This window comes from Adhaeribacter aquaticus DSM 16391, from assembly GCF_000473365.1.
In the GTDB taxonomy this organism is placed as follows: domain Bacteria; phylum Bacteroidota; class Bacteroidia; order Cytophagales; family Hymenobacteraceae; genus Adhaeribacter; species Adhaeribacter aquaticus.
This window is the reverse complement of the sequence record NZ_KI421517.1, coordinates 173015-230685: the sequence shown is the minus strand read 5'-3', so window position 1 is coordinate 230685 and position 57671 is coordinate 173015. Positions and strand designations below refer to the sequence as shown.

At 38.8% G+C, this 57671-nt stretch carries 53 protein-coding genes (2 of these 53 running past the window's edge); 30 read left to right on the top strand and 23 right to left on the bottom strand.

Translation table 11 applies throughout. The features are described from left to right. Positions 1-682 carry the 3' portion of a tRNA epoxyqueuosine(34) reductase QueG gene (gene queG / locus ADHAQ_RS0102845; RefSeq protein ID WP_026461636.1) on the top strand. Its footprint begins 251 nt before the window's first position, so 682 of the gene's 933 nt are visible here — the last part of the coding sequence; the start codon falls outside the window, past its left edge; its stop codon occupies positions 680-682. Here the strand turns inward: queG and ADHAQ_RS0102840 are convergent. The 3 genes from ADHAQ_RS0102840 to ADHAQ_RS0102830 all read right to left on the bottom strand — a co-directional run bounded on the left by ADHAQ_RS0102840 (position 679) and on the right by ADHAQ_RS0102830 (position 2696). Further along, positions 679-873 (bottom strand): hypothetical protein, encoded by a 195-nt coding sequence (locus tag ADHAQ_RS0102840; RefSeq protein ID WP_026461635.1) that lies wholly within the window; start codon positions 871-873, stop codon positions 679-681. The genes queG and ADHAQ_RS0102840 overlap by 4 nt on opposite strands. A 213-nt stretch (positions 874-1086) precedes the next feature. Then, positions 1087-1932 (bottom strand): ferritin-like domain-containing protein, encoded by an 846-nt coding sequence (locus ADHAQ_RS0102835; RefSeq protein ID WP_026461634.1) that lies wholly within the window; start codon positions 1930-1932, stop codon positions 1087-1089. Positions 1933-1952: 20 nt separating this feature from the next. Continuing rightward, entirely contained in the window at positions 1953-2696 is a 744-nt protein-coding gene (locus tag ADHAQ_RS0102830) for a ferritin-like domain-containing protein (RefSeq protein WP_034256533.1), read from the bottom strand. Positions 2697-3127: 431 nt separating this feature from the next. Here ADHAQ_RS0102830 and ADHAQ_RS0102825 point away from each other — a divergent pair, with 431 nt between their 5' ends. The 6 genes from ADHAQ_RS0102825 to ADHAQ_RS0102800 all read left to right on the top strand — a co-directional run bounded on the left by ADHAQ_RS0102825 (position 3128) and on the right by ADHAQ_RS0102800 (position 8988). Next, positions 3128-4507 (top strand): BatD family protein, encoded by a 1380-nt coding sequence (locus tag ADHAQ_RS0102825; RefSeq protein ID WP_026461632.1) that lies wholly within the window; start codon positions 3128-3130, stop codon positions 4505-4507. A gap of 4 nt (positions 4508-4511) precedes the next feature. Beyond that, positions 4512-5588, top strand: coding sequence for a chorismate synthase (gene aroC / locus ADHAQ_RS0102820; RefSeq protein WP_026461631.1), 1077 nt, complete (start codon positions 4512-4514; stop codon positions 5586-5588). 33 nt (positions 5589-5621) lie between these two features. Further along, positions 5622-6146, top strand: a complete 525-nt coding sequence (locus ADHAQ_RS0102815) for a hypothetical protein (protein WP_026461630.1) — start codon at positions 5622-5624, stop codon at positions 6144-6146. A 227-nt stretch (positions 6147-6373) separates the two neighbouring features. Then, the gene (locus ADHAQ_RS0102810; protein ID WP_051359679.1) at positions 6374-7189 is read left to right on the top strand and encodes an MlaE family ABC transporter permease; all 816 of its coding nucleotides are present in this window, start codon (positions 6374-6376) and stop codon (positions 7187-7189) included. Positions 7190-7203: 14 nt separating this feature from the next. After that, positions 7204-7977 carry an ABC transporter ATP-binding protein gene (locus ADHAQ_RS0102805; protein WP_026461628.1) on the top strand — a complete coding sequence of 258 codons (774 nt, stop codon included), beginning with the start codon at positions 7204-7206 and terminating at the stop codon, positions 7975-7977. Next, a complete protein-coding gene (locus tag ADHAQ_RS0102800) occupies positions 7978-8988 on the top strand; it encodes an MlaD family protein (protein WP_026461627.1) in 1011 nt (336 codons plus the stop codon). Positions 8989-9057: 69 nt separating this feature from the next. On the opposite strand, the gene ADHAQ_RS0102790 is transcribed toward ADHAQ_RS0102800, so the two are convergent. Continuing rightward, a complete protein-coding gene (locus ADHAQ_RS0102790; RefSeq protein WP_026461626.1) occupies positions 9058-10404 on the bottom strand; it encodes a sodium:proton antiporter in 1347 nt (448 codons plus the stop codon). Between the two features lie 226 nt (positions 10405-10630). On the opposite strand from ADHAQ_RS0102790, the gene ADHAQ_RS0102780 reads away from it, so the two are divergent. Then, positions 10631-11248: a NifU family protein gene (locus ADHAQ_RS0102780; protein WP_026461625.1), complete on the top strand. Its 618-nt coding sequence runs from the start codon at positions 10631-10633 to the stop codon at positions 11246-11248. 538 nt (positions 11249-11786) lie between these two features. On the opposite strand, the gene secDF is transcribed toward ADHAQ_RS0102780, so the two are convergent. The 6 genes from secDF to ADHAQ_RS0102740 all read right to left on the bottom strand — a co-directional run bounded on the left by secDF (position 11787) and on the right by ADHAQ_RS0102740 (position 18014). Further along, positions 11787-14807 carry a protein translocase subunit SecDF gene (gene secDF / locus ADHAQ_RS24365; RefSeq protein WP_051359678.1) on the bottom strand — a complete coding sequence of 1007 codons (3021 nt, stop codon included), beginning with the start codon at positions 14805-14807 and terminating at the stop codon, positions 11787-11789. Between the two features lie 136 nt (positions 14808-14943). Continuing rightward, positions 14944-15300, bottom strand: coding sequence for a hypothetical protein (locus tag ADHAQ_RS24360; RefSeq protein WP_034256532.1), 357 nt, complete (start codon positions 15298-15300; stop codon positions 14944-14946). A gap of 63 nt (positions 15301-15363) precedes the next feature. Continuing rightward, entirely contained in the window at positions 15364-15993 is a 630-nt protein-coding gene (gene udk, locus ADHAQ_RS0102755; RefSeq protein WP_026461624.1) for a uridine kinase, read from the bottom strand. Between the two features lie 90 nt (positions 15994-16083). Then, complete coding sequence (locus ADHAQ_RS0102750; RefSeq protein WP_026461623.1) at positions 16084-16665, bottom strand: non-canonical purine NTP diphosphatase; 582 nt, start codon at positions 16663-16665, stop codon at positions 16084-16086. 160 nt (positions 16666-16825) lie between these two features. Further along, on the bottom strand, positions 16826-17491 hold the full coding sequence (locus ADHAQ_RS24355) for an alpha/beta hydrolase (RefSeq protein WP_157433332.1): 666 nt from the start codon (positions 17489-17491) through the stop codon (positions 16826-16828). A gap of 4 nt (positions 17492-17495) precedes the next feature. After that, positions 17496-18014, bottom strand: coding sequence for a phosphoribosyltransferase family protein (locus ADHAQ_RS0102740; protein ID WP_026461622.1), 519 nt, complete (start codon positions 18012-18014; stop codon positions 17496-17498). Between the two features lie 213 nt (positions 18015-18227). Between ADHAQ_RS0102740 and ADHAQ_RS0102735 the strand changes: the two genes are divergently transcribed. From ADHAQ_RS0102735 to ADHAQ_RS0102690, 10 genes are all read left to right on the top strand, one after another. Then, entirely contained in the window at positions 18228-18470 is a 243-nt protein-coding gene (locus ADHAQ_RS0102735; protein WP_026461621.1) for a type B 50S ribosomal protein L31, read from the top strand. 67 nt (positions 18471-18537) lie between these two features. Continuing rightward, positions 18538-19767 carry a GlmU family protein gene (locus tag ADHAQ_RS0102730; RefSeq protein ID WP_026461620.1) on the top strand — a complete coding sequence of 410 codons (1230 nt, stop codon included), beginning with the start codon at positions 18538-18540 and terminating at the stop codon, positions 19765-19767. A 19-nt stretch (positions 19768-19786) separates the two neighbouring features. Beyond that, entirely contained in the window at positions 19787-20902 is a 1116-nt protein-coding gene (locus ADHAQ_RS0102725) for a DNA polymerase III subunit (protein ID WP_026461619.1), read from the top strand. A gap of 8 nt (positions 20903-20910) precedes the next feature. Continuing rightward, positions 20911-21852 (top strand): hydroxymethylbilane synthase, encoded by a 942-nt coding sequence (hemC, locus tag ADHAQ_RS0102720; RefSeq protein WP_026461618.1) that lies wholly within the window; start codon positions 20911-20913, stop codon positions 21850-21852. Between the two features lie 30 nt (positions 21853-21882). Further along, positions 21883-22509 carry a peptidylprolyl isomerase gene (locus tag ADHAQ_RS0102715; RefSeq protein WP_026461617.1) on the top strand — a complete coding sequence of 209 codons (627 nt, stop codon included), beginning with the start codon at positions 21883-21885 and terminating at the stop codon, positions 22507-22509. Between the two features lie 56 nt (positions 22510-22565). Continuing rightward, on the top strand, positions 22566-23426 hold the full coding sequence (gene rfbD, locus ADHAQ_RS0102710) for a dTDP-4-dehydrorhamnose reductase (protein ID WP_026461616.1): 861 nt from the start codon (positions 22566-22568) through the stop codon (positions 23424-23426). 46 nt (positions 23427-23472) lie between these two features. Further along, complete coding sequence (gene rfbD / locus ADHAQ_RS0102705; protein ID WP_026461615.1) at positions 23473-24378, top strand: dTDP-4-dehydrorhamnose reductase; 906 nt, start codon at positions 23473-23475, stop codon at positions 24376-24378. A gap of 40 nt (positions 24379-24418) precedes the next feature. Then, entirely contained in the window at positions 24419-25369 is a 951-nt protein-coding gene (locus tag ADHAQ_RS0102700; RefSeq protein ID WP_026461614.1) for a ComEA family DNA-binding protein, read from the top strand. Between the two features lie 64 nt (positions 25370-25433). After that, positions 25434-26291 carry an NHL repeat-containing protein gene (locus ADHAQ_RS0102695; protein ID WP_026461613.1) on the top strand — a complete coding sequence of 286 codons (858 nt, stop codon included), beginning with the start codon at positions 25434-25436 and terminating at the stop codon, positions 26289-26291. An 82-nt stretch (positions 26292-26373) separates the two neighbouring features. Continuing rightward, positions 26374-27249 carry an SDR family oxidoreductase gene (locus tag ADHAQ_RS0102690; protein WP_026461612.1) on the top strand — a complete coding sequence of 292 codons (876 nt, stop codon included), beginning with the start codon at positions 26374-26376 and terminating at the stop codon, positions 27247-27249. Between the two features lie 52 nt (positions 27250-27301). Here the strand turns inward: ADHAQ_RS0102690 and ADHAQ_RS0102685 are convergent, their stop codons facing one another. Further along, positions 27302-28924 (bottom strand): hypothetical protein, encoded by a 1623-nt coding sequence (locus ADHAQ_RS0102685; protein WP_157433331.1) that lies wholly within the window; start codon positions 28922-28924, stop codon positions 27302-27304. Between the two features lie 306 nt (positions 28925-29230). On the opposite strand from ADHAQ_RS0102685, the gene ADHAQ_RS0102680 reads away from it, so the two are divergent. Beyond that, a complete protein-coding gene (locus tag ADHAQ_RS0102680) occupies positions 29231-29422 on the top strand; it encodes a cold-shock protein (protein ID WP_026461610.1) in 192 nt (63 codons plus the stop codon). Positions 29423-29511: 89 nt separating this feature from the next. Here the strand turns inward: ADHAQ_RS0102680 and ADHAQ_RS0102675 are convergent, their stop codons facing one another. The 8 genes from ADHAQ_RS0102675 to rsfS form a co-directional block, all read right to left on the bottom strand. Continuing rightward, positions 29512-30564 (bottom strand): endonuclease/exonuclease/phosphatase family protein, encoded by a 1053-nt coding sequence (locus ADHAQ_RS0102675; RefSeq protein WP_034256530.1) that lies wholly within the window; start codon positions 30562-30564, stop codon positions 29512-29514. Between the two features lie 30 nt (positions 30565-30594). Further along, positions 30595-31071 carry a gliding motility lipoprotein GldH gene (locus tag ADHAQ_RS0102670; RefSeq protein WP_034256528.1) on the bottom strand — a complete coding sequence of 159 codons (477 nt, stop codon included), beginning with the start codon at positions 31069-31071 and terminating at the stop codon, positions 30595-30597. Beyond that, positions 31068-32273, bottom strand: coding sequence for a PSP1 domain-containing protein (locus ADHAQ_RS24350; RefSeq protein WP_071781085.1), 1206 nt, complete (start codon positions 32271-32273; stop codon positions 31068-31070). The genes ADHAQ_RS0102670 and ADHAQ_RS24350 overlap by 4 nt, the downstream gene beginning before the upstream one ends. Before the next feature lie 431 nt (positions 32274-32704). Next, positions 32705-33535, bottom strand: a complete 831-nt coding sequence (locus tag ADHAQ_RS0102660) for a hypothetical protein (protein WP_157433330.1) — start codon at positions 33533-33535, stop codon at positions 32705-32707. Then, positions 33525-34295 carry a UDP-2,3-diacylglucosamine diphosphatase gene (locus ADHAQ_RS0102655; RefSeq protein WP_026461606.1) on the bottom strand — a complete coding sequence of 257 codons (771 nt, stop codon included), beginning with the start codon at positions 34293-34295 and terminating at the stop codon, positions 33525-33527. The genes ADHAQ_RS0102660 and ADHAQ_RS0102655 overlap by 11 nt, the downstream gene beginning before the upstream one ends. Continuing rightward, positions 34279-34929, bottom strand: a complete 651-nt coding sequence (locus ADHAQ_RS0102650) for a LutC/YkgG family protein (protein ID WP_026461605.1) — start codon at positions 34927-34929, stop codon at positions 34279-34281. The genes ADHAQ_RS0102655 and ADHAQ_RS0102650 overlap by 17 nt, the downstream gene beginning before the upstream one ends. A gap of 23 nt (positions 34930-34952) precedes the next feature. Then, a complete protein-coding gene (ftsH, locus tag ADHAQ_RS24345) occupies positions 34953-37112 on the bottom strand; it encodes an ATP-dependent zinc metalloprotease FtsH (protein WP_084523711.1) in 2160 nt (719 codons plus the stop codon). 65 nt (positions 37113-37177) lie between these two features. Next, positions 37178-37558, bottom strand: coding sequence for a ribosome silencing factor (gene rsfS / locus ADHAQ_RS0102640; RefSeq protein ID WP_026461604.1), 381 nt, complete (start codon positions 37556-37558; stop codon positions 37178-37180). A gap of 40 nt (positions 37559-37598) precedes the next feature. Here rsfS and ADHAQ_RS0102635 point away from each other — a divergent pair, with 40 nt between their 5' ends. The 5 genes from ADHAQ_RS0102635 (at position 37599) to rlmB (ending at position 44464) form a co-directional block, all read left to right on the top strand. Further along, positions 37599-38366 carry a biotin--[acetyl-CoA-carboxylase] ligase gene (locus ADHAQ_RS0102635; RefSeq protein ID WP_026461603.1) on the top strand — a complete coding sequence of 256 codons (768 nt, stop codon included), beginning with the start codon at positions 37599-37601 and terminating at the stop codon, positions 38364-38366. A 291-nt stretch (positions 38367-38657) separates the two neighbouring features. Next, positions 38658-39263: a T9SS type A sorting domain-containing protein gene (locus tag ADHAQ_RS27055; RefSeq protein WP_051359675.1), complete on the top strand. Its 606-nt coding sequence runs from the start codon at positions 38658-38660 to the stop codon at positions 39261-39263. A gap of 125 nt (positions 39264-39388) precedes the next feature. Then, entirely contained in the window at positions 39389-42355 is a 2967-nt protein-coding gene (locus ADHAQ_RS0102625) for a protein O-mannosyl-transferase family (protein WP_026461602.1), read from the top strand. Positions 42356-42467: 112 nt separating this feature from the next. Continuing rightward, a complete protein-coding gene (locus tag ADHAQ_RS27050) occupies positions 42468-43685 on the top strand; it encodes a GWxTD domain-containing protein (RefSeq protein ID WP_051359674.1) in 1218 nt (405 codons plus the stop codon). Then, positions 43655-44464, top strand: coding sequence for a 23S rRNA (guanosine(2251)-2'-O)-methyltransferase RlmB (gene rlmB, locus ADHAQ_RS0102615; protein ID WP_026461601.1), 810 nt, complete (start codon positions 43655-43657; stop codon positions 44462-44464). The genes ADHAQ_RS27050 and rlmB overlap by 31 nt, the downstream gene beginning before the upstream one ends. 54 nt (positions 44465-44518) lie before the next feature. On the opposite strand, the gene ADHAQ_RS0102610 is transcribed toward rlmB, so the two are convergent. Beyond that, complete coding sequence (locus ADHAQ_RS0102610; RefSeq protein ID WP_026461600.1) at positions 44519-45598, bottom strand: mannose-1-phosphate guanylyltransferase; 1080 nt, start codon at positions 45596-45598, stop codon at positions 44519-44521. Continuing rightward, positions 45598-46569, bottom strand: a complete 972-nt coding sequence (locus ADHAQ_RS0102605; protein ID WP_026461599.1) for a KpsF/GutQ family sugar-phosphate isomerase — start codon at positions 46567-46569, stop codon at positions 45598-45600. Before ADHAQ_RS0102605 ends, ADHAQ_RS0102610 begins: the two co-directional genes overlap by 1 nt. Before the next feature lie 80 nt (positions 46570-46649). Between ADHAQ_RS0102605 and recQ the strand changes: the two genes are divergently transcribed. After that, complete coding sequence (recQ, locus tag ADHAQ_RS0102600; RefSeq protein WP_211240567.1) at positions 46650-48830, top strand: DNA helicase RecQ; 2181 nt, start codon at positions 46650-46652, stop codon at positions 48828-48830. A 146-nt stretch (positions 48831-48976) separates the two neighbouring features. After that, positions 48977-50254: a phosphoribosylamine--glycine ligase gene (purD, locus tag ADHAQ_RS0102595; protein ID WP_026461597.1), complete on the top strand. Its 1278-nt coding sequence runs from the start codon at positions 48977-48979 to the stop codon at positions 50252-50254. Positions 50255-50325: 71 nt separating this feature from the next. On the opposite strand, the gene ADHAQ_RS0102590 is transcribed toward purD, so the two are convergent. Further along, a complete protein-coding gene (locus ADHAQ_RS0102590; RefSeq protein ID WP_026461596.1) occupies positions 50326-50742 on the bottom strand; it encodes a BrxA/BrxB family bacilliredoxin in 417 nt (138 codons plus the stop codon). 103 nt (positions 50743-50845) lie between these two features. Further along, complete coding sequence (locus tag ADHAQ_RS24330; protein ID WP_051359673.1) at positions 50846-51463, bottom strand: tetratricopeptide repeat protein; 618 nt, start codon at positions 51461-51463, stop codon at positions 50846-50848. A 420-nt stretch (positions 51464-51883) separates the two neighbouring features. Between ADHAQ_RS24330 and ADHAQ_RS0102580 the strand changes: the two genes are divergently transcribed. The 4 genes from ADHAQ_RS0102580 to ADHAQ_RS0102565 all read left to right on the top strand — a co-directional run. Beyond that, positions 51884-52459, top strand: a complete 576-nt coding sequence (locus tag ADHAQ_RS0102580; protein ID WP_026461595.1) for an RNA polymerase sigma-70 factor — start codon at positions 51884-51886, stop codon at positions 52457-52459. Between the two features lie 141 nt (positions 52460-52600). Next, positions 52601-53653, top strand: coding sequence for a FecR family protein (locus ADHAQ_RS0102575; protein WP_026461594.1), 1053 nt, complete (start codon positions 52601-52603; stop codon positions 53651-53653). Positions 53654-53856: 203 nt separating this feature from the next. Further along, positions 53857-57309: a SusC/RagA family TonB-linked outer membrane protein gene (locus tag ADHAQ_RS0102570; protein WP_026461593.1), complete on the top strand. Its 3453-nt coding sequence runs from the start codon at positions 53857-53859 to the stop codon at positions 57307-57309. Between the two features lie 49 nt (positions 57310-57358). Beyond that, positions 57359-57671: the beginning of a SusD/RagB family nutrient-binding outer membrane lipoprotein gene (locus ADHAQ_RS0102565; RefSeq protein WP_034256526.1), read on the top strand. 1292 nt of this gene lie beyond the right edge of the window; 313 of the gene's 1605 nt are visible here — the first part of the coding sequence; it begins with the start codon at positions 57359-57361; the stop codon falls past the right edge of the window.

Below are 57671 nucleotides of genomic sequence, written 5' to 3'. Positions count from 1 at the left end.
AAAGCAAAATGAAGAAAGCTACCAGATATCCAAATATGCTTATGGCCAGGATTATCACTTTGTTATAAAAGACAAACTAAAAACGCTTTTGCAATTTATTCAGGAAGAAATTGGGGAAGTAGGCGGTAGGGCTTTTGTAGACTCAGCCCCGGTTCTGGATAAAGCTTGGGCCAGAAAAAGTGGTTTAGGTTGGGTGGGCAAGAACAGTAACTTAATAACCCCACAAGTAGGTAGTTTTTATTTTATTGCCGAACTAATTATTGATTTAGAACTGGAATATGACAGCCCTATAAAAGATTATTGCGGTACTTGTACAAAATGCTTGGATGCTTGCCCTACGGGAGCCATTACGGAGCCTTATGTGGTAGATGGAAGTAAATGTATTTCTTATTTTACCATTGAATTAAAGGATCACATTCCGGCCGAGGTAAGCGGGAAATTTGGAAACTGGATGTTTGGCTGTGATATCTGTCAGGATGTTTGCCCCTGGAATAGGTTTGCTAAACCCCATCAGGAGCCAGCTTTCCAGATAAATCCAACTCTTAAAAACTTAAAAAAAGAAGATTGGCGGGAAATTACCGAAGATGTATTTCGGGAGCTTTTCCGTAAGTCGGCCATTAAACGTACTGGGTTTAACGGCCTGTTACGGAATATAAAATTTTTAGAAGATGAAAAAGATTAAAAGGCTGCTTTGGTAAATACGCGTTTTACAATGTGGTGACAAATACCAGAGGCAAATTGTTCGTAGCACCAGGCTCTTAATAAAACCAGGTCTTGCTTTACTAAAACTTTAAAGGCCTTTCGCAGCTCTTTTTCGAATAACCGAATGTCAAAACTTACTTTAAGGAGAATGGTTTTTACATACTCTAACATGGTTTTAACAGATTAAAGGTTTTGGTTTATTTAAAAGGATTCTAATATAACCAATTTTCTATAAATTTTCAAGAGAGAATTCAGTTAAAAATAGGTTATATTAAAAAATAAGTATTTAAACCTAAGGCAAACTTTTATTACTAAGTATTAATATTTATACATAAAAAAAGGCCGATCTACTCGGCCTTTTTTTATGTATAAATATTTGTGTTTTTACATCCGAATAAATGGTTGCACAATGGCTAAAACCTGTTCTCTGGTTAAAGGTTCATCAAAAGCTTCTGAAGCAGCATTAGCGCTTACAGTAACAGTTCCAAAAGTACCTGCAATTGGAACATTAGCTTGGGTAGTTAGTTCCTCACCATCATAAATACCTTGCGTAAAAGCTGGTAAACCACCCCGATCTTTCATTGTAATCCAAGGCTTTTGTTGAGCAGCAATAGCTGGAGTATCTCTTCTCATGCGGCGTATATGAGCGGCATGACGGGCTTCTACAGAATGAATTCTTAAAGCGGCTTCCAGGACGGCGTTATTACTTACTAAATTTCCTGCCTGTCCCTTATAAGCCCGAACACCGGTATCTTCAAAAGCTTGGGCTACGGCTAACATGCTGCCATAGTTTGTAAACACAGTGGGAACCGCGCCTTTTGCGGTAAAATCAAAGTTGGCTGCTGTAAGTGCAACCGGAGTGCCACCTAAGGAGGTAATAGTGGAACGAAGCGCATTAACGTGTGCTACCTCATGATCTCTTATAGTAGTTAGCGCTGTTACAGCAATAGCTGGTGCACCAGCCGCCGGTGCAGCGGTTACGGCTTGTTTATAAAACTCTGCTTCTAAATGTTCTAATGTAAGCGCAAAATTAAGTACACCTACAATGTCAGCGGAAGTTTGGCCATAGGCTTTGTTTAGCATCGAGCCAAAAGCTAAAGGCACAGCAGTTGCCGCCAGTTTTTTACCAAATCCAGCAAAATGTTGAAATACTTTCCGACGAGAATCTAAGCGATCAAAAACTTCCGGATCAACTTTTTGTATCTCTGTAATAATATTTAATATATTCATGATTAGTTTCCTCCTAAAAATTATTGAGTTGGTAAATTGCTGAAATTGATTGTGTCTTTGATAAAGGGTTTGGCAGCTGTTAAAACCTCATTAGGCATCAAAGCTTTATCAAAGCCCATATTATCTATAACAGTGTTATCTGCAAATGAACCGTTAGAGATAAGGTCTCTTATTTCTGCAGCATGACGGGCTTCTACGGAAACAATTTTTCCGGCCAGGGTTAAATAAGTTAAGCCAGCACCAGAATTAGTAAATAATTTACCAGCTCCGTTATAAGCAGCAACTCCTAAATCTTCAAATGTTTTAGCAGCATTTAAAACGGCAGTTCTGTCGGATAAATTAATAGATGAAAAATCAGGGGTTAGATCCTTAATTCTGGAATTGGCCGGAATAGCTGCTTTCAAAAATTCCCGGTGAGCTACCTCGTGGTCTCTTATATCGGTTAAAACAGAACGTTCCAAAGCATTAGAGAAGGTGGTGTTAAAAGCCGAATGGCCTACTACCATGGTGTAAAAGGCAGCTTCCAATTGTTCTAAAGCATAAGCATAATTTAATACTCCCACATCTGCAGATCCTAAATCTACGCCGGAGTTAGTACTACCACTACCGCCATTATCGTCGTCATCGTCGCAGCTTACCAATAATAAAGTAGACAATGCTGCCCCTGCTCCCGCGTACTTAAAAAATATCCGACGTTGCATAGGAGTAGTTATGGCTTTGATTACTCCAGCGTCGTTCTCATTTTGTTTAATGATTTTAGACATAGTTCTATTTGTTTAAATGTTTTACATAAAAATTAACTATTTGCTATCACCAAGTTAATGTGCCTTTACCAACATTAATCGTAATATTCATAGGTGATAGAATCTACGGGGGATCAGTAGTGAATGGATTTCAGGTAGTTATAAAAAAAAACAAAATAACTAATAAAGGGGAGTTTTTATTTGTTAACTACTTGATTATAAGTAGATTGTGATTGATAAATAATTTCAAATTAATTTAAAATTTTGTAATTTTTTCTTAAAATTGAAAGAATAGCGTTAGAAATTTAGTTTTGGTGGTTATTTAATTAAGTTGAATTATTGATCAGTGTTAATTACAATTTCCATATTAGCTATCTTTGTATTACCGCTAAACAGAGTAAATGATTGGTACAATAAGAAATTTAAAGAGGCTGATTCTAATAATAAGTATCATGTGTGTTTCCCAACCAACTTGGGCACAAGAAGCGGTTATTGAATTTGGTAAAAAGCGGATTACAATAAATGAATATTTTACCATCTCTTTAAAAGTAAGAAATCAGGCAATTAACCAATTAGGCGATTTTCCTGAAATTGAGGGATTTAAAAAAAGCACCCGTACTCGTACAAAATCCAGAATTAATACCGGGAAACAATCTTTTATTGAAGAAACTATAACGCAAAATTATGCGGCCTATAAAGAGGGTGATTACCTGCTTAAGTCTTTTATTATTCAATTAAACTCAAAAGAAGTAACTTCCAGGGGTACTACTATCCAGGTAGATCCCATGCCCGAAGAAGATGCTTCTCCAGTAACTCCTCCACTTCCCGCACTTCCTATTGCTAAAGAAGGAACCTTTACGAACAGTCAGTCCTTTTTTAGTTTGGAGGCAGATAAGGCTAAAGTATATGTAGGGGAAGGCGTAAGAACAGAACTTGCTTTTTTTGTATCCTTATCGGAACAAGGAGTTTTGGATTTTTATGATTTTGCGAATCAATTCGCTTCTATTTCCCGTCAACTAAAACAAAAAAACGCTTGGGAAGAAGCCGTTGATTTAGGAGAAATTAAACCCGATACGGTTATTAGAAGTGGCAAAGGCTTCCTTAGGTTTAGATTAGCTGAAAGCATTTACTTCCCATTAACAAACCAAGCCCTTGTTTTTCCTGCAGTAAGTTTAAAAATGAACCAATTGGCAACTGAAGAAGCCTATGGATTTCCTGCTGCTACTCAACAGCAACTTGTTACATTTACTACCGAACCAAAACGAGTAGTAGTAATACCGCTGCCACCTCATCCGTTAAAAGATAAAGTGCCGGTTGGTCAGTTCAGGTTGCAAGAGGGCATTAACCAAACAACCTTCCGTTTAGGAAAAAGTTTTAGTTACACCTTTGAAGTAATTGGCGAGGGTAATTTGGAAGCTGTTATGATGCCTGAAGTCAAAAACGCAGGCGATTTGGATATTTACCCACCAGTAATTCAGCAAAGAAATAAGAGGGGTGAAGGTCAGCTAATCGGTAGTAAAAGGTTTAGGTATAACTTATTGGCTAAAAAGGCCGGAGATTATAAGTTAAATGATTTATTTTCCTTAGTATTTTTTAATCCTGTTGCAGGTGTATATGATACTTTGAAATCGGAACTTACAATACGGGTGGTAGGGGCAGAAGAAAATAAATTGGCTATAGCACCGGAAGAAACGGATAGTTTTTATCAGCTTATTCAAAAAGAACCAAATCAACTCAATAGTCTTTATCAGTTCGAGGAGATAAAATTATATACAAATGTGATCGTTTTGTTCTTAATTTGCATGGCATTGTTTTTAGTTTTTAAAAAATAAATTAATGAGTAATTCATACGGTAAGCTTTTTAAAATTACCACATTTGGCGAGTCGCACGGGCAATCAGTAGGGGTGGTAGTAGATGGATGCCCAGCTGGTTTAGAAATAACGGCAGAAGAAATTCAACAGGAGCTGGATCGTCGTCGGCCAGGCCAATCAAATATAACTACACAGCGCAAGGAAGGAGACGAAATTATGATCCTTTCGGGCTTGTTCGAAAATAAAACTACTGGTACGCCCATTGCCTTGATGGTAAATAATAGCAACCAGGCCAGTAAGGATTACTCTCACCTGGAACATGCGTACCGTCCATCTCATGCCGATTATACCTATTCGATGAAGTATGGCCTGCGCGACCATAGAGGAGGAGGACGTAGCTCGGCCCGGGAAACCTTAGCCAGAGTAGCAGCAGGGGCTATTGCTAATAAATATTTAAAGCAGCATAACATCCAGATTGCCTCTTACGTTTCTGCTGTAGGCAATATAAGTTTAGAAGAAACTTATGATCAGTTAGATCTGAGCCTTATTGATAGCAACAAAGTAAGGTGCCCGCAACCAGAGGTAGCTGAGGAAATGATTACTCTTATTGATCAAACCCGAAAAAACCGGGATACCATTGGTGGAGTAATAACCTGTGTTATAAAAAATGTGCCGGTTGGCTTAGGAGAACCTGCTTTTGATAAACTGCATGCCGAGTTAGGAAAAGCCATGTTAAGTATCAATGCTGTAAAGGGCTTTGAGTATGGTAGTGGTTTTGAAGGTACAAAATTGTATGGTTCGCAGCACAACGATGAATTTTACACAGATGAAACTGGTCGGGTAAGAACCAGAACCAATTTATCCGGAGGTATACAAGGGGGTATTTCCAATGGGGAAGATATTTATTTTAAGGTAGCCTTTAAACCGGTAGCCACCATTTTGCAGCCCCAAACAAGTATTAATGACGAGGGAGAAACTATCACGCTGGAAGGAAAAGGCCGGCACGACCCTTGTGTGTTGCCACGGGCAGTGCCCATTGTGGATGCGATGACAGCTCTGGTACTAATTGATTTTTTATTGCGCCAGCGGGCAGTAAAATAAGTTTACTAGAAATTTAATTTCTGAGGAGAGGATATGAAAAATTGTTTTTTAATTATCGTTCTGTTTTTTACACTTGTTTTTACTGGTTTTTCGCAAACCCAACCTGGTACGGCAGGGGCCGATGAAAATGATGAGGTAAGTAAAACAGATCCAGTTGAAATTAGAGGATCAGGTTTGAGTATAAAATTTTATCAGAAAGGCGAAAAAATACCTGCCACTCTGTTAAGGGAGGTCGTTACCAACAGTCCTGAAGCTGTAAGAGAAATGAAGTTAGGACGTAAAGATTATTTAGCTTCCATTGGGTTCAACACCGTTGGAGGGTTTATAGTAGGATATTCTATTACTAATGTAATTTTTGGCGGTGACATTAACGTACCGGTAGCGGTAATAGGAGCTGGTTTAATAGGGGTTGGAATTCCGTTTACAAAAAGGTTTTTGAAACATGCAGAAAATGCGGCCAATATTCATAACAGAAGCTTAAGTAATCGTTATTTCCGAAATTCAGAATTTCAGTTTGGGTTAAGTGGTACCGGCGTTGGTTTAAAAGTCAGCTTTTAAAAGTAAATTATCAGCATCCGTAAAAGCCGCTCCAATAGAAGCGGCTTTTATATTATAAAGTTTTACCTGATTTTAATTACGTTTTAAAACATCTGTTAAAAGTATAGTAAAAGTTCTATATAAATGAAGATTAATTTAATAGCTAATTTATTTTTACAAACTAAGTATTAAATTATCTGATTAATTTTTTTACTTGTAGTTTTGCAGATGAATTACCAAATAAAATAATGCGTTCTAAAAATGAAAACGCAGGCGAGACCAGAGTGAGAAAGTATATAATATCCAAGCGCATAGATGCTGTTTTTACCACACTTGCTGATATTCACTTTTTCATTGTCCGATTTTTCAGAGAGGTTTTTTTCCCTCCTTATGAATTCAAAGAAATTGTTAGGCAGTGTTATGAAGTAGGGGTTAAATCGTTACCGCTTATTTCCTTAACCGGGTTTATTATCGGGATTGTTTTTACAAATCAATCGCGAGTTTCTTTAGCTGAGTTCGGAGCTACTTCCTGGTTGCCAGCTTTAATATCAATTGCTATTGTAAGGGCATTAGCTCCTTTGGTTACGGCTTTAATTGCTGCCGGACGAGTTGGTTCCAGTATAGGGGCTGAGTTAGGTTCAATGAAAGTAACCGAGCAAATAGATGCTATGGAGGTATCAGCTACTAATCCATTTAAATTTTTAGTAGTAACCCGCGTATTAGCCACCACCTTTATGACTCCTGCTCTAATGATGTACGTGGTTTTTGTAGCATTAATGGGGGGCTATTTTAATGTGCATAAAAATGAGTTAACCAGTTTTACAGCCTACTTTGTTCAGGTTTTTAATGCCATAACTTTTTTAGACATTTTTTCATCCATCATCAAATCTTTTGTTTTTGGGTTTACCATTGGTATTGTGGGATGTTATAAAGGATATAATTCTTCTAAAGGAACAGAAGGTGTAGGTAAGGCCGCTAATTCTTCAGTAGTTACGGCCATGTTCTTAGTGTTTATTGAAGAGTTGTTAGCACTTCAGATTATTCATGCCATCCGGTTTGCTTAGTTCCTGGGAATTGTATGAAAAAAGTAAATCCTAATATTGATAAGAATAATAAGGTTATCTCTTTAAACGGGCTAAAAAAATCATTCGATGATTTTGATGTACTGCGAGGAGTAGACTTAAATTTATACCAAGGTGAAAACTTGGTAGTTTTAGGTCGGTCAGGAACAGGAAAATCGGTTTTAATAAAAATAATATCAGGTTTACTAAAGGCAGATGAAGGAGTGGTAAATGTGTTGGGTAGCAACATGAACCGCATTGCCGGAAGAGAGCTGGATAGGTTACGTTTAAAAATAGGTTTTTCTTTTCAGAACAGTGCCTTGTATGATAGTATGACTATACGGGAAAATTTAGAGTTTCCGTTGGTTAGAAACAGAAAGGAATTGGGGCGCAAGGAAATAGACAATCTAGTAGAAGTGGTATTAGAGGCAGTTGGACTTTCACAAACCATTAATCAAATGCCTTCGGAGCTTTCAGGAGGGCAGCGTAAACGCATTGGCATAGCCCGGACATTAATTCTTCGGCCAGAAATTATGCTGTACGATGAGCCAACTGCCGGATTAGACCCAATAACCAGTATTGAAATAAATAATTTAATTAACGAGGTTCAGACAAGATTTAATACCTCGTCTATCATCATAACCCATGATCTTACTTGTGCCCGTGATACCGGCGACCGCGTTGTGATGTTGTTGGATGGGCAGTTTCAGAGGGAAGGTACTTTTGAAGAGGTATTTAATACCGATGATGAGCGGGTAAAATCATTTTATAATTACAACTTTATCAAGTAAATGGGGTCTGCAGAAAATAAGCGTTTAGTAATAGTAGGATTATTTATTTTCCTTTCTATTGTTATTTTTATCTCTGGTGTATTTTTACTTGGCGGCCAGCAAAAGCGATTTGTAAGGAGCGTGACTTTGAAAGCAGTTTTTGAAGATGTAGCTGGGCTGAAGCCAGGTAATAATGTTTGGTTTTCCGGCGTAAAAATCGGGACTATTAAATCTATTAATTTCTATGGCAACTCGCAGGTAGAAATCGATATGAACATCGAAGAAAAAGCACAACAATATATCCGACGGGATGCCAAAGCCCGAATAAGTTCAGAAAGCTTAATTGGAAATAAAATTATTGTAATTTTTGGCGGTAGTAATGAGGTGCCTCCGGTTCAGGATGGAGACCGCCTAGAAGCCGAGAATCCGCTAGATACCGATGACTTAGTGGCGAAGCTGCAGGAAAATAATAGAAATCTGGTAGATATTACGAGTGATTTTAAAGTATTGAGTAATCGATTAGTTAAAGGGGAGGGAACGGTAGGAGCGCTTTTGGCTGATTCTGTTATGGCGCAGCACTTTCGGGATGTGGTTACTAATTTAAAACAAGCTTCGGCTACAACTGTTCGGGCTTCGGGGGCTTTAGCCCAGTTCTCTAATAAATTAAATAACAAAGAAGGTTTAGCCAATCAATTACTAACCGATACGATAGTTTTTAACAAGTTAACCAAATCCGTGGCAGAACTGGAAAAAACAACGGCTTCCACAGCCGAATTTACCAATAACTTAAATGCTGTAAGTGCTAAATTAAACAACACCAATAATACTGTTGGAGTGTTGTTGAATGATGAAAAAGTAGCCGGACAGTTAAAAACCATGATGGGTAATTTAGCAACTGGCTCTGAGCAGTTGAATGAAAACCTGGAAGCATTAAAAAATAATTTTTTGTTAAAAGGATATTTTAAACGACAGGCGAAGAAAGCAGCTAAAAACGAAGTAAAACAACAACAAAAGAATAATAATAATGAATAAAAAAAGCCGCTTAGTTAAACTAAGCGGCTTTTTTTATAATGTTGTATTTCTTATACGTTCTAAAGGGTTTTAGTACACGATTAAGAACCAAATTAGAGCAAGTACGGGCACCAGGAAAGGAATAGAATAAGATAAAATATATTTGAAGAAGGAAGGCATTTTAACTCCGGCGCTTTCTGCAATGGCTTTTACCATAAAATTAGGGCCATTGCCAATATAAGATAAAGCTCCAAAAAATACCGATCCCAGCGAAATAGCTTTTAATAACTGATAAGTATCCGGACTACCACCCAAGCCATAAGCAAAGTTTTGCACATCCTGAACATTGCTGTAACTCATGTTATATTTGGCCATTCCTAAAGATAAAAAGTTAGCATAGGTAGGCGCATTATCTAAAAAGCCAGATAAAGTACCCGACATCCAGTAAAGCGAATTGGGTGATAGTAGGTGGCTGTATTCTGGTAGAGCTGCTACGGCGGCAGCTAATTGTAAGGCCGGCATCATGGTAAAAAATATTCCAAAAAATAAGAATACGACCTCCAGGATTGGGCCAAATGAAAAATGGTTACCATTAAGGGCTGTTTTACTGGAGAACCGGTAGCAAAGGAAAGCGGCCGTTAATTGAATTATTTCCCGTACAAAAGAAATTTTCATTTCGCCAAAAGAGATAGCCGGTAAGCCCGGAATAACGTTTGGATCCAGAAATATAGCCCCAATAATAACAGATAACCAGAATAAATTACGTTTACCGGTAAAGTAAAACTCTACCTTTTTGTCTATTTTCTCCAGCACTTCCTTTTTAGGTTTGTATTCCTGATCTGCTTTGTTCCGAGAATCCAGGATGAAGAAGATCAAGGATAAGGCACTTATTCCAATCAGCCAGGGTAACACCAGGTTTTGCGTGGTCCAGAAGAATGGCACTCCTTTTAAAAAGCCTATAAATAGCGGTGGATCGCCAAGAGGAGTTAATAATCCACCAGCATTACTAACAATAAAAATAAAGAATACAATTTGGTAAGGTTTAATACGATTTACATTTAACCGAATAAAGGGACGTATCAGCAACAATGATGCGCCAGTTGTTCCTACAATATTAGCCAGGCAAGCTCCGGCTATTAACACGCCCACATTAATAAGAGGCGTAGCCCGGGCATTCGCATTTATATAAATCCCCCCGGCAGCTATGTATAAAGAACTCAGTAACGCTGCAAAAGAAACATAGTCGGCTAACGTTTCCACGGGCATATGATGATCATGGAGAACAAACAAATAGTAGGTTAAAACCAAAAGGCCTAGAAATACAGCTATTTTTTTATACTGATGCTCCCAAAAGTGGGGGAATAATACTGGGCCGGAAGCAATCATGCCTAGTAATAAAAAGAAGGGTATAACTAAAAAACTCGGGACTACATCCATAACGAACGAAAATCTTTAAGATGATAAAAATGGGTTTCTGCGGGTAAAAATAATAAATCCTGTTTAATAGGGGCCGGATATTTCAAAATTACAGAGGAAAACAAAGATCCTGTCTGAATGTCAGGCTTATTAAAGGGAACAACATGACAGTTCCGGTTGTTAAAAATAATATTTAACTTTGGAACAGAAATCGCAGTAAGTGATTTACGCGTTAATACAGAATATTATGTCAGAAAATAAAGAAAAATCGGTTTCGGTTTATGCGGAAGCAAACCCTAATCCGGAATCAATGAAATTTGTACTGAGCACCTCATTAGTTGCCGAAGGTGTTAGTGTAGATTATCCAAATTTAGAAAGTGCGGCTAATTCGCCGTTAGCGCAAGAGCTTTTTAACTTTGATTATGTATCTCGTGTTTTTATTGCCAGTAATTTTGTTACGGTTACTAAAAATACTGATATTCAATGGGTGCAGCTAATTCCTGAACTCCGTTCATTTATTAAATCGTATGTAGAAGCAGGTGGACCAATATTTTTACAGGATCCGGTGGCGGAACATGTACAAGCAACTTCTAATGCAACAGCTGAATTATCTGGTGATGATGCGGTTATTTCTCAAAAAGTTATTGACTTATTAGAAAACTACGTACGCCCGGCAGTAGAACAAGATGGTGGTAATATTACTTTTAAATCCTATAACCAGGGTGTGGTAACTGTGAATTTACAGGGTTCTTGCAGTGGCTGTCCATCTGCAACTGTTACTTTAAAATCAGGTATCGAAAATTTATTGAAACGGATGGTACCAGAGGTAACAGAAGTGGTTGCTGAAGGAGTAACTAGTTACTAATTTTATTTATATAATCTATAAACTAAAAAAGCCAGGGAAGTTCTCTGGCTTTTTTAGTTTATAGATTTTCAATAAAGAGTAGCTGCCATTAACCTGGATATTTTAGCATCTACCGCTTAGCAATTAGTATTTGACGAGTAAGTAGATTCATTTAGCTAAATAAATGTTGCTAGATAAATAAAGAAGATAAATTCAGGAATAAATTTTAATCTTCTTTTTTATATGAACCTGCTTTTCATCATCACCATATTTCTTTTTATAGCCTTTATTACTTACTTCTTCATTAATATTATTCATCAGAAAGTTTCAAAAGAGTTCAATTATATCCATAAAACGTATGGGTACCGGTATGGCAAAAAAGCTAAATTAGAGTGGGTTAGGAATAAAAAGAAATAAATTCAACGGTTTCCCTAATAGCTTAGCCTGTATTCTGATTTTATTTAGTGTTGGGTTTATAATATATATAGCGGTAAAAAACATAAATAAAAAAGGCCCGGTAAAATTTTACCGGGCCTTTTTTATTTATATAACCTTGCAATTAGCGAGCTTTCTCAGTTGCTAATTTAGGCGTTACTGAAGCAGTTGATGTTGGTTTGTCATCGTTAGTAGTATCCAATACAATTGGAGTAGCAATGAATAAGGTTGAGTAAGTACCAGAAAGTACACCAACTAACATAGCAAATGAGAAGCCACGTAAAGTCTCACCACCAAAGATAAACAAGATTACAACCACAAATAATACGGTTAAAGAGGTTATAATGGTACGGCTGAAAGTGTCGTTCAAGGCCGGGTTTATTACATCTTTCATTTTAGCTTTTGGATTATTGTTTAAATATTCCCGGATACGGTCGAAGATAACTACGGTATCGTTAATAGAGAAACCAATAATGGTCAGGATAGAAGCAATAAATACCTGGTCAATTTCATAAGATAAACCAAAGATGCGGGCAATAGCAAAGAAGGAAATTACCATTAATGCATCATGTATCAAGGCTACTACACCACCCAAGCTAAATTGCCATCTGGTAAAGCGAATCATTACGTAAATAAAGATACCGGCAAACGACAATAAAACTGAAATAATAGCCGTATTCTGAATATCGTCAGCCATGGTAGCACCTACCTTAGTAGAGCTTTGCACTACCGGATTCTCTCCTTTGAATTGTTGTAATCCATTTTGTAAAGCCTGATTTACCGTTTCGTCGGCTTCAGTAGATTCATCTTCAGCTAAGTAACTGGTGGTAATTTTTAAGCGATCAGAAGAACCAAAAGTTTTAACTTCTGTGCCCTGGCCTTTAAAATCATCTAATAACGCAGTTCTTACATCAGAGGCTGGTACGGCATTGTTAAAATCAACAATATAAGAGCGTCCACCTTTAAAGTCTACCCCTAGGTTAGGGCCGCCTTGCATGGCCATGGCTACAAAACCCAGAATAATAATGGTAGCAGAACCAATGTAAGCAGCTTTCCGATACTTAAGAACATCAAATTTTAGGTTCTTAAATAAACCACGGGAAAATGCCGTAGAGAAAGAAATGTTTGTAGCACCTTTACCGGATATCCACCATTCAATTAATAAACGGGAAATATAAACCGCGGTAAAGAAAGAAGTAGCAATACCAATCATTAAGGTAATGGCAAAACCTTTTACCGGACCAGATCCGAAGAAGTATAAGATAATACCAGCTAATAAGGTGGTAACGTTTGAATCGAAGATTGAGCTGAAGGCGCGATCATAACCTTTATGAATAGCATCCTTTATGGTTAAGCCGTTGGCTAACTCTTCCCGGATCCGTTCAAATATCAGTACGTTCGCATCTACCGACATACCCATTGTAAGTACCATACCGGCAATACCTGGTAAAGTAAGAGCAGCATTAAATTGTGCCAGAATACCCAGAACAAAGAAAATGTTGAATAGTAAGGCTAAGTCGGCAATTAAACCACCTTTGTTGTAGTAAAAAACCATAAAGGCAACCACTAACAACATGGCTGCTGCAGAAGAAATTAAACCTTGGTTAATGGCTTCTCTTCCTAAAGATGGTCCAACAACTGCTTCTTCAACTATTCTGGTAGGAGCCGGCATTTTACCAGCTTTAAGAATGTTAGCTAAGTCTTGTGCTTCTTCTATTGTAAAATTACCTGAGATAGAAGAGCTACCACCTGCAATTTCAGCTTGTACAACTGGCGCAGAGTAAACATATTCGTCCAACACAATAGCCACTTGGCGGCCAATGTTGTCGCCGGTTAAGCGTTGCCATTTACGGGCTCCGGTTGTGTTCATACCCATTGTTACTTCTGGGCGGCCTTGCTGATCAAAATCCTGACGGGCATCACTAATAAATTCACCAGTTACAGGAGCTTTGCCATCCCGACCTTTTTTAACTGCATAAAGTTCTAAATACTCTTGTTTATCCGGCGTAACAATTGGCTTAACTGACCATAAAAACTTCATGTTTTGTGGAAAGAGCGCTTTTACATTCGCATCGCGGAATAAAGCATTTACACGGGCTGTATCGCGTACGTTAGTACCTAAACCGTTAGGCATTGGAACAAATAACCGAGCTAATAAAGTGCTTTGGTTAGCCCCTAAAGAATCAGCTTTGGTATCCGCTGCATTAGCAACTTTGGTAGAGTCGCCGGCAGTAGCGGTGCTATCTACAACAGGTTTACCAGTTAATGGGTCAATTTGAGGAGTAGCAGGTTTAGCGGCTGATTGAGCTAAAACATCTGCTCCTTTAGTAGAGCCAGCTTTTAATTTATTAGCAGCTTCCTGTTTTACCAGGTAATCATTTAACTGAGATAAGTAAGGCGTAAATTCTTCTGGTTTCCATACTTCCCAGAACTCTAATTTTGCCATACCGGATAATAACTTCCGAACACGAGTTACATCTGTTACACCTGGTAATTCAATCTGGATGCGGCCAGTACCTTGTAAACGCTGGATGTTTGGCTGATTTACCCCGAATTTATCGATACGGGTTCTCAAGATATTGAAAGATCGGTCAATGGCACCTTCTACTTCGCTATCTATAGCTGCAATTACCTGCTCGTTGGTAGAAGAGAAATTGATTTTACCTTTATTGGCAGCATTAGAAAAAATAGCACTTAAACGACCAGTTGGGTTAATTTCGCGGTAGGCCTGACCAAATAAGGTAGTAAATCTATCCTGGCTATTGCTTTGGCGTTGTTGCGCTACTTGTAATGCTTTCAGGAAACTAGGATCCTTACTGTTACCAGACATGGATTTAATAATTTCCACAGGCGATACTTCTAAAGTAACGTGCATACCACCTTTTAAATCCAGACCTAATCCTAGTTCACTTTGCTGAATTTCCTCATAAGTGTAGCTTAAGCCTAAAAAGTTGAAAACAGGCTCTTTCCGGATAGAATCCAGGTAAGTAGCTTTTTTGTTGTTATCAACTATTCCTTTTGTATCCGTAGCATAAGCTTCGGCCTTCTTTTGCACGTTTCTGGAAACGAGCGAAAATGACAGATAGTAGAGGCACAGTGCGCTCACAACTATGGTCAATAAAAATATACCGGTTTTATTTCGCATTAGTAATTAAAAAATATAAAAAGTTAATAGTATTCTGAATATAGAATTTGTTTCTCCTCCGTTAAGAGGAAGGGGTACAAAAGCACCTTTAAGGAATAATATTCCTGTGTGACTATGGTGCTAAACTGCTATAAAATCAGGGAGCATTTGGTTGAATAACGGTAGCTAATAATAAGCTAAAGAAACCTGTTACAGTGCTTATTAAATTATAGCTACTATCAAAAGTATTTACCGGAGGTGTAAAATGGTAATAAATAAAATCAGTGAAAAAGGCCAGTTGCAGAACAATGTAGGAGGTAGTAGCCTCTAAAGAAACTTTCTGCTTTAGTGTGCCATGGGTGTCAGCAGCGGATTTATTTATCTGATGCCCTGATGTTGCTTCCGACTTGGTATAAGTAGTTACTTCGCGGTTGTTTAGGCCTACCACAAATAACAATGTGATAGCTGTAAACAACAGCCGTAAATTCTTTGATATGTTAGCCGGAAACACCATTGGGCTGCAAATATAAACTTATTCCGTTAAATCCGAAACTGAATTTTAAAGTTATTAAATCTCTTAGCTGTTGAAATTCTGCACCTTAGTGTTTAGATAGGAAACAAGTACGTCTAAGCCGCGCTCAAACTGCTTATTATTGGGGATAATAAGGTCAGCATCCTGCTTATATGGCTTAATAAATTTTTCGTAAGCCGGAACTACGTGGTTCAGGTACTTGTAAAGTACGTCATCTAAATCGTATCCGCGTTCTACTTTATCCCGAATAATGCGACGGTACATTTTTACATGTTCTTCGGCATCAATGTAAACTTTAAGATCCAACAGGTTAGCTACCTCCTCAAAGTAAAAGGTAAATATACCTTCTACAATTATAATAGGCGCCGGGAAAAACTTTAGTTCTTTGGGTACTACATCCGGATTATTAAAGGTGTACTCCAGGCAGGTAAAGCTTTTTCCTTGGCGCAGTTTTAAAATATCACCGGCATACCGATGGCTATCAAAAGCAGCTGGTTCATCAAAATTAAAAAGGACATTCTCTTCTTTAGATAAACCTGGTTGAGGAAAATAATAGTTATCCTGAGAAATAAGACAAATATCTTCGGGACGGAAGGAGTCTATTAATTTATGTAAAAAAGTGGTTTTGCCAGAAGCACTACCACCCGTTATGCCAACAATAAATGGCTTCTGCATGAAAGCGTATGTATTAAAAAATTAAAGTTCTAGGTATTTAATAGGCCTAACAATAATATGACCTAAAAAATTTTATTTCGTCAAATATTATTAAAATTTTTGACTTTTAAGATAATTAACTAATTGTTCCATGGCTCTTCCCCTGTGACTTATTCTGTTTTTAGCCTCCGATGACATTTGAGCAAAAGTTTGTTCATGGCCTTCTGGTGTAAAAATTGGATCGTAGCCAAAGCCTTTATCGCCAGCAGGAGCTTCTGTTATTTTACCGGTAACTATGCCATCAAACTGCTCTACCTGGCCGTTTAAAATTAAAGTTATGGAAGTACGGAACTGAGCACTACGGTCAGATTTACCTTCTAAATTTTTCAATAATAATTCCATGTTACTCCTGTTATTGCGGGCCGGACCAGCATAACGAGCTGAATACACGCCAGGAGCACCATCTAAAGCTTTTACTTCTAAACCAGTGTCATCAGCAAAACAGCTCACCCTAAAATTCCGCCAAACATATTCGGCCTTCTGGTAAGAGTTTCCTTCTAAAGTATCCTGCTCCTCGGGTAACTCCTCTACACAACCAATATCTTTCAGGCTTAGTACCTCATACTGATTGCCGACAAGTTGCCGGATTTCGGTAAGTTTATGTTCGTTGTTACTGGCGAAGCAAAGTTTCATGGGTGCAGGTTTATTTTAATTAGGTTTTCAGTTTATAATAAGTAGCAAAGATAATTCCTTTTGTTTTAAAGAAATGCGTACATTATAAATGCTTCTACTCATTAAGGGCTGTAATTGGTTTCTGAAAACTATAATAAGAGTTTGTTACAGAAGGGTTATTTTACTGCTGGCTCAAAAGTTTATCTAACTCTTTGTTTATAAGAAAGCTTAATTCCTTTGCCTTAATAATTATCATTAAATGAGTTCCTGCCTCAACCAAAGTAAATCCTTTAATATATTTGGCCGGAAAAATTAAATCGTTCATGCCATGTAATTGCACTACATTGGGTATTGGGGTAGTATTAGCCCAGTTAGCAATTGCCGTTAAGGCCCATTTTACATAAGCCACATCCAGTTCAGAAATTATTTGATTTAATAACTTTTTAGCTTCTGTGGTATTGGCTCCAAAAATAAAAGCCTGTAGGTTTCTGAAAGATTTACCCCAGTGTAAGGGCAGGAGATAAGGTAGCCGAAGTTTTCCTGCCAGGCGGTAATACCAAGGCATCTCAAAGCGGGTTTTTACACTGGATATTTGAATTACCAAGGCTGGGTTTAAAATTTTAGCCAATTCTACCGCCATTATGCCGCCAAAAGAAACGCCTATTAAAACAAGCTTATCAGCTTTGGGTATCTGAGGTAGTAATTGTTGGGCATATTGAGGCAGGTCAGCCTTACCATCTGGCTTTACCCATTTAATATTGGTAATGGCAAAACGCTTATCTAAGGTCAGGTATTGGAACATCCGCTCATCCACGCCTAAACCCGGTAACAGGCATATATGATACAAGGGGCTAAACTAAATAAGCGCCAAACTTTTCCTTATCAAAAGTAACCCGAATATGTTCCTGCAAGGTAGTAGAAAGCGATAAACCCGTGTAAGTGGCATTTATCGGGTACAGGGTGTGGTGCCGGTTGATTAAAGTGGTAGTTTCCAGTTTTTTTACTTCTGCTTTCAGGAATAGCTGCATGGCATAAGCCAATGTTTTACCAGAGTTTAGTACATCATCTACTAAAATAACTACCCGGTTAGTAAGATTCACCTCAGCAGGTTTAATAACGATTGGTTTATCTATGGGATGAATTTTATCGAGGGCAATACTAACCAAGGTTACCTTTATATCAGAAATTTTTTCTAGTTCTTGCTGTAAATGCTCGGCTATCAGATATCCGTTTTCCAATATGCCAGCCAACAGAATTTCCTGCTCTTCAAAGTTATTTTCATAAATTTCGAAAGCTATCCGTTTTAGTTTCTGCAGTATTTGGTCGCGATCCAGAATGCGGTTAGATATATTTAAAGTTGTATTTCCCATGATGAGCAAGCCTCGTTATTCAGGTCAAATATCCATTACTAAAAGCAAAAAATAAAATAAAATTATTAATTTGCTTGGAGTCAGGGGGGGTAGCTACGTTTTAGTTAGCATAAGTAATTAAAATATTTAGAAAGGATTAGGTGAAAATAAAAATTATCTTTATTTTTGCAGTCCGAATTCGAATTTGAAAGTTTTATAAAGATAAAAGTACCCATGAAAAAAGATATTCATCCTCAATACAGAGAAGTAGTATTTCAGGATACATCCAGTGATTTTAAATTTATTACCCGTTCTACCATGACTTCTAACGAAACTATTACCATGGAAGACGGTAACACTTATCCAGTAATTAAAGTGGAGGTGTCTTCTGCTTCTCACCCATTCTATACTGGTAAAAACCTTTTCGTGGATACTGCTGGACGTATCGAGAAATTCCAGAAGCGTTACAAAAAATAACCAGGATACTTTTAGTATTTATGAAAAGTCTTCCCGTATATCGGGAAGACTTTTTTATTTTTACACCATGAATATTATCCTGTTCGACGATAAGACTATCCGGCAAAATCTGCTGCCCCTAACTTTTACCAGGCCCGTAGCAGACATTCGTACCGGAATATTAACTATAGCGGAAAAGTGGAAGCATTTTTTTAAAGATAATGTTTCTTATTTAACACAAGATTACCTGCAGGCAAAGTTTCCATCCAAACCGGGAACCGAGAATGTGTATGTAAATGGTGCTATTTGCCCTGATGTGGCATTAGTAGTAAAAATAAGGAGCCTGGAGCCAGGAAAAGCACTATTTAAAAACAAAGAGCTTATTGCCTTCCACGCCGATAGTTACAGCTTCAATAAGTTATCTGAATTTTATAGCCATACCTTTGAGACGGCCGGCGAATATCCTTCTGATGTTCATTTTGTGCGGGAAGTGTGGCATATTTTCCAGTATAACGGCCAACAAATTCGTAGCGACTTTGATTTTATTACTACAGGTCTTAAAAGTCAACCAATCACGGATCCGTATACCATTGTTTATAATCCTGAGAATATTTACTTGGAAGAAGGCGCAGAAGTAAAGGCTGCCATTTTAAATGCTTCTAACGGGCCTATTTATTTAGGAAAAAATGCCAAAGTAGAAGAAGGTGCTATTATTCGTGGCCCGTTTTCTCTAGGTGAAGGCAGTATTGTAAATATGGGCGGAAAAATGCGGGGTGATAATTCCATTGGTCCTTATTGCAAAGTAGGCGGCGAAATTAGCAATTCTATTTTATTTGGTTATTCCAGCAAAGGGCACGATGGCTTTATCGGCAACTCGGTAATTGGAGAGTGGTGTAATTTAGGTGCTGACACTAACAGTTCCAATATGAAAAATAATTATGCCGAAGTGAAGCTCTGGAATTATGCCAAAGCTGGTTTTAAAAATACCGGATTGCAATTTTGCGGTTTAGTTATGGGCGATCATACCAAGGCCGGAATCAATACCATGTTTAATACCGGTACCGTTACAGGGGTAAGCGCAAATATTTTTGGCGCGGGTTTGCCGCGTAATTTTATTCCTTCTTTTTCCTGGGGAGGATCTTCTGGCTTTGAAACCTACCAGTTGCGTAAAGCGCTTGAAACTGCTGAAAAAGCCATGGAAAGGCGCGGAAAAGTTTTAACCGAGGTTGACAAAGCTATTCTAAGTAAAGTTTTTGAGCTGGAACGCGAATACCGGACCTGGGATAGAAAACAGGAAATCCATATTAGTCAGAATTAATAGAGTTATAATTTAATACATGTTTTTCTCCGATATACCCGGGCATGCCGAGACTAAAAAGTTGTTGTTAAAGTCGGTGCAGAACCGGCATGTGGCACATGCTCAATTATTTATGGGAGCGGAGGGAAGTGCCAATCTGGCATTGGCATTAGCTTACGCTACTTATCTAAACTGCGAGAATCCACAACCCGAAGATAGTTGCGGTACGTGCGCTTCCTGTTCTAAAATGAATAAGCTGGTGCATCCCGATATGAACTTTGTCATGCCGGTAACTTCCGCTAAAAGCAAAGAATCTCTGAGTCAGAACTTCCTTACGGAGTGGCGCGAATTTGTACGGGGGAATCCGTACCAGACGCTAAATGACTGGATGCAGTTTATTGGTGCCGAAAATAAACAAGGAAATATCTCAAAAGATGAAAGCCGGCAACTTATCCGTTTTTCGTCGCTAAAAGCATTTGAGGCTGAGTTTAAAATTATACTAATTTGGTTGCCGGAACTAATGCATATAACGGCCTCCAATGCTCTTTTAAAATTACTGGAAGAGCCACCAGCTAAAACCATATTTTTATTAGTAGCCAATTCATCAGAAAAGATTTTGGCCACTATTTTATCGCGTACTCAAAAAGTTAATGTTCGGGCGTTCTCGGATGAGGAGATAATCAATTATTTAGAAGAAAACCTGCAGGTAGAGGAAGCGGTGGCGCACCAGATTGCTAACCTAGCCGATGGTAACCTGCAGGCGGCCATGAAGCTTAGCCGGGAACTTACCAGCGACTATTTTTCATTTTTTGTGCAGTGGATGCGAAATTGTTATGCCAATAAATTTGGAGAAGTAGTAGATATGAGCGATGAGTTTCAGAAACTGGGCCGGGAGAACCAGAAGGCTTTTCTGCATTACGCTTTAAATAATTTACGTCGGGTGCTGTTGTATGGAGTTGACCAGCGGTTAGTACCTTTTATTCCTCCTGGTGAACAGGATTTTGTAGGAAAATTTTCTAAGTTAATTAATCCCGCTAATGTTACCCGCTTGTCCGAGGAGTTAAGCAATGCGCATTATCACATAGAGCGAAATGCCAATCCTAAAATTGTTTTCGTTGATTCTTCCATTCAAATTGCTAAATACTTAAAAAGTTAATTTAATTAATGTCTGATATATATAGTAAACCGGTTCGGATTGCAACTCGCGGTAGTCGGTTAGCCTTGTGGCAAACACATTTTGTAGCTGAAAAGTTAAGAGCTGCCGGCTTCGAGGTAGAAATAGAAGTCATCAATACCAGAGGCGACATGGTATTAGACCGGTCGTTGGATAAGATTGGAGCCAAAGGTGTATTTACGGAAGAACTGGAAGAGAGCTTACGTTCCGGTGCCACCGATATTGCCGTTCACAGTGCCAAAGATATGCAATCTGTATTGCCGGATGATTTGGAGCTACTGGCTTTTATGGAGCGGGAGCAGGTAAATGATGTAGTTATATCCTTTGATTCGCAATTTTCCTTAGACCGTGAACAAATAGTAGTGGGTACGTCATCTACCCGTCGGCGGGCTTTATTAGAGCGCTATTACCCTAATGTAATTGCATCCGAATGCCGGGGTAACTTACAAACCCGAATCCAAAAGTTAAAGGAGGGACAGTATGATGCCATTTTACTGGCTTATGCCGGGGTACATCGGATGCAGTATAATCATTTGGTTACCGAAATTTTGCCCTTAGATAAATTTGTACCAGCCGCAGGCCAGGGAAGTATCGCCATAGAATGTGCCAAAACCTTAGATTTAAACCGGAAAATAGCCATTAAAAATTGTCTGGACCACGAAGAAACGCATTTGTGTTTATTAGCGGAAAGAGCGTTTTTACGAACTATGGAAGGTGGCTGTAGTATTCCATCGTTTGCCTTGGCTACTCTTGAAGATGGTAAAATACAAATAAACGGGGGGGTTGTAAGTTTAAATGGGCAGCAGATGGTAACCGATCGTTTAGAGGCTCCGGCTATTGATGCAGTTCTTTTAGGTGAGAAGTTAGGCTCTAATATTTTGCAAATGGGTGGAGATAAAATATTGGCCGAGATTAGGGCTCAACGTGCTTAAGACTAGGTGCTGATGTTTATACAAAGGTATATGAAAAGAAAATTCTGGCCAGGTTTAGCAGGGTTATTTTTACTTTGGTTACCATTGTTCTCGCATGCCGCCCCAAAGCCTTCAAAAAAAGATAGGTTGGTAACCATTTCTACCCGATTGGGAGAAATGAAATTAATATTGTTTGACCAGACGCCTAAGCATAAAGCCAATTTCCTGAAGTTAGCTAAAGAAGGTTTCTATAATGGCACTACTTTTCATCGGGTTATTAATAATTTTATGATTCAGGGAGGAGATGCTAATTCTAAAGATACTGATCCTTACAACGATGGCACAGGCGATATAGGTTATCGGATACCGGCAGAAATATGGCCTACTCTTAAACATGTGCGAGGTTCAGTGGCAGCAGCCCGCAATAATAATCCACAGAAAGAATCAAGCGGTTCGCAATTTTATATTGTTGAAAACCACAATGGTACGCCTCACCTGGATAATAATTATACTGTTTTTGGTCAGGTTATAAGTGGGTTGGAGGTAATTGATAAAATTGCTGAAGAACCAAAGGAAATGATGGATAGACCTACTACTCCAATTCCGATGACCGTAAAGGTAGAAAAACTTAAAAAGAAAAAAATTACCAAGCTTTACGGCTATGCTTATGGAAGTTAAAGCCTCCAGCAGTAAAGAAGCAAATAAATAGAAGTACTCCTGTTTTAAATTTATTCATGAAGAACGTATTAGTATTTGGTGGCTCAGGTCAGTTAGGGCAATGCCTGGAGTTGGCAGCAAAGGAAAAGCATATTTCAGGTATTTACTTTTTACCGGAAGAGCAAGCCAATATTCTGGAAGAGGCGCTGTTACGGCAAACATTTGAGCAATATCAGCCTGCTTACATCATTAACTGTGCGGCCTATACTGCCGTTGATAAAGCCGAAGACGAAGTAGATATTGCCCGTAAGGTAAACCGGGACGGGGTGGAAAACCTGAGTAAGCTGTGCCAGGAGTTTGATGCTACGCTTATCCATATTTCTACTGATTTTGTTTTTGCCGGCAACAGCTACTTACCATTAACCGAAACCGACGAGGCAGCTCCTATCAGCATCTACGGGTTAACCAAGCTGGAAGGCGAGCAGGTAATAGGCCAGTACCTCTCTAACTATTTTATTCTGCGCACCAGCTGGCTTTATTCTGAGTACGGCAACAACTTCGTGAAAACGATGCTGCGCCTGGGCAAAGAAAGAGACGAGCTGAAAGTGATCTGGGACCAGATTGGCACACCTACTTATGCCATTGACTTAGCCGGTTGTATTCTGCAGATAATTCAATCCGAAAGCACCGCCTATGGCATTTATCATTACAGCAACGAAGGAGTAGCTTCCTGGTATGATTTTGCCAAAGCTATTTTTGAATTAGCGCATGTACCTGTTAAAGTTATACCCATACGTACTGCTGAATATGTAACCAAAGCTACGCGTCCGGCTTACTCGGTAATGGATAAAGCTAAAGCAAAGCAGCAGCTAAACCTGCTTATCCCGCATTGGCGCGAAAGTTTAATTGTGTGCTTAGCCAGATTAGAGAATAAATAACTTTCATATAGGCCTTTTGTGATAAGGTATTAGTTGAACTACGTTTATGCGCAAAAAGATTTTAATTACTGGCTCTAATGGGCTGTTGGGGCAAAAATTAGCTCACCTACTTATACACAATGCCAATATAGAGTTAATTGCTACTTCCCGTGGACCAAACAAACTTGCCCAACTCTTACCGGAGTTAAATTTTAGGTCATTAGATGTAACAGATGGTGATGAAGTAGAACAATTAGTTGCAGCAGAAAAACCAACTCATATTATTCATACGGCTGCCCTTACCCAAATAGATGAATGTGAAGTAAACCAGGAAGCTTGCTGGAAACTAAACGTAGAAGCGGTTCAGCATCTGGTAGAGGCTTGTGAAAAACATAATGTGCATTTAGTGCATCTTTCCACCGATTTTGTGTTTGATGGCGAAAGCGGTCCTTATTCAGAAGAAGCGGTGCCTAATCCTATAAGTTACTACGGGAAAAGCAAAGTTGCTGCAGAAGAAATTGTAAAAAGTAGCTCCTGCCAATGGGTTATTCTTCGCACAGTTTTGGTATATGGTATCGTCCACAATTATGGCCGGTCCAATATAGTTACCTGGGTAAAAAGTAGCCTGCAAGAGAATAGAATTATTCAGGTAGTAAGCGATCAAATCCGAACCCCAACTTTAGCGGAGGATTTAGCGATGGGTTGCTGGTTAGTTGCAGAAAAAGGGGCAACAGGTATTTATCATATTTCGGGTAAGGAAGTACTTACGCCTTATGATATGGCCCTACAGGTAGCTGAGTATTTTAAATTAGATAAAGCATTAATCAAAAAAGTAGATGCTTCCACCTTTTCCCAAACAGCAAGGCGTCCGCTTCGTACAGGTTTTGATATAACCAAAGCAGAGCAGGATCTTGGTTACAGGCCACATACTTTTACAGAAGGCATAGCGGTGGTAGCAAGCCAAATGCAGTAATTAACCATATTAAATATGTAGCAAAGTAGCGCACAGGAATATGAAAAAAGCCAGGTTCTGGATTCGGCGCTATTTTGGATTTTCGCAGCGCGAAACCAATGGGTTTCTGGTATTACTGTTAATAAGCTTTCTGGCAATTGTAATTCCTTTAGTTTATGATCCTGAACCAGACTTCTATGACCTTTCAGCAGATCAGGCTTTGCTGGATAGTCTGGCAATTCAGTTGGATAAAAACCGTTCAATTCCCCGGTCAGAAACGATTCATCCTGATACTGCCCCAGCGGGAAATTTTAAACTACATAAATTTAATCCTAATACCACAACCTTAGAGGAATGGCAGGAGCTAGGGGTTCCTAAACACGCTGCCCAAAACATTATAAAATACCGTGAAAAAGCAGGAGGCTTTACTTATAAAGAGCAGCTTCAGAAAATTTATGGTTTGCCCCTTGCGGTTTATAATCGGCTGTATCCATTTCTGGATTTACCAGACGCAACTGTTTATTTCAATGGTAAAGAAACTTCTCCTAGACTACCTAATACAAATAAATCTACCGCAGGCAATACTAATAGGATTCGTGCTGGTTTTAAATTGGAACCTTTCGATTTGAATGCTGCCGATACCGTTCAGCTTAAAAAAATAAGGGGTATTGGTTCAAAGCTTTCTGCCCGTATTGTTAAGTTCAGAGAAAAATTAGGCGGCTTTGCTGATGAGCAACAAGTAAAAGAGGTATATGGCCTTTCTCCAGAGGTGATAGATAGTCTGCACAAATATACTTTTATCCAGCAGAAGTTTATTCCTAAGCAAATATCCATCAACACGGCCTCTTTTGAGGAGTTGCGCACTCATCCATATATAGGATTTAATCTGGCTAAATTAATAATTGCCTACCGTACCCAGCATGGGACTTTTAAACAAGTAGAAGATCTAAGAGCTATTAAAATCCTTGAGGAGAAGCAATATCAGCGGTTAAGACCTTATATTCAACTTTAATCTTATTAAATATCTTTTACTTAATAGATATAATCTGCGTATAGGCACATTAACTTAATATGCTATGCTAAAGGAAAATTTAATTTACGTTTACGTCTTTTTTCATACAATTTTTTGTGGTTGCTCCATAGATAAGCGGCGGGAAGATTTTGAAATTCGGCCCAAGGATTATAAAGTGGAGCAGGTGGGCAAAATGGCTAAAGAAGAAGTAATGGAGAACTCAGGCTTCGCAATTACTGAAGATGGTAATCTATGGACACATGCCGATGGAGGAAATTTACCTGTATTATACAAAATAAATACTGCCGGCAAATTATTAGCGACCGTTGAAATACCTAACACAACCAATATTGACTGGGAAGATTTAGCCAAAGATGACCAAGGGAATATTTACATTGGTGATTTTGGAAATAATGGCAATAAGCGGCAAAACCTGCGGATTTTCCGGGTTAAAGAAAACAATGTAAATCAAGTAGATACAATTCTGTTTCATTATGCTGATCAAAACGATTTTCCGCCTAAAAAATCAGATCGGAATTTTGATTGTGAAGCCTTTTTCTTCCATAAAGGAAATTTATATTTGTTCTCGAAGGACCGGGGGAAAACCGAGACGGTGAAGGTATATAAAGTGCCTGCTCAGCCTGGTAAGTACGAAGCCAAGGTGATTGATGAAATTCAGATAAGCACACAGATTACAGCCGCTGATATAAGCCCGGATGGGAAGCGCATGGCTTTGCTCGGATATGGCAATGTGTATCTGTTTGATATTGAGGGTGAGAAATTTTTTGATGGTAAAAAATATTGTATCCCAGTAGGAAAGTCAGGGCAAGCAGAAGCAATGGTTTTCCTGAACAACACCGACTTTATATTTAGTAACGAAGCTGGTAAAATATTTAAAGCATTAAAAAAGGAAAATAAATGATTCTTCTGACTTCTTAGGAGTAATCTTTTATCTCAATAAACCATAAGCTTATTTCTGCTTTCTAAGCACGTAAACAAAAACTATGAAAGACACCATTTTAGTAACCGGCGCTACCGGTACTGTCGGAAGCGAGGTAGTGAAGGCCCTTTCTGGAGAAGATGTAAATGTAAGGGCTGGCGTTCATTCTTTAATCAAAGGAGATCCTTTAAAGGCCTTCCCAAATGTAGACCTGGTACATCTGGAATTTGAAAACCCAGAGTTATTAAAAGTAGCCTTTACCGGAGTAACAAAAGTATTTCTGGTAACTCCTTTTACTCAAAATCAGCAGGAGGTAGCAAAAAAAATGATAGATGCCGCAAGGGAGGCCGGCGTTAAACAAATTGTACGTTTATCGGCGGCCGGAGCAGATGCCCAGCCAGGCATTCAATTAGGGAGATGGCATCGTGAAGTAGAAGAATATCTAGAGCAAGCAGGAATTTCATTTACCATATTACGACCTGCCAGTTTTATGCAAAATTTTGTTCATTATTCCGGCGAAACTATCCGCAATAACAATGGGGTATATATGCCCTTGGGACTTGGTAAAGTAGGTTATATAGATGTGAGAGATATTGCAGCCGTAGCCAGAATAGTCTTAACACAATCGGGGCATGAGAACAAAATTTATGAGCTTACCGGGCCGGCGGCCATTTCGGTTAATGATGTGGCCCATGCTTTTACCCAAGCCACTGATAGATTAATTACTTATGTGGATGTACCAGAAGAGGCAGCAGCAGTAGCGATGCGCCAGCACCACATGCCTGAATGGATGGTACAAGCTATGCTGGAATTATACAGTATTTGTAAGGCTGGTTATGCCGCTCAGGTTACCAATACAGTAGCAGAAATTACGGGTACGCCCCCACGATCTATAGATGAATTTGCGCAGGATTACGCAGAAGCGCTTATACCAAAGTAAATAAAAAAGGCTTCCTGATTAGCAGGAAGCCTTTTTTATTTACTAAAAATAATTAATCATCCAAGTGATTATCACCCCGATACTTTTCTTCTTGCCGGTTACGGTCATTGTTTTGATTACGGTTTGAACGGTAATTACTTTCGTAGCCCTCATACCTATTTCGGTAATCATTTTGGTCATTATCAAAACCACTCTGCCAACGGCTCCTGTCATCATAGGAAGAAGAATTATCATAGCCTCCTCTGTATTGGGAGTAGCCTCTTTCACGGGCCGGCCGGTAACCATGGTCATCATAATAATGTGAGCTGTAATTACTACCTCCCTGGTTGTTCTGGTTTCCCTGCGATCCACGCTGATCGTTGGATGGACGATACTCATCATTGTAGGAACCGCCTCGGGAACCAAAGCCGCCTTGTTGATTGTACCCGCCCTGGCGGTCCTGGTTGGAGCTATAGCCTCTTTCGTTACCTTGTCCATCATGCCAGCCACTCATGCCGCTGCCCCGATACGTTTCGTGGTGACGTTGATCGTTGCTGGTCCGGCCGTAGCCCCCACGGTTACTGCCGTAATCATTGTAGCGGTCCTGGCCCTGATCTTGGTTGCGTTGTCTGTCCTGGTAGCGATTTAGATTGTTGTAGTCACTATTCCAGTGATCTTCCTGGCGATAGTTAGGAGAAGCCTGGTAGTTGTTGTTATAGTCCTGATAGCGGTTTCTGTCCCCGTAGCCCCCCGATTGATCATTTCGGTCATAGCCTCCCCGTTGGTCATAGCGGTTTGACTGATAATTGTTAGAATCCCCGTACCCGGCTTGGCGGTTACCCTGCTGCCCGTAGCTGCCAAAGCCTCCGCGGGCAGGAGACTGGTAGCCACTGCCTTCGTTATCAAAAGCTTCATAGCCATAGTTGCCGCGTTGGCCATAGTTTTGGTTCCGGCCAGCGTAAGAGTTCTGGTCATAATTACCCCGGAAGTTTTGACCGGATTGTCCATAGTCGGTGCGTTGGCCAAATCCCTCATCGTAATTATACGGGTCATCATAGTCGCCCTGATGGCCATAGCTACCACCTTGGTTTCCCCAACTGCCCCTTTGGTCAGTAGTATAGTTATCACGGTCGTTATAGCTTTGGCTGCCTAAATTTCCATGAACATTTTTATCGTTGTTGCGATCCTGATTTTCGGAAGTTGTTCCTACATTCAGGTTATTCCGGTTAAACTCATCCTTAGTAGGCTGATTAGAATTGCTGTTATTAGGAGGAGTTTTTCCGGTTGTTATATCCTTGGTAGAAGAGGATGGTGATTTATCTTTATTTGAAGATTTGCTTTCTTTTGTTTCTGGTTTTGATGCTTTTGCTGAACTGCTGGTTTTGCCTTTATTTCCAATTGCTGAACCCTGAGTAGTAGAATAATCTGAACCCATTGTTTTTTCAGATCCTGTTTTATTAGAGCTACTTTTATCTGTGGAGGCAAATTTTGGGGTGTTATTGGCAGTTTGGCTTCCGGCGGTGTTTTCTGATGTACCGGAAGTTATGGTAGAAGCGGAGCTTCCTCCAATGTTACTGCTTAGGTTATTCAGGGTATCATTATTTGGAAAATTGTTACCCTGTCCTGTTTTATTATCTTTTGATTCAGCAGATGTATTAGCGGTTCCGGCAGCCTGATCTTTTTTGTTCTCTTCCATAAGTTTTATCATTTAGGTGAATAACTGTTTAGTCCGGCAGAACTAGCATTATTTTAGGTAAATCTGCCGGGGCATAAGCACTCTGTTTTGGAAATAAATAAGTATTAAGGATATACGGGGAACCTTTTGATGTAGTTTATAGGTTAGTAGAATAAGGAACAGAAGCGGGTGTAAATCATCAAAAAAAATAATTTAAAATATTAGCTGATTTTAATAACCTTATTTGAAAACTTCTGTATAAGGCATCATTAGGTTTCTACTATTTTAACACCTATCTTTGTTCCATTATTTATTATCAATTTTTTTATGAAAACAGGTAAAGTAAAATTCTACAACGAATCAAAAGGATTCGGCTTCATCATTGCTGATGACACAAACCAAGACATCTTTGTTCATCAGTCAGGCCTAGTTCACGAGATTCGTGAAAATGACAGAGTATCTTTTGAAGTTACAGAAGGTAAAAAAGGTTTGAACGCGGTTAACGTAGAAAGAATCTAATTCCCCTAAAAATATAACCCATTGCGTCTTTAAAGACGATTGTTATTAATTTTTGTCCCGTTTAGCTAAGCTAAACGGGATTTTTTGTTTTAACCCTCTTCCTTAACCCGATCAATTAATTCCTGTGCTTCCGCCTTTTCTTCTTCATCCGCTACAGGTATTTCATGCTCGTCAGCTTCAAGTGGTTCATAATTCAGCCTGATCAGAATAGGGAAGTGGTCTGAACCAAACTTAGATAAACGTTTCATCCTTATCAGCCTAAAAGCCGGATCATAAAAGATATGGTCAAGGGAGTATCGAAAGAAAGGAATCAGCGCATTATAAGTATTATAAAACCCCCGGCCAATCCGGGGATCTAGCAACCCACTAATTTTTTTAAATAAGGTTGTAGTATAAGACCAGGCTACGTCATTTAAATCTCCGGCAACTATAGAGGCATAGGGAGATGCTTTGGCTTCTTTGGCAACCAATAATAATTCTGCTTCCCGGGTATCTGTATTTTTATTAAAATGAGGCGGTTGGGGATGTACCGAGAAAAAATCGAAACGTTTGCCAGTAGGTAGTTCTATAATGGTATAAAAAGAAGGAATACCTTCTTCCACTAAAAAGCGAATTTGTTTTTCAACCAGCTTAAACTTACTAAAGAACATCATCCCGTAAGTATTATCTAATGGGCATTTAATGCAATAATGAAATACATCATCTAAAACTTTTAGTTCTTTTGCCCATTTATGATCAGGTTCGTTAATTAGCAAAATATCCGGATCTGTGTCGCGTACTACTTTCAGAAACTTATCATAGTTAGTATTAGACATCCTCACATTGGCAACCACGATGCTAAAAGAATTTTTAGGAGCTTTTATTTTGCTTCGTAAGGCTTGAACTGGTACAAGGAAGGTAAATTTATATACGTGCAGCACCTCTATTATTAGGGCCGCCAGTAAAAGCAATACAAATAGTTTTTCTACTACAGTATTTATATCATAAAGCCAGGTATAGCTAATGAGAACCAGAGCCGCAAAAATTCCTACCTGCACCCGGGGGAAATCTAATACTCTAATCCACCAGTAATGGGATTTGATAAGAGGCAATAAAGAAAAGAGGATCATTAATGATCCTATTACTTCTAGTGTAAATTTCATATAGTCCTGTTGCAGATTCGGGTATAGTCCCTATTCAGCAATAGCAACTTTTATGCCCACTGCCATAATACCCGGTAAAGGGTTTTTACGCATATATTGGGTGAGCCGGATATTATATTTCCCCTCTTTTGAAAATTTTTGATTTTTAATTGCCAGAAAGGTATGATCAAAGATATCACCGGCGCCACTTCCTAGTGGTTCGCCGGTTTTTCTATCCATTAAATACATCTCGTGAAGCCGGGTATAAAGTATTTGCCCATCCGGATCGGTTAGAGTTTGGCTTACGTAAAGGTTATAAAACTCGTAACTTAAAACGTTCCGGATATTAAAATAAATATTGTAGCTCTTAGACGTATCTTTAATTTCAAAATCAAATGATTTCTTGTCTTCAATCCGCCAGTTATTATTAGCAAGATCTATATTTTCTTCGTACACCCGGTTATTATCGCAGGCACTTAAGAAAAAGGTAAATAAAGTAATCAGGACAGCAAAGAACTGTTTCCTCATCCGTTAGCAGGTTTATCAGGTCTGGGTTTATTGTTTTTAAAATGCCGCTTGTACTTCTTTTTAGGGTCGGCTGGTGCCGTTGGTCTGGCCTCTCCTTTAGGTTGTGCAGTTTTGGCCTCCGCTTGTTTAGGAGCCGGAATTTGCTTTTGAACTGAAACAGAAACTGATTGAATAAGACCCGCTAATGCCGGAGCCTGAGGGCTCTTATTTTTCTTTTTCTTCTTTTTCTTGTTCTTATATTTCTCGTCGAGATGCTCCAGATTGCCTTCTAATTGAGCCGTTAATTCTGCTTTTTTCTGCTGCTCAGTTTTTTCATCTGCAAGCAGCGAACTAACTATTATGCCTTGGGCATTAAGCTCCAGAATTTCCTTTACCCGTTCTACCGGCGCCGGATACCAGTTATTATCGTTCCGAAAGCCAAACCACATAATCCGTTTAAAGATATCTGTTTTTTGCAGTACAGCCTCACCCTTTTGTAATTGTATAGGCTTGCTAACAGTAGGTATATCTTTTAAAGCATCCAGATAAGTTTCCAATTCGTAATTGAGACAGCATTTTAACCGCCCACATTGCCCGGAAAGTTTACTTGGATTTAAAGATAAGTTTTGATAACGAGCAGCCGTAGTGGAAACACTTTTGAAATCAGAAAGCCAGGTGGAGCAGCAAAGTTCCCGCCCACAAGAGCCAATGCCTCCCAAACGGCCTGCTTCGTGGCGCAAGCTAATTTGGCGCATTTCAATCCGGATTTTAAATTCTTCCGCCAGCTTTTTTATTAAATCCCGAAAATCAACGCGATCATCAGCTGAATAATAAAAAGTAGCTTTGGAACGGTCAGCCTGGTACTCCACATCGGAAAGTTTCATTACCAGTTTTAACTCCTGAATAATGGTACGGGCCCGGTACATAGTACGGCTTTCCAGGTCCTGAATACCTTCCAGTTTTTCCAGGTCTTTCTCATTGGCAATCCGGTAGATACTACGAATTTCTTCGTTATTATCTACCTTTTTCTTTAACATTTGCAGACGTACTAGTTCTCCTTTTAAAGATACATGACCAATATGATAGCCATTAGGAACATCTACCACCACCGGATCCCCGGTAGTTAAGTTTATACTATTTATATTTTTGAAAAAATCTTTCCGACCGCCTTTAAATCTAACTTCTACAATATCGAATTCTTCAAAAGAAGTTGGAAGATCCATATCGCTAAGCCAGTCAAAGACGTTTAATCGGTTGCACCCTCCGGTACTACAACCGCCGTTGCTATTGCAGCCCTTCGAGCTGCAACCGCCACTAGAACATGAATTACATCCCACAGTAACCTTATATATAGTTAATTCTTGTTTTCTTTGTTATGGTAGAAGACAAATATACTAAAATCTCCTACATTGGGTAATTTTCTCTTAGGAAAATGCACCTATTGTAAAGCTAAACAATAATAGTTAGCTCTTCTTTATACATATTTTATTCTTAAATAATTCTCTTATGCAGATAACGCAATGAAAAAAGGCGCAATAAATGTTTGGAGAGCTGTTTTGAAGATCTCTTTTCCTTTTAAGGGAGAATGGATATAGAAGTAAAATATAAATAGACTTCAGGTAGAAGGCTATTTTTAATATAAGGCAGGAAGAACTTATTTGTTAATCTTATAAAGGTCTAAACTGTTCCCGGAAACAAGATATAAGAAGGAATCTCCAACTAATGCCTGCAGGTAGGGCTTATTGGCAGGAAGATTAAAGGTTCGTTGCTGTTGCGTGTAAAGATTAAAAAAAACTAATTGACCGTCTTTGAGATAATAGCCTTCATCCCCTTTGAAACCAAGATAGGATAACCCGGTAAGGGGGAGTCGCTTCTTGTAATTCCCCATATTATCAAAAATATAAATTCCCGACAGCCTGTCGACGATATATAAATTATTCTGATACTCCCGCATAAAGCGGATATCGTTCTGGTTAGGGTTCAGAATTTGGTTTAGTGGCGCTCGGGAAGCAGCATTGGAAAAACGGATATCAAATTTACTTAAAGTAAAATCACTTTCATTTAAGAACCAGATTCGATCATCGTTGGAAATGGTGGCCATTTTAATGATACCGCCCTCTGTTATATCGGATAGCCGGGTAGAAGAAATCGGTGTCAGGAAACGATCTAATATTGTAACCTGTTGCCGGTCGTCGTAAAAGAGAAGTATTTTAGTAACATTCCAGGCTTCTATTAATGCTAAATGTCCCTGTGTAGGAGGGGAAAAAACTTGGAGTTGGTTGCCTAGCGAATCCAGTTTGAATACATTGTTACGCCGGTCAGATACATAAATATTGTGAAGCCGGTCTATAGAAAGGGTTCCAAACCGATCAACTGGAGTGGAATTTAGAAGCGTTAGTGTTTGGGCCGCTGCATGGGGAGACTGAACTCCTAATAAACATAGGAACGCAAATTGTAATAAAATATAGCTTACCTTATTCTTCAAAGTATTTAAGGTGTACTGCTTTTCCGTCATATTCAGCATAGGAGCAAAAATTGACCCATTCTCCTAGATTTATATATTGGCTGCTCTCGTTTATGGCAACGTTTAGCGGTAAGTGGCGGTGACCAAAAATGTAATAATCATGGTGCGAGTGCTGCTCCATATCTGTACAATAAATAACCAACCACTCTTTACCAGGTTTATAAACTTCTTCTACTTTTGTATTCCTGATTCTACTTTTCCGGGACCAATAATTAGCTACGCCAATGCCAAAGTTAGGGTGAATACGCGCGAACATCCATTGAGAAAGCTTACTGGAAAATATTTGCTTCAAAAATTTGTATGTATAGTCTTTTGGTCCCAGACCATCACCATGCCCTATGTAAAACTTCTGACCATTTATTTGAATGGAAACTGGTTTTCGGAGTACAGGAATATTTAACTCTTCTTTAAAGTAGTTAAACATCCACATATCATGATTTCCGGTAAAAAAATAAATAGGAAGACCATTATCAGCCAGTTCAGCTAATTTTCCTTGTAGTCGCACAAAACCTTTTGGTATGGCATGGCGGTATTCGAACCAAAAATCAAAGATGTCGCCAACCAAGAAAAGCATTTCTGCATCCTGCTTAATCGCATCCAGCCAACGCACAATTTTTTTTTCCCGGGCTAAACTACTGGCTGCATCCGGAACACCTAAGTGGAAATCGGAAGCAAAATAAATTTTTTTACCAGGTGTAAGGTGATTAATGGGGGGTATCATCAATCAAGAATAGAATTAATTCTTTTGGGCCGTGAGCTCCTAAAACTAATGTTTTTTCAATGTCGGCGGTACGGCTTGGGCCACTTACCAAAGAAACCATAGACGGAAATTTCTGCCCGTATTTTTCTTTTACAAATTGCAGTCCGTCCTTTATATCTGAGTAGAGCTGAGACGCAAATGCCACCGTTAAATGTTTTTCCGGATAAATATTTAACCGACGACCACTTTCAGTAGCACCGCTTACCAATAAACTACCGGTTCGGGCTATTAAGGCTTCGCAGGTAGTGAGACCGGCATCGGCCGCTTTAATAAAGTCTGTTTCATCTTCAGTAAAAACAATGCCACCCGCATGTAACTTTTCTTTTAATTCTTCTTCCCAGACATATAGATTATTGATTCCTTTTTCCTTTTTAAATAAAAAAAGTTGGTCGTAAAAATCTTCTTCTGATTCGCAGTAAATGAAAACGCCCCCGTTTTTTACAAAGTTGGTAGCAAAAACAATGGACACATCATCAACCGGATCGGGATGAATAGGAATGGAAAAGTCGGGGGTAGGAGGAATAAAAGGCGCTGGTTTAGCCAGCGCCTCTCTTATTTTCCCTAAAATAATATCTTTTGATCTTGGTTCGTACATTCCTGTATCAGCAGGCTTTAAAATTATACATCAAAAGAATAAGTAGAGCCAGGAGTAGCTCCTTCATTTTCTTCTACTTTCTTAGAGGCTTCCGGATCGTTATCCTGCGTGGAAGTATTTTTGCCTGCAGGGCCATCCCCGGAAGCACTATCAGTTCCAGCAGCATTATTACTTAAATGAGCTCCTGCATGTTGTTCTACTTCGCTTAAGGTCTTGCTACGATCAGTACCGGCGGTATGAGCCTGGTAAGTAGTTAAGGCTGCAAAAGGTCGTTGTCCTACTAAACGTTCTAAATCGGTTTGAAATAAAATTTCCTTTTGTAATAATTCCTGCGCTACTGTTTCCAGTTCATTAGCCTTGTTGCGTAGTAAATCTCTTGTTCGGTCATAAGCCGCCTGAATAATCTTGCGAACCTCATCATCAATGGTTTGAGCCGTTGCCTCTGAGTAAGGTTTGCTTGTAGAATATTCATTTGCACCTTTTGAGTCATAGAAAGATATATTCCCAATCTTCTCATTCATACCGTACATAGTAACTATGCTGTATGCCATTTTAGTAATCCGCTCTAAATCGCTAAGGGCACCAGTAGATATTTTGCCAAAAACCAATTCTTCGGCAGCTCTACCCCCTAAGGCCATACACATTTCGTCGATTAATTGCTCAGTGGTGTACAGAAATTGCTCTTTTGGCAAATACTGTGCGTAACCTAAGGCGGCAATACCACGTGGCACAATACTTACTTTAACCAACGGGTCGCAGTGCTCCAGGAACCAACCGGCAATAGCATGGCCAGCTTCATGGTAAGCAACAATACGTTTTTCTTCTGGTGAAATAATTTTGTTTTTCTTTTCTAAACCACCAATTACTCTGTCTATAGCATCATTGAAATCCTGCATTTCCACCTGCTTCTTATCTCGGCGGGCTGCAATCAGTGCGGCTTCGTTACAAACGTTGGCAATTTCGGCACCGGCAAAACCAGGTGTTTGAGCTGATAACTTTTTCGCATCTATATCATTGGCTAATGCTAATGGAGCTAAGTGTACTTTAAATATTTCAGTTCGGCCTACAATGTCTGGTTTATCAATACTAATTTGACGGTCAAAACGTCCTGGGCGCAATAAAGCAGCATCCAAGGTATCTGGACGGTTGGTAGCAGCCAAAATAATTACCCCGGAATCAGTAGCGAAACCATCCATCTCTACTAAGAGGGAGTTTAAGGTATTTTCACGTTCATCGTTACCACCTGGCATATTGCCACGGCTACGAGAACGACCAATAGCATCAATCTCATCAATGAATATAATACAAGGCGCTTTAGCTTTAGCTTGCTTAAAAAGGTCGCGAACCCGGGCTGCACCCACACCCACAAACATTTCCACGAAGTCGGATCCGGACAAGGAGAAGAACGGAACGTCAGCTTCGCCGGCAACGGCTTTGGCTAATAACGTTTTACCGGTACCCGGAGGGCCAACCAGTAATGCTCCTTTAGGAATTTTACCCCCCAAAATAGTAAACTTAGCTGGGTTTTTTAAGAATTCAACAATTTCCTGAATTTCCTCTTTTGCTTCTTCCAGGCCGGCAACATCTTTAAAAGTAATTTTTACTTTGTTTTCGGCATCAAATAAAGCTGCTTTTGATTTACCAATGTTGAATATCTGACCACCGGCGCCACCAGTGGTTACGCGGCGCATCAGGAACCAGAAACCAAACAGCATTATCAAAATAAAGCCCCAGTTAACAAAGAATTCTGAGAATCCGGTGCGTTCTTCTATGCTATAGCCAATGCGCTGGTCTTGTGGTATTTTCTCCTGAATTTTATCTAAGTCTTGTTTAAAGCCTTCGCCAGAGAAAATAGGTAAATGAAACTGAGGACCCTGCTCCAAGGCAAAAGCACCCCGGCTAGGTAAAATATTCTTGTATTTTTCGTTTTGCAACGCTGATTGGCTAAGTGTTACCTCAACCACTCGTTTATTCACAATAACAACCAGTTTTTCTACATCATGGCTAATTACCATTTCTTCAAACTGTTGCTGGTTAATCTGAATAGTAGAATTGCTTCTGTTAAAATAAGCAATCCCAAATATCAAAAATACCAAAGCGGCCAGCACCCACATTTGCATAGTTGGGCGCGGCGGCGTAGGCGGTAAATTAATTTTCTTTTTTTTCGGTGTTTTATCTGACATGAATATTAATTTTCAATAGATTTAAACAGGTTTAAGCTCAAAATGTTGAGATACGAAACAAAGATTTATTGGGTATCGGATTCGATAAAACGTACTGGTGCATCGCCCCAAAGTTCTTCTAAAGCATAAAACTGACGCTTATCTTTCAGGAAGATATGTACCACCACATCTACGTAATCCAATAAAATCCATTCTTTATTTGTACGGCCTTCACTTTGCCAAGGATTTTGCTGAGTAATTTTAAATACTTCCTCTTCCACAGAACGGGCAATTGCATCCAGCTGGGTGTCGGAATTTGCTGAACTAATTACAAAATAATCAGAAACAGCGTTATTTAAGGATTTAAGGTCAATAACACAAATGTCAGATGCTTTCTTTTCCTGCATTCCTTTCACTATAAGCTCTGCCAATATGTCTGAATTGCCTTTAATCTTCGTTTTTTTCATTTGGTATAACTAAATTTGAAACACAATATTATAAAATTCTTTGCACAATATAGCGCCCTCAACCCTTTTTACTGGACATCAGCTGGTATATTTGCCAGAATGTGACTCCACTAATAGTGTAGCCCACGAACTTATTATCAAAAATAAAGCCACAGAAGGCTGTGTCGTAATAACCGACAGGCAAACCCAAGGTCGGGGCCAGCGGGGTAATTCCTGGGAGGCAGCGCCAGGCCAGAATATTACCCTTTCAGTTATTCTTAAACCAAACTTCTTAAACCTAAATTTTCAGTTTTACCTTAATATTAGTGTAGCTCTGGCTGTATTAGATTTTTCTAAACAATTTTTACCGGAATTACCAGGAAATGTTAAGGTAAAATGGCCAAACGATATATATTACGGAAATTATAAGCTTGGGGGTATACTGATAGAAAATACTATTAGCGGTCATTTTTTACAACAAAGTATCATTGGAATTGGTTTAAATATAAATCAGATTTCTTTTGCTTATCCTAATGCCACATCCTTAGCCAAAATCACCGATAAACAATATAACCTAGGCTATACTATAGAAAAGTTATTGGAATTTATTGAGGCCCGTTATTTGTTGCTCAAGGAAGGTAAAATGGAGAAATTACGATTCGATTACTTTCAAAATTTATTCCGGTACCAGGAAAATTATTTTTATAAAAAAGATGATGAAATCTTTTTAGGTAAAATATTAGGAGTAAATGAACAGGGGCAGCTTGGTTTACAAATTAACGAAGAGGTAAAGTATTTTAATTTTAAAGAATTAAGCTACATTATCTAAAGTAAGCAGGAATTATGCTTAACCATATACTATTGTGGTGGTATCTTAAATATTTTTAGTATCTGGTAGTTTTCACTTATTTACTTCACCTTTTTTAAAAGCTTATGTTTGTTTTTAAATTAGGTATGGTATTTGTTACTATTTTCAAGTAATTGAGATAGTAAAAGTGCCTTTCTGTAGTGCAGCTTAACTAATCGAAAATATTTCCCGGTAATTTATTATAAAAAATAAAAAAAAATGTATATTTGGCCTTTTAGAAAGAGCCCGTGTGTGCATACTAAAGTATATGATATGAAGACTTTTACAAAACATTTGCTTGCTGTTACACTTTTGGTTGCTTATTTTTCTGGATACGGAGCTACAAAAAAGTTTGGTACTAGCAATGATGGAGTATATATACCCAAAACTCCAGTTGTTACTCAAAACGATTTAACTATGTGGATAGGGAAGTCTGTTACTAAGTTTGCTTCCACTTATAAATCTGGTTTAGAATGGTCGGTTTTGCATAAAAGTTTGTCTAAGAGTTTAACGCTGCCTAAATATTATCCTTATAATAATTTTACGGCTAATTCTTCTTCCAATTCTATGGTGGGTATCAATATGATTAATTCTGCTATGGCATGGGATGAGGGAAAGTTTAAGCCATCACTTAATGCTTATCCAAATCCGTCTAAAGGAAAAATAACTATTTCTCTGGCTCAGGCAACGGATGCTATATATAAAATAACGGTTTCTAATACTATTGGTCAGGTTATTAAAACTATTAAAGTCCCGGAAACCGGTCATAATTCAGACATTACTGTTGATTTATCTGCCTATCCGGCTGGTGTTTATTTCTATAGCTTATTAGTTAATGATAAGATGGTAGAGACCAAACGTTTAATCCTGCAGCAATAACAAAATCAGAACTTATTATATATAGCCGACCTCTTTAGGCCGGCTATTTTTTTGAATAAATTTTAAGGCCTTTCTTGTATAAAAAGTAATTTTCTTAATTTCGGGAATTATTTTGAAATTCTTTTATGAGTAATTATAATAGACTGAATAACATTGTTGGTTGGGTAGTATTTATTATTTCGACTGTAGTTTACGGAAGTACGCTAGAACCTACTGCTAGTTTTTGGGATGCCGGGGAGTTTATTGCCTGCTCCTATAAATTGCTGGTACCGCATCCGCCCGGGGCGCCTTTGTATTTACTAATTGGCCGGATTTTTTCCATGTTTGCCGGCGATAACGTTTTGCTGGTTGCGCCTTTAGTAAACTTTTTATCAGCTTTAGTAAGTGCGGGAACCGTATTGTTCCTGTTTTGGACCATTACTATTCTAGCTAAAAAAATTATACTTAAAGGTGCTGCCACCACGCTAACTACCGGTCAAGCTCTGTTAATACTGGGTAGTGGATTTGTAGGTGCATTAGCCTTTACTTTTAGCGATTCTTTCTGGTTTTCGGCGGTAGAAGCAGAAGTTTACGGGATGTCTTCCTTTTTTACGGCTTTTGTCTTTTGGGCTATGCTACGCTGGGAAGGCCGTTCCGAAGAGGTGTCTTCTGATAAATGGTTGATCTTAATTGCTTATATGGTGGGTTTATCTATTGGGGTCCATTTATTAAATCTATTAGCAATTCCGGCATTAGCATTTATATTTTATTACCGCAGACAGCAGAAACCATCTCGTAAGGGCGCCCTTTTAACTTTTATTATAAGTGCTGTAATTGTAGGTATAATTCTCTGGGGTATCATTCCTGGCTTGCCTTCCATAGCTGGTAATTTTGAGGTGTTTTTTATTAATAATATTGGTTTACCATTTGGTAGCGGTATTATTATTTTTCTCTTATTATTTATTACGGTTATTGTTTTCGGGTTCCGTTATTCTTTCAAGCACAGCAACCGCTACTTAAATACAGCCTTACTTTGTCTGGTATTTATACTAATTGGGTATTCTTCTTATTTAATCATACCCATCCGGTCTGGGTATGATCCTACTATTGATGAAAATGACCCAGGTAATATTGTAAACTTTGTTTCTTACCTGAAACGGGAGCAGTACGGCGATAGGCCTTTGCTATATGGACCACAATTTACGGCTGAGGTTATTGATCAGGAGCCAGGCCCGCCACGATATATTAAAGGAAAAGAGAAGTACGAAGCTGTTGAAGGATCGCCAAAGCCTATCTATGATCCGAAGGATATGGCTTTGCTGCCCCGGATTTACAGTAATCAGCCGCAACATATACAAGAGTATAAAAAGTGGGTTTCTATTCAGGAGAATCGAAAGCCTACAATGGGCGAAAATTTATCCTTCCTGTTTCGGTATCAATTAGGGCACATGTATTGGCGGTATTTTCTTTGGAATTTTGTAGGAAGAGAAAGTGACGTTCAAAATTCAGGTATCATCTGGTTATCAGAATCGACAAAGAATTTGCCGGAAAGAATTGCCAATAGCAAAGCGCGCAATAATTTTTACATGTTGCCTTTGCTTTTGGGTATTATTGGTTTGATTTATCAAATCAGAAAAAGCGAACGTGATGCATTTATTGTAGGTTTGTTATTCTTTTTTACCGGTATTGCTATCGCTTTATATTTAAATCAGCCGCCAATAGAGCCAAGAGAACGGGATTATACCTTTGCAGGCTCCTTCTATGCTTTTGCTATTTGGATTGGTTTAGGTGTACTGGGATTAGCAGAATTCCTGAAAAGATTTATTAAAGCAGATGTGGCACGAGCTGCTTTGGTAACTCTACTTTGTTTAAGTGTTCCGGCTGTTATGGCGGCACAGGGGTGGGACGATCACGACCGGTCTAACCGGTATAATTCTATTGACTCGGCAAAGAACTTGTTAAGCTCCTGTGCACCGAATGCTATTTTATTTACTAATGGAGATAACGATACCTTCCCTTTATGGTATGCGCAGGAGGTAGAAGGTTTCCGGACAGATGTTAGGGTAGCCGTACTAAGTTATTTAAATACCGATTGGTACGTTGACCAAATGAAGCGACAGTCTTATAAATCTGAACCACTGCCTATTTCGCTGGAAAATGAAAACTACCGCCAGGGTACAAACGATTATCTGCCATATGTAGAGCGGGCTCAGGTAAAAGCCGGAATGGATTTAAAGCAGTACATTAGTTTAGTTAAACAAAATCACCAGGTATTACAGGTAGCTGCTCAGAATGCTAAACCATTTTTATCTTTCCCAACTAAGAACTTTATTTTACCAGTAGATAAAGAAGCGGTTATCAAATATAATGCTGTTCCCAAAGATCGGCAGGAGCAAATTGTAGATCAATTGGAATGGAATGTTGGTAAATCAGGTCTGGAGAAAAAGCATTTAATTATCCTGGACATTTTAGCCACCAACAATTGGGAACGACCTGTTTATTTCTCGTCTACGGTTAGCTCTTCTGATTATTTAAACTTAACACCGTACTTCCAGCTGGAAGGATTAGCTTTCCGGATAGTACCGGTGAAAAACCCTGATCAGGAAGCAGAAGGATATGTGCACAAAGGCCTCATGTACCATAACATGATGACTCAGTTTAGCTGGCGCAATTTAGATAACCCTAACATTTTTTATGATGAAAGTTACATTAGTCAACTGCCGCCAAATACCCGGGAAAAATTTTATCGTTTAGCAACTGCTTATTTAATGGACGGCGACAAGGCCACAGCCAAAAAAGTAATGGATCATTGCTTTACGGTAATGCCGGATAAATCTATTCCGTACGATTACTATACGCCGCAATTTATTGAGCCTTTAATGATGGTAGGCGATGAGAAAAGAGCCATGGAGATTTTAAATGTTATGGCTGATCGTTCTACTAAAGCATTGGCTTATTATACCAGCATTTCTAACGGACAATTATTTGAGCGGGAACTGCAAACCAACTTTATGATTTTGCAGCAGCTTGTACTAGCTTCCCGAGCCCTAAACTTAAAAGAAAAATCAGCTGAGTTAGAGCAGATTTTTATGAAGTATTACGGCAACAGATAAAGCATAAAAAAAGCCGGTCTAATAAGAACCGGCTTTTTTTATGCTAAAGCGGCTCTTAAAATCGTATGTTAGATAAAAGATTAAATACTGAGGAATAACATTGGTAAATTAAATGAAGCATACTATTTTACCTTTCTTATTTGTTGTATTTTCTGCTTGTATTCCCAGGCAGGCCCTTTATCAGCAAAGCGTTGATTTTATTTATAGCCATGCCACCAATATAGCCTATGATACCAAGGCAGAAGGCGATAGCTTGCGGATATTCCTGAAATTTGCTGATCTAACACTTTTCCAGAACACGCCAAAATCTCAGGTAAAACTCTCTTATAAATTAACTACTAATAATGTAAAATCTGAAGTTATTCGGCAGGATACAGTAGCTGATTTTTTCAGTCGGTTAAAATCAGAAGAAAGTTATTACTGGATTAGTTTTACCATTCCGGTAATAAACTTTATACCTCCGGGAGTAGTAAACTTGCAGCTAAAACACAGCACTGACGAAAAAGATATATTATATTTTAAAGTTCCTTTATCCAAAGGTACCTTAAATCAGAAGTTCTATTTTTCAGGACCAGCTACTGCCATCCCATTGTTCCGGCAATATGTCAATAACTCGGAGAGTTTTAGAATAGAAGGTTCAAGTGACAATAACAGCATTCAAGTAAAACAATATGCGGCAGAATTTGGGCCGGCCATTCCTCCTTTTTCATTAACGGGTAAGGTCGTTGCGCCTACTATGGACATTATTCAAGCTACTGAAGCACCCGTTGATACCATTATTAGTTTACATAATGCGGGTTTATATTTAATTGGAAATGGAGCCGATAGCAAAGGTCTGTTGGTTGGGGAAAATAACTTTCCTTTTTTAAATACGGCCAAAGAATTAATTGAGCCGTTGGTGTATATGACCAGTGCCGCCGAACGCGAGAAGTTATATAAAGCCTCAGAACCTAAAAAGGCCCTGGATCGTTTTTGGTTAGATATTGCTCAACAAGATAAAAATTTGGCTAAGCGGCTAATTAAGGTGTTTTACACGCGGGTAGAAGAAGCAAATCAGTTTTTCTCATCGCACAAGGCTGGTTGGTTGTCGGATAGAGGCATGATGTACATAATTTTTGGTAAACCAGATATAGTCAATAATCGGCTTAATGTTGAGGAGTGGACGTATACCCGCAGACAATCAAGGGGTACAGAATTAAAATTTAATTTCATTAAAAAACCCAATACCTTTACAGAAAATCATTACGAACTGGTTCGGCGTCCGGATTATGAGTTTGTATGGTACAGCACCGTCGAAAAATGGAGAAAAGGAATTATTCAAGAGGAGTAAATTTTAGGGCACCACGTAGTGAGAGTGCCGAAAAAATTGAAATGATTTTTGGCTTACGGCCCATTCTGGAAGCATTAAATGCTGGCAAAGGATTGGAGCGCATTTACTTGCAAAAAGGTCAGAAAAACAGCATAACCCAGGATATAACAGAACTGGCCCATCGTGCTAACGTACCGGTAGCTTTGGTGCCACCTGAAAAGCTGGATACACTTACCCGTAAAAACCACCAGGGGGCGATAGCTTATTTAGCTGCTATTACCTATATGCCGCTGGATAATATTGTGGCTGATATTTATGAAAAAGGTAAGGTGCCCTTATTATTGATTTTGGATCGGATAACTGATGTCCGGAATTTTGGTGCCATTGCCCGCAATGCAGAGTGCTTGGGAGTAGATGCTATTGTAATTCCGAGTAGAGGAGCCGCTCAGGTAAACGGAGATGCTTTAAAAACATCGGCAGGAGCGCTAAATGTAATTCCGGTTTGCCGGGAAAATAATTTAAAGGATACGCTACATTTTTTACAGCAGTCTGGTATTCAGATTGTAGCTTGTACAGAAAAAAGCGATACCGATATTACTTCGTCTCAATTAGATTTTACCGGACCTACGGCTATTTTAATGGGTAGTGAGGAAGATGGAATTTCACCGGAGTACTTAAAGAAAGCCGATGTGCGGGTTAAAATTCCAATGATCGGACAAATCAGTTCGTTAAATGTGTCGGTGGCCAGCGGCATTATGCTTTTTGAAGTACTAAGGCAACGATTAGCTGAAACAAAATAAGAAAGGGCCGGTATACCCGGCCCTTTCTTATTTTGTTTCAGCTGTTTTTAAGCTTTAATTATAGCCATTTCCTTTGTTGGTCTTTACATCAGCCACAAAGTCCTTAACTCTTTGTTCTTCATCTTTTTTGCAGATCATTAATACATTACCGTATTCGGCAACAATAAAGTTATCCATGCCTTGTACCACCACTAAACGGTCTTTGGGAGTTTTAATGATGCAGTCTTTGGTATCGTAAAGCATAACATCACCATCTACCACATTGCCGGCTTCATCTTTCTGGCTAATGCTATATAAAGAGTTCCAGGTGCCTAAATCAGACCAGCCAAATTCGCTCAAAATAACATATACGTTATCAGCTTTCTCCATTATTCCGTAATCAATGGAGATGTTGCGGCAATGAGAATAAGCACGGTTTATAAACTCCATTTCCTGTTCGGTATTTAAACAAGTCTGGCCTTCATTAAATATCTCGGCTATTTCGCCTAAAAATTTATTAAACGCGGCTAGAATGCTTTTTACATTCCAGATAAAGATGCCAGAGTTCCAAACAAAGTCCCCACTGGCTAAAAACATTTGTGCAATTTCCAGATTTGGTTTCTCAGTAAAGGTTTTTACTTTCTTCAGGAGGTTGCCTTCATCTATAAACTGAATATACCCATATCCCGTATCGGGACGGCTAGGGGTGATGCCTAACGTAAGCAATACATCTTCTTTTGCAGCTGCATTTACAGCCTGGTTGATTATTTCTATGAAAGATCTTTCGTTTAAAATAACATGATCAGCTGGTGCAACAATTATGTTGGCATCCGGATTAATTTTAGAAATTTTATAGCAGGCAAAGGCAATAGCCGGGGCTGTATTGCGGCCAATTGGTTCACATAAAATCTGGTTATCAGAGAGTTCAGGTAACTGTTCCTTTACTAAGCTTTTATAATCTGTGTTGGTAACAATAAAAACATTCTCTTTAGGGCAAACCTCCTCAAACCGTTTTACCGTCATTTGAAGCATAGATGAGCCAACGCCTAAAACGTCATGAAACTGTTTTGGATTATTGGTACGGCTAAAAGGCCAGAACCGGCTGCCTATTCCGCCAGCCATGATAACTACAAATGTGTTTTCCTGATTATTCATTAAACTAATCCTTCTTTTAGTAGATCATGCAAGTGTACAAAGCCTGCAAAGTTATCAGATTTTGTTACAACTAATTGCGTAATATTTTTTTCTTGCATTAATGCCAAAGCCGCGGTAGCAAATTCATCGGCATCAATGGTAAGAGGCGAGGCGGTCATGATATCCTTAGCCAGAATATCCTGAATAGATTCATATTTATTTAACATTCGCCGCAAGTCTCCATCTGTAATTATACCAATTAATTTTTTGGAAACCGAATCTAACACAGCGGTAGCCCCTAATCTATTAGATGAAATCTCAATAATGATTTCTTTTAAACTTGCTTTTTCTGTAACGTGTGGTGCCGCATTCTCCGGGTAAATATCGCAAACTTTTAAATAAAGTTGTTTACCCAAGGAGCCACCCGGGTGTAAATTGGCAAAATCCTGCGAACTAAAATGGCGGCTTTCCAATAATGTAACCGCTAAGGCATCACCTAGGGCTAAGGCAGCCGTTGTACTGGTAGTAGGCGCTAAATTGTGCGGACAAGCTTCTTTTTCTATTGTAGCATTTAAAATAAAATCGGCTTGTTGCGCTAAATACGAATCGGTATTGGAAACAAGGGCGGCAAGCTTAGAACCTTTTCGTTTCAATAAGGGCACTAATACCTTTATTTCTGGTGTATTGCCACTTTTGGATATGCAAATAACAAAGTCTTCGGCCTGAATCATACCTAAATCGCCGTGTATGGCATCGGCGGCATGCATGAATAAAGAGGGGGTACCTGTGGAGTTAAGAGTAGCTACAATCTTAGAGGCAATATGAGCGCTTTTGCCAATTCCGGTAACTACTACACGCCCTTTGGTGGCTAAAATAGCCTCCACACAAGAGTCAAAACTCTCATCTAAAAAATCAATCAGTCGATGAATAGAATTTCCTTCTTCTTCTAATACTTTTTTTGCAATTAATTTAAAATTTTTTGGTATATTCAAGTTAAATTTGTGTTAAGAAAAAGAATAGCTGAAAATTTAAAAATATAAGATTCTCTTATATAATAATCTTCCCCATAATCATGTTAGTTACTGAAGAGGTAAATTTAAAAGACAAATTAAAAGAAGTTTTTGGGCATAATCAATTTAGAGGAACCCAGGAAGCAATAATAAATAATATAATAAAAGGCAATAATACGTTTGTGATTATGCCGACCGGGGCAGGTAAATCATTATGTTATCAACTACCAGCTATCGTTCTGCCAGGCACAGCTATAGTAATTTCGCCTCTTATCGCCCTGATGAAAAATCAGGTGGATCAATTAAACGCTTTTGGTATCAATGCGCAATTCTTAAATTCTACTTTAACCAAGTCGGAAATAACGAAGGTAAAGAAAGAAACTATCAGCGGGCAGGTTAAATTACTTTATGTTGCGCCAGAATCGTTAACGAAAGAAGAAACCATTGATTTTTTACAAAAGGCGAATATCTCCTTTGTAGCCATAGACGAAGCCCACTGTATTTCGGAATGGGGACACGATTTTCGTCCAGAGTACCGTAAAATTCGGGGAATAATCGACAACATTGGTAATCTGCCAATCATAGCTTTAACGGCCACCGCAACTCCAAAAGTGCAGCTGGATATCCAGAAGAACCTGCAAATGGATGATGCTTCGGTATTTAAAACTTCCTTTAACCGGACCAATCTGTATTATGAAGTAAGGCCGAAACACAATACCAAAAAGCAATTAATCCAATATGTTAAAAAGCATAAAGGTAAAAGCGGTATAATTTATTGCTTAAGCCGCAAAAAAGTAGAAGAAATTGCCGAGTTACTACGTGTAAATGATGTAAAAGCCCTGCCTTACCACGCCGGTCTGGATTCTCATATCCGGATGGCCAACCAGGACGCTTTCCTGAATGAGGATGCAGATGTAATTGTAGCCACCATTGCCTTTGGTATGGGTATTGATAAGCCGGATGTGCGGTTTGTAGTGCATTATGATACACCTAAATCCATTGAGGGTTATTATCAGGAAACTGGTAGAGGCGGACGTGATGGGATGGAAGGAAACTGCTTAATGTTTTACTCTTATGATGACATCGTAAAACTAGAAAAGTTTAGTAAAGATAAACCGGTAACTGAGCGTGATAATTCAAAATTGCTGCTGCAGGAAATGGCCGCCTATGCTGATTCAGCAGTATGCCGTAGGAAGCAATTGCTACATTACTTTGGCGAGACTTACGAAAAAGATTGTGGCTTCTGCGATAACTGTTTGCATCCGAAAGAAAAGTTTGAAGCGGAAGAAGAAGTAAAACTAGCCTTAGAAACGGTGGTGCAGACGGAGCAACGTTTTGGTATGGACCACCTGGTTGCGGTTTTAACCGGTATGAAAAACCAGTACGTGGAAAGCTATGGGCATGACAAATTAGAAGTATTTGGTCAGGGAGACGATCATGATGCCCAATTCTGGAATTCCGTTATTCGCCAGATCTTACTTTCTGAATTTATTGAGAAGGATATCGAAAATTTTGGAGTCCTGAAAATAACACAAAAAGGCTTAGATTACATTCAGAACTCTTATCCGATACAATTAGCGAAAGACCATAACTTCGAAGAAGAAGTTCAGAAAGAAGAAGAGAAAGAAGAATCCCAGGCTTCAACCGGTCACGATGCTGTATTGTTTGATTTGCTTAAAGGCTTGCGGAAAAAGCTGGCGAAGGAAAAAGATCTTCCACCTTACGTGCTTTTCCAGGATCCTTCTTTAAAAGAAATGGCCACCACTTACCCAACTACCAAAGACGATTTGGCTCATATTGGCGGAGTAGGCATGGGTAAGGTACAGAAGTTTGGCAAACCCTTCCTGGACCTGATTGCTAAGTATGTAGAAGATAATGATATTGTAACGGCCAATGATGTAGTGGTAAAATCAGCCGTTAATAAATCTAAAATTAAAATCTACATTATTCAGCAGATTGATAAGAAGATGGACCTGGAGGAAATAGCTGCTGCCAAAGATATTACCATGGGCGAGCTAATTGAAGAGATTGAACATATCTGCTACTCTGGTACCAAACTTAATTTAGACTACTACATTGATGGCTTATTAGACGACGAACGGCAGGAAGAAATTACTGATTATTTCCTGCACGCAAGTACCGATAATATTGCTGTAGCCTTACAGGAATTGGGTACAGATGATTATACAGAAGAAGATTTGCGATTAATGCGGATTAAGTTCTTATCAGAGTACGCAAACTAAAATAAGGTTAGATTTTATAATAAGGAGTTATCAGTATTTATTCTGGTAACTCTTTATTATTTTCACGCCTCTAAATTGTAAACAATAGTTTACATGTACTTTTAACCCACTTGCTACAGGTTAGTAAGTTTAATTTTACCATTAACATGAACGTTTTAATTATCGGATCGGGCGGGAGAGAGCATGCATTGGCTTGGAAATTGCGCCAAAGCCAGTATACGGATAAAATATTTGTGGCGCCCGGAAATGCCGGAACAGCTCAAATTGCTACCAATGTGGACATTGCTGTAACCGACTTTGAGGCGCTTGCCAAGTTTGCTACCGATTTTAATGTAATGATGGTAGTGGTGGGGCCAGAAGTTCCTTTGGTAGCGGGCATTCATGATTATTTTTTGAGCCACGATTATTTAAAAAATATTTTGGTGGTAGGCCCAAGTAAAGAAGGTGCCCAACTGGAAGGTAGTAAGGATTTTTCAAAGCAGTTTATGCAGAAATACCAGATTCCTACTGCCCGGTACCAGACTTTTACAGAAGCTGATTTTGAGCAGGCCCTCGAATATTTAAAAGGCCATAGCTATCCGGTAGTACTTAAAGCAGATGGTTTGGCAGCCGGTAAAGGTGTAGTAATAGCTCAAACGTTTGAGGAAGCAAGTTATCATTTAGATGGCATGTTACACCTGGGGCGGTTCGGTAATGCCGGCAGCAAAGTGGTGATAGAAGAATACTTACAGGGAATAGAGCTTTCTGCCTTTATTTTGACTGATGGAAAGGAATACGTGCTGTTACCGGAAGCCAAGGATTATAAACGGATAGGAGAAGCTGATGCTGGTTTAAATACCGGTGGTATGGGGGCTGTTTCGCCGGTGCCTTTTGCCGATGCCTCTTTTATGCAGAAAGTAGAGGAGCGGGTGGTAAAGCCGACTTTGCATGGGTTACAAACGGAAAATATTTCGTACACCGGCTTTTTATTTATTGGCTTGATGAACGTAAACGGGGATCCGTACGTGATTGAATATAATGTACGTTTAGGAGATCCGGAAACAGAAGCCATACTACCGCGCATTAAAACCGATCTATTTGAGCTTTTCCGGGCATTACACGATGGCGATTTAGGTAATATTAAATTAGAAATTGATTCCAAAACGGCCACTACCATAATGCTGGTGGCTGGTGGTTACCCGGATGAATATGAAAAAGGCCATGTTATTTCAGGATTAGAACAACTAACAGATGTTGTTGCTTTTCATGCCGGAACCAGTTTAAATGAACAGGGGGATGTTTTGAGTAATGGTGGTCGGGTAATAGCATTAACAGCTTTAGGCGATTCTATGGCCGAGGCTTTAGCTGCTGTGAATGCAGCTGCCGAAAAAGTTATCTGGAAAGATCGCTATTATCGTCGCGATATTGGCTTTGATTTAAAATAACAACTCTATTTTTCTAAAATAAAAAAGCCGCTGAATAGTCAGCGGCTTTTTTATTTTTTGGTAACCTAAGATTAGCAATGATCTTCAAATGCACCTTTCAGGTTGTCTACAATTCTTACTAATTCATTGCCTTCTATGTGGAACCGTTCAATCATGTGCACCAATTCGCCATTTTTAAATAACGCGATTGAAGGTGACGATGGAGGATAAGGAAGCATGTGCTCGCGTGCTTTGGCTACCGCTTCAGTTTCCATACCTGCAAAAACAGTTACTAATTTATCCGGACGTTTATCAGAAGAAGAAACAGCCATTTTAAGTGCTGGACGAGCTTTAGAAGCCGCGCAACCACAAACTGAATTTACTGCTACTAAAACAGTACCTTCCGTTTCGGATAATACTTTCTCTACTTCTTCTGGGGTCATTAATTGCTCAAAACCGGCAGAAGTTAAATCTTCGCGGATGGGCGCCACCATATATTCAGGATACATTGCCATGATTATATACTTTATTTTCTAGAATATTAAAACGTAAAGATACATAACCTTCCATTAGCAGGAAAGATTCCTAAATTAATTCTTATCTACGTAAGATTTATTTACAGTTTTTTTCCAGTAAAGCTTTTGCCTTTGCATGGCCCAACTGGCTGGCTTTCTGAAGACTAATGCAGCTGTTTTTACGGTCTCCAGAATTATATTGAGCGGCTCCTAATAAAAAGAAAGCACCTGCATCTTTTGGATCCAGTTCAGTAACTTTCTTAAAATCCGGAATAGCTCCTTTGTTATCCAGTAACAAACCTTTGGCCAATCCCCGGTTATAATAAGCAGGAGCAAAATTGGGGCGTAATTCCAAGGTTTTGCCATAATCTGCAATGGCCCCTGGCAAGTCATGTAATCCAGCTTTAGCTAAGCCTCTGTTATAATAGGCATCTGCATTCTGCGGGGATAAGGCAACAACTTTGTTATAATCTGTAAGGGCGGATTTAAAATCTTTTAAATTAGCCTTGCTTAAACCACGATTGTTATAAGCTTCCGCTAAATCAGATTTTAATTCAATGGCTTTTGAATAAGATAAAATAGCACCAGTGTAATCCTTATCCCGAAACCGGATATTTCCTTCCTCCAGAAAAACTTTAGCGGTTGGGGCCTGACCAGTTATTAAAGTTGAAAAGTAAAGAAGGAAGAGAAAAGTTAATATGTAAGGTTTTATCATATTGGAGTTATAAGGTTCCTTATTTAAGCAGTAGTTAGCTTAGTTCCTTTATTCTCGGGTATGGTATAAATTTCTGAATCTTTTTTGAATAATAATAAAAAGGGATTAAAAATAGTAAATATTAAATTGAGAATATCAGCTTAACCGTTTAAATAAATAGTAGGTAAAAAAAATATCCAAATGGAGAAGGAATGTCCAAAGAAATAAAAAAGAGTTCAATATTTAAAGTTTCAGAAGATTAATTTTTTTTGGGTAACATTAAAAATAAATTAAAACAATCTGGTTTTTTGTAAAATTTTTAAAAAGATATCAGGTATGCAATTAGCTATTTAATAAAAGTAAATTTTGGAGTATAAATGTGCGCTTTTTTTAATTATGAAATTAATATATATTTGGCTTAACTCTTTTATGTATTAGGGCTTGATATACAAGAATTTAAACGATGAAGAACTACTTTCTGCCCTTTGGGGAGAGGATGGGAATGCGTTTAAAGAAATATATAACCGGTATTGGTCTAAATTATACGCAGTGGCCTACCGCAAGATTGGTGTAAAAGAAATTGCAGAAGAGCTTGTTCAGGAATTGTTCTTAAACCTTTGGGTAAAGAGGAAGACAGTTCAAATAAATAGCAGCTTAGAGGCTTATTTATTTTCTGCCATTAAATACATTATTATTAATTATTACCAGGCCCAGACGGTCAGAAACAACTACAAATTAACGCTTAATTCAAACGCATCAACTAATTGTACCGAGGAAGCAGTTGTTGCAGGGGAATTAGAGATTAAATTTAAGCAGGGCCTGGACTCATTATCAACTAAATCCCGGCAAGTCTTTGAAAAAAGCCGGCTTCACAACCAAACTACACAAGAAATTGCCACAGATATGCAGCTAACAGACAAAGCTGTAGAATATCATATTACAAAAGCTTTAAAACACTTGCGAGGGTTCTTAAAAGATTTTGTCGTTCCGGCAATAGCGTTTTCATTTCTTTCTTAACTGACTCTGGTTACCTAGGTAGCGGCTTTAGCCATATCTGAAAATTATTTTAAAATATTTATTTATTTTTTTAGGGTTAGCGCTTCGGTAGCTGGCTTTACTATTGAATCTGCCTCTAAATTATGATCGAGCTCCTCTTATATGGAAAATAAGGAACAGGAAAATCTGGAAAAACTTATTGATAAGTACCTGGCTGGTACCAGTTCTCCGGAAGAAGAGGCAACTATTTCAGATTGGTATAATGAATTAGGAAAATCACGATTTATTATTCCTGAAGTGTCTCCGTCTGATTTAGAACAACAGCAGGCTAAGAATTGGGAAGATATCCAAAATAAATTAACTGAAATCGGGCAGCCGGTAATAATAGGTCCTGCACAAAAAAATAAGTTAGCTTTTAATAGTAATAAGGTACAGTGGTTAAGTATTGCTGCAATGCTGTTATTAACCCTGGGTTTAGGTGCTTATAATTATAAATATGCCATAAGTTTAGAGCTAAAAAGAATTGCTTATGCTGAGAAACATAATTTTTCTTCTGGTACCCAAAGAGTTTCGCTAGGCGATGGGTCTATTGTGTGGCTGGAGCCAGGTTCCAGTATAAGTTACCCAGCCGTCTTTAGCGATAATAAACGTGATGTAGTAGTAAAGGGGAAAGTTTTTTTTGATGTAGCGAAAGATGCCAGGCGACCTTTCTGGGTTTATGGACACAAAATGGCTATAAAAGTTTTGGGAACAAGCTTTAGTGTAGATTTTAACGGGGAAGGTAAAAAATCTGAGGTATTAGTAAGAAGCGGTAAAGTGGCAGTAGCTGTTCCTAAACCTAAAGTTGCTGCTTTGTTTTCTGAAGATAAAAAGCAGGTGATTTGCCTGGTAAAAAACCAGAAGGCTGTTTTAGAACCAGCGTCAGCAAAGTTAGAGAAGGCAAATTTAGACCCGGCTTATTGGGCTAGTATTCAAAATGTAGAAAAGCTAACTTTTAATAATACACCATTAGAAGAGGTAATAAGCCGATTAGAAAACCAATACAAGGTTTCCATAAAATTCATGAATCCGGAACTTAAAAATTGTAAGCTGACTGCTTCATTTTTATATCAGCCGGTTGATGTGAAACTAGAAATGATTTGTTTATCTATCGGGGCTAACTATAAAACAGACGACTTTAAATATATAATAGCCGGAAGAGGATGTAAAGATTAATAGCTCCTTTCATATTTATTTAAAATACTTATAGATGCCTATGATGTAGAAATTACTTATCAAAAAGAAAATGAGCAGATGGTGTCCTACCACTATCTGCTCATCCTACGCTTTCAATTCCATGCATTTGCCGATGCCAGGAATTACTATGTCTTGTCCTAATTGGTCTTTATGCAAACTAACTCAACAAAACAAACAAATTTATGAAAATTACTTTTATTAAACGAGAGTTATGGTTAAAGTTTTCGAAAAATGCTTTAGCTCAAATATTACTCTTATGTTTACTTACCACCACGGTTCTCGCTAAAAATAGCAAAGCTCAGGAAGCACTTAATCTGCCTATTTCAGTTAAAATGAATAATACTGAATTAAAAACAGTTTTAAGTGAAATAGAAAACCGGAGCGGGATTCATTTTGTGTACAGTCCTCAGCTTATCCCGGCCACCCGCAAAGTTTCCATCAATGTAAGTAACCAGAAATTAGCTAAAGTTCTGAGTGATTTACTTACTCCTTTACGAATAGATTATGAGCCAATAGGCGGAGAAATTGTTTTAAAACGGGTTACTACCAGTAGCGCAGTTAAAGGAGATGAAGAAAGTATCAGCCAGTTAGAGTCCAAAATAGAAGTTGCCGCTTCTACTATTACTGGTAAAATTACTTCGGTAGCCGGAGAAGCTTTAGCCGGGGTTACAGTACTGGTTAAAGGTACAACAACTGGTACAACTTCCCAGGCTGATGGTTCTTACTCATTAAGTACACCTGCTAATAATGGGATATTGGTTTTCTCGTTTATTGGTTTTACCTCTAAAGAGGTACCTTTTAATGGCAATGCAACCATTAATGTTGCTTTAGCAGATGATTCCAAAGCCTTAGATGAAATTGTGGTAACAGCTTTGGGTATTAAAAGAGAGAAGAAAGCTTTAACTTATGCGGTGTCTGAGGTAGGCGGTGAAAACTTAAACAGAGCCAGGGAAATAAATGTTGGAAATGCGTTAGCCGGTAGAGTGGCCGGAGTTACAGCTTCCGGCACCTCAGGTGGGCCGGCTGGTTCAAGCCGTATCATTATTCGGGGTAATGGTTCTTTAAATGGTAATAACCAGCCTTTATATGTGGTAAATGGTATGCCCATCACCAACAATAACCAGGGATCTGCAGGTACTTTTGGTGGAATTGATCGTGGAGATGGTTTAGCCAGTATTAACCCGGATGATATTGAAAGTATTTCAGTATTAAAGGGTGGTACGGCTGCGGCACTTTATGGTGCCAGGGCAGCAAATGGGGTAATCTTAATTACCACTAAATCTGGCAGTGTCCAAAAAGGATTAGGAGTAGAGTATAACACTAACTATACCTTTCAACAAGCCATTAACCTGTTAGACTGGCAATACCAATATGGTTCAGGTTCGCAGGGAGTAGCTCCAACTACCCAGGCTCAGGCTATTGCCAATGGCAGAATGTCGTGGGGTGCCAAATTAGATGGGTCTGCGGTAATTCAACCAGATGGACAAACCAGACCTTATGCTGCGCAGCGCAACAACTTTAGAAATTTCTATCAGACTGGTACTAACTTCGTGAATACCCTGGCACTATCTGGAGGCAATGAAGTAGCAAGATTTCGTTTTTCAGCTTCCAATTTAGATAACAAGGCTATTATTCCTAATAATACGATGAATATCAAAACCTTCAATTTAAGTGCCAGCGCTACTTTATCTAAAAAGATTGTGTTTGAAGGAAATGCCCAGTACAATATTGAAGATGTTAAGAATCGTACTTATTTGGCAGATTTTCAGTTAAACCCTAATACTGGTGCACAACTGCTGGCAAATAACATCGATGTTCGGACACTGGCTCCCGGCTATTTACCCAATGGCAACGAGTTTAAATGGAGTGATTATGAATATGCTACCAATCCTTATTTTGCAATAAACAAAGTAAGAAATGGAGATACTAAAAAACGGTTTATAGGCTCTTTCAGTACTACTTATAATATTACCGACTTCTTTTATGCCCGTGCCCGCTTTGGTATAGATCAAATTAATTTTGATGGCTATGCTATTCAGCCAACAGGTTTAGCTTTTAACCAGCCAGGTTCCATGACCACGGATCAGAGTTTACAAGGCGAGACCAACATTGAAGGAACGCTCGGCTTTAAAAAAGACATTGGCCGGTTTACAGTAAATTTATTGGGTGGTGGAAACCAAATGCGTAATTCATTTGATGGAATTAACCTTACCAGTGGTCAGTTTAACCGCCCGAACGAGTATTTTATTGCCAATGGCCGGAGCCAAAACTTTGGTATTAATTATAGCCAATTCGGTATAAACTCTTTGTTTGCTTCTGCCGATATTGATTTCAACAATTACTTATATTTAACCTTAACTGGTCGTAATGATTGGTTTTCTACATTAACCCCAAAAGGTAACAGCTTATTTTACCCATCTGTTGGGTTAAGCTTTGTTGCTTCCGATGCCTGGAATACCAAGCCAGCCTGGTTAGATTATGCTAAAGTTAGAACTTCCTGGGCGCAGGTTGGTGGTGGTGCTCCTAACGCCTATGCCATTACCCAAACCTATTCTGCACAATCGCAGCAGCATTTAGGACAAACATTAATGAATGTTACCAGCGCTACTTTACCTACTTTATTAACGCCTTATACTTCTACAACTGCTGAAGCCGGGATAGAAACCCGGTTGTTCAATAACCGCATTGGTGTAGATTTAACGGTATATGACCGGACTACTACCAATGATATAGTAAACGCCTCCCTTCCTCATGCCAGTGGTTATACAGCTGTGGCCTTGAATGTGGGTAAAATGAAAAACCGGGGCGTTGAGTTAATGTTGAACGGTACGCCAATAAAAACAGAAAGTGGCTTAGCCTGGAATATTACCTACAACATGGCCTATAATAAAAACGAAGTAATTTCAATTGCGCCGGATTTAGGATTAACCAGCTTGCGTTTGCCAGGGGCTACTACCAGAACCGAAAACGGTTGGATTACGCATTACCAGGGGCAGCCTTTCGGTATGATTGCCGGCAGTACTTATTCCAGAAATGCCAATGGCCAGATTATCTATAACAGCTCTAATGGTCTGCCAATTGCCAGCCCAATTGTTCCATTAGGTAAAGGCGTTCCTCCATTAGCAATAGGGTTAAATAATGATTTCAATTACAAAAATTTTAACCTGAGCATTTTATTAGATAGCCGGTGGGGCGGAAGTATTTATTCGGCAACCAGTGCCTACGGAACACAATTTGGATTAGATAAGCGTACCGTTGAAAATAACGTGCGGGAAACCGGTGTAACAGTTAATGGTGTAAACGAAAAAGGAGAAGCGTTTACCAGAACCGTTCCGGCCGAAACCTATTACAAAGGTTTGTGGAACAGCATTACCAGCGAATTTGTAGAAAAAGCAGACTTTATAAAACTTCGGTCTTTAAGCTTAGGATATAATTTACCAGCTTCTTTATTATCCAAAACGCCTTTCCAATCAGCTAATGTTTCCTTTGTGGGGCGTAACCTGTTAATTCTTTACAGAACTACCAAACACGTAGATCCCGAAGCCAACTACAGCAGTGGAAATGCGCAGGGGTTAGAAAATTTTGGGTTGCCTTCTACCCGCACTTATGGCTTTAATCTTAGCATTAGACTTTAATATTTAGCTGAAAAGATTGTTCATCACAAAATCTTTAATTACCTAATTTATGAATTATATAAAAAACAAAATTGCCGCTGTAACTATAAAAACAGGAGTACTGGCAGTTATGCTCTTAACTTCTTGTGATAAGGGGTTCGAGGAAATGAACATCAATCCGAATGCTTATACGCAGCCAGCTGTGGGGCCATTGTTTACCAATAGCTTAATCAGAACCGTTGGTACCGGAACAAATGACCGGAACCGCACCAACATTAAGTTTGCTTCGGGTATTATGCAATATCATGCTACTTTACAAAACTTCTGGTATGGAGAAAAAGGTATTGTAAACGCCCAGACCGGCAACTTTTTTGAGACGGTTT

Excerpts from the sequence above, each read along its gene's own strand:
- ADHAQ_RS27055 (WP_051359675.1), top strand. The coding sequence starts at position 38,658 with ATGAAGACTTTTACAAAACATTTGCTTGCTGTTACACTTTTGGTTGCT.
- ADHAQ_RS0102780 (WP_026461625.1), top strand. The coding sequence starts at position 10,631 with ATGTCAGAAAATAAAGAAAAATCGGTTTCGGTTTATGCGGAAGCAAAC.
- ADHAQ_RS24350 (WP_071781085.1), bottom strand. The coding sequence starts at position 32,273 with ATGGATCTTCCAACTTCTTTTGAAGAATTCGATATTGTAGAAGTTAGA.
- ADHAQ_RS0102810 (WP_051359679.1), top strand. The coding sequence starts at position 6,374 with ATGCGTTCTAAAAATGAAAACGCAGGCGAGACCAGAGTGAGAAAGTAT.
- ADHAQ_RS0102570 (WP_026461593.1), top strand. The coding sequence starts at position 53,857 with ATGAAAATTACTTTTATTAAACGAGAGTTATGGTTAAAGTTTTCGAAA.
- rfbD (WP_026461616.1), top strand. The coding sequence starts at position 22,566 with ATGAAGAACGTATTAGTATTTGGTGGCTCAGGTCAGTTAGGGCAATGC.
- ADHAQ_RS0102750 (WP_026461623.1), bottom strand. The coding sequence starts at position 16,665 with ATGAAACTTTGCTTCGCCAGTAACAACGAACATAAACTTACCGAAATC.
- ADHAQ_RS0102835 (WP_026461634.1), bottom strand. The coding sequence starts at position 1,932 with ATGAATATATTAAATATTATTACAGAGATACAAAAAGTTGATCCGGAA.
- purD (WP_026461597.1), top strand. The coding sequence starts at position 48,977 with ATGAACGTTTTAATTATCGGATCGGGCGGGAGAGAGCATGCATTGGCT.
- ADHAQ_RS0102740 (WP_026461622.1), bottom strand. The coding sequence starts at position 18,014 with ATGGGAAATACAACTTTAAATATATCTAACCGCATTCTGGATCGCGAC.
- ADHAQ_RS0102655 (WP_026461606.1), bottom strand. The coding sequence starts at position 34,295 with ATGATACCCCCCATTAATCACCTTACACCTGGTAAAAAAATTTATTTT.
- ADHAQ_RS0102725 (WP_026461619.1), top strand. The coding sequence starts at position 19,787 with ATGTTTTTCTCCGATATACCCGGGCATGCCGAGACTAAAAAGTTGTTG.
- ADHAQ_RS0102830 (WP_034256533.1), bottom strand. The coding sequence starts at position 2,696 with ATGTCTAAAATCATTAAACAAAATGAGAACGACGCTGGAGTAATCAAA.
- ADHAQ_RS0102715 (WP_026461617.1), top strand. The coding sequence starts at position 21,883 with ATGAAAAGAAAATTCTGGCCAGGTTTAGCAGGGTTATTTTTACTTTGG.
- ADHAQ_RS0102610 (WP_026461600.1), bottom strand. The coding sequence starts at position 45,598 with ATGAATAATCAGGAAAACACATTTGTAGTTATCATGGCTGGCGGAATA.
- hemC (WP_026461618.1), top strand. The coding sequence starts at position 20,911 with ATGTCTGATATATATAGTAAACCGGTTCGGATTGCAACTCGCGGTAGT.
- ADHAQ_RS24330 (WP_051359673.1), bottom strand. The coding sequence starts at position 51,463 with ATGATAAAACCTTACATATTAACTTTTCTCTTCCTTCTTTACTTTTCA.
- udk (WP_026461624.1), bottom strand. The coding sequence starts at position 15,993 with ATGCAGAAGCCATTTATTGTTGGCATAACGGGTGGTAGTGCTTCTGGC.
- ADHAQ_RS0102735 (WP_026461621.1), top strand. The coding sequence starts at position 18,228 with ATGAAAAAAGATATTCATCCTCAATACAGAGAAGTAGTATTTCAGGAT.
- ADHAQ_RS0102805 (WP_026461628.1), top strand. The coding sequence starts at position 7,204 with ATGAAAAAAGTAAATCCTAATATTGATAAGAATAATAAGGTTATCTCT.
- ADHAQ_RS0102790 (WP_026461626.1), bottom strand. The coding sequence starts at position 10,404 with ATGGATGTAGTCCCGAGTTTTTTAGTTATACCCTTCTTTTTATTACTA.
- ADHAQ_RS0102670 (WP_034256528.1), bottom strand. The coding sequence starts at position 31,071 with ATGAGGAAACAGTTCTTTGCTGTCCTGATTACTTTATTTACCTTTTTC.
- ADHAQ_RS0102695 (WP_026461613.1), top strand. The coding sequence starts at position 25,434 with ATGCTAAAGGAAAATTTAATTTACGTTTACGTCTTTTTTCATACAATT.
- ftsH (WP_084523711.1), bottom strand. The coding sequence starts at position 37,112 with ATGTCAGATAAAACACCGAAAAAAAAGAAAATTAATTTACCGCCTACG.
- secDF (WP_051359678.1), bottom strand. The coding sequence starts at position 14,807 with ATGCGAAATAAAACCGGTATATTTTTATTGACCATAGTTGTGAGCGCA.
- ADHAQ_RS0102700 (WP_026461614.1), top strand. The coding sequence starts at position 24,419 with ATGAAAAAAGCCAGGTTCTGGATTCGGCGCTATTTTGGATTTTCGCAG.
- ADHAQ_RS0102575 (WP_026461594.1), top strand. The coding sequence starts at position 52,601 with ATGGAAAATAAGGAACAGGAAAATCTGGAAAAACTTATTGATAAGTAC.
- rsfS (WP_026461604.1), bottom strand. The coding sequence starts at position 37,558 with ATGAAAAAAACGAAGATTAAAGGCAATTCAGACATATTGGCAGAGCTT.
- ADHAQ_RS24360 (WP_034256532.1), bottom strand. The coding sequence starts at position 15,300 with ATGGTGTTTCCGGCTAACATATCAAAGAATTTACGGCTGTTGTTTACA.
- ADHAQ_RS0102815 (WP_026461630.1), top strand. The coding sequence starts at position 5,622 with ATGAAAAATTGTTTTTTAATTATCGTTCTGTTTTTTACACTTGTTTTT.
- ADHAQ_RS0102690 (WP_026461612.1), top strand. The coding sequence starts at position 26,374 with ATGAAAGACACCATTTTAGTAACCGGCGCTACCGGTACTGTCGGAAGC.
- rlmB (WP_026461601.1), top strand. The coding sequence starts at position 43,655 with ATGGAGAAAAGGAATTATTCAAGAGGAGTAAATTTTAGGGCACCACGT.
- rfbD (WP_026461615.1), top strand. The coding sequence starts at position 23,473 with ATGCGCAAAAAGATTTTAATTACTGGCTCTAATGGGCTGTTGGGGCAA.
- recQ (WP_211240567.1), top strand. The coding sequence starts at position 46,650 with ATGTTAGTTACTGAAGAGGTAAATTTAAAAGACAAATTAAAAGAAGTT.
- ADHAQ_RS0102840 (WP_026461635.1), bottom strand. The coding sequence starts at position 873 with ATGTTAGAGTATGTAAAAACCATTCTCCTTAAAGTAAGTTTTGACATT.
- ADHAQ_RS0102590 (WP_026461596.1), bottom strand. The coding sequence starts at position 50,742 with ATGTATCCTGAATATATGGTGGCGCCCATCCGCGAAGATTTAACTTCT.
- ADHAQ_RS0102675 (WP_034256530.1), bottom strand. The coding sequence starts at position 30,564 with ATGAAATTTACACTAGAAGTAATAGGATCATTAATGATCCTCTTTTCT.
- ADHAQ_RS0102800 (WP_026461627.1), top strand. The coding sequence starts at position 7,978 with ATGGGGTCTGCAGAAAATAAGCGTTTAGTAATAGTAGGATTATTTATT.
- ADHAQ_RS0102685 (WP_157433331.1), bottom strand. The coding sequence starts at position 28,924 with ATGGAAGAGAACAAAAAAGATCAGGCTGCCGGAACCGCTAATACATCT.
- ADHAQ_RS27050 (WP_051359674.1), top strand. The coding sequence starts at position 42,468 with ATGAAGCATACTATTTTACCTTTCTTATTTGTTGTATTTTCTGCTTGT.
- ADHAQ_RS0102625 (WP_026461602.1), top strand. The coding sequence starts at position 39,389 with ATGAGTAATTATAATAGACTGAATAACATTGTTGGTTGGGTAGTATTT.
- ADHAQ_RS0102680 (WP_026461610.1), top strand. The coding sequence starts at position 29,231 with ATGAAAACAGGTAAAGTAAAATTCTACAACGAATCAAAAGGATTCGGC.
- aroC (WP_026461631.1), top strand. The coding sequence starts at position 4,512 with ATGAGTAATTCATACGGTAAGCTTTTTAAAATTACCACATTTGGCGAG.
- ADHAQ_RS0102825 (WP_026461632.1), top strand. The coding sequence starts at position 3,128 with ATGTGTGTTTCCCAACCAACTTGGGCACAAGAAGCGGTTATTGAATTT.
- ADHAQ_RS0102730 (WP_026461620.1), top strand. The coding sequence starts at position 18,538 with ATGAATATTATCCTGTTCGACGATAAGACTATCCGGCAAAATCTGCTG.
- ADHAQ_RS0102650 (WP_026461605.1), bottom strand. The coding sequence starts at position 34,929 with ATGTACGAACCAAGATCAAAAGATATTATTTTAGGGAAAATAAGAGAG.